At 48.7% G+C, this 57,671-nt stretch carries 40 protein-coding genes (1 of these 40 only partly in view); 8 read left to right on the top strand and 32 right to left on the bottom strand.

All coding sequences use genetic code 11. The features are described from left to right. Nucleotides 1–828 carry the 3' portion of a hypothetical protein gene (locus QL234_RS11150; RefSeq protein WP_281557913.1) on the top strand. Its footprint begins 183 nt before the window's first position, so only the last 828 of its 1,011 coding nucleotides appear in the window; its start codon lies off the left edge, out of view; it ends in the stop codon at nt 826–828. Between the two features lie 216 nt (nt 829–1,044). On the opposite strand, the gene QL234_RS11145 is transcribed toward QL234_RS11150, so the two are convergent. The 20 genes from QL234_RS11145 to QL234_RS11050 all read right to left on the bottom strand — a co-directional run bounded on the left by QL234_RS11145 (nt 1,045) and on the right by QL234_RS11050 (nt 23,561). Further along, entirely contained in the window at nt 1,045–2,931 is a 1,887-nt protein-coding gene (locus QL234_RS11145; protein WP_281557912.1) for an acyl-CoA dehydrogenase, read from the bottom strand. 61 nt (nt 2,932–2,992) lie between these two features. Then, nucleotides 2,993–4,327, bottom strand: coding sequence for a hypothetical protein (locus QL234_RS11140; protein ID WP_281557911.1), 1,335 nt, complete (start codon nt 4,325–4,327; stop codon nt 2,993–2,995). Between the two features lie 4 nt (nt 4,328–4,331). Continuing rightward, on the bottom strand, nt 4,332–5,306 hold the full coding sequence (locus QL234_RS11135) for an outer membrane lipoprotein-sorting protein (protein WP_281557910.1): 975 nt from the start codon (nt 5,304–5,306) through the stop codon (nt 4,332–4,334). Between the two features lie 23 nt (nt 5,307–5,329). Next, entirely contained in the window at nt 5,330–6,556 is a 1,227-nt protein-coding gene (locus QL234_RS11130) for an FtsX-like permease family protein (protein ID WP_281557909.1), read from the bottom strand. A 4-nt stretch (nt 6,557–6,560) separates the two neighbouring features. Next, entirely contained in the window at nt 6,561–7,391 is an 831-nt protein-coding gene (locus tag QL234_RS11125) for a hypothetical protein (protein WP_281557908.1), read from the bottom strand. Next, the gene (locus QL234_RS11120; RefSeq protein WP_281557907.1) at nt 7,384–8,112 is read right to left on the bottom strand and encodes an ABC transporter ATP-binding protein; all 729 of its coding nucleotides are present in this window, start codon (nt 8,110–8,112) and stop codon (nt 7,384–7,386) included. Before QL234_RS11120 ends, QL234_RS11125 begins: the two co-directional genes overlap by 8 nt. Continuing rightward, on the bottom strand, nt 8,112–8,834 hold the full coding sequence (locus tag QL234_RS11115) for a hypothetical protein (protein WP_281557906.1): 723 nt from the start codon (nt 8,832–8,834) through the stop codon (nt 8,112–8,114). Before QL234_RS11115 ends, QL234_RS11120 begins: the two co-directional genes overlap by 1 nt. 102 nt (nt 8,835–8,936) lie before the next feature. Further along, a complete protein-coding gene (locus QL234_RS11110; RefSeq protein ID WP_044831156.1) occupies nt 8,937–9,188 on the bottom strand; it encodes an acyl carrier protein in 252 nt (83 codons plus the stop codon). Nucleotides 9,189–9,258: 70 nt separating this feature from the next. Then, on the bottom strand, nt 9,259–10,566 hold the full coding sequence (locus QL234_RS11105) for a hypothetical protein (protein ID WP_281557905.1): 1,308 nt from the start codon (nt 10,564–10,566) through the stop codon (nt 9,259–9,261). Then, nucleotides 10,563–11,552: an alpha/beta fold hydrolase gene (locus QL234_RS11100; RefSeq protein ID WP_281557904.1), complete on the bottom strand. Its 990-nt coding sequence runs from the start codon at nt 11,550–11,552 to the stop codon at nt 10,563–10,565. Before QL234_RS11100 ends, QL234_RS11105 begins: the two co-directional genes overlap by 4 nt. Beyond that, nucleotides 11,552–13,489, bottom strand: a complete 1,938-nt coding sequence (locus QL234_RS11095) for a tryptophan 7-halogenase (protein ID WP_281557903.1) — start codon at nt 13,487–13,489, stop codon at nt 11,552–11,554. The genes QL234_RS11100 and QL234_RS11095 overlap by 1 nt, the downstream gene beginning before the upstream one ends. A 102-nt stretch (nt 13,490–13,591) precedes the next feature. Next, on the bottom strand, nt 13,592–14,602 hold the full coding sequence (locus QL234_RS11090) for a hypothetical protein (protein ID WP_281557902.1): 1,011 nt from the start codon (nt 14,600–14,602) through the stop codon (nt 13,592–13,594). Further along, on the bottom strand, nt 14,602–15,150 hold the full coding sequence (locus QL234_RS11085) for a hypothetical protein (RefSeq protein WP_281557901.1): 549 nt from the start codon (nt 15,148–15,150) through the stop codon (nt 14,602–14,604). Before QL234_RS11085 ends, QL234_RS11090 begins: the two co-directional genes overlap by 1 nt. After that, nucleotides 15,143–16,057, bottom strand: coding sequence for a hypothetical protein (locus QL234_RS11080; protein ID WP_281557900.1), 915 nt, complete (start codon nt 16,055–16,057; stop codon nt 15,143–15,145). The genes QL234_RS11085 and QL234_RS11080 overlap by 8 nt, the downstream gene beginning before the upstream one ends. After that, nucleotides 16,054–17,127 carry a hypothetical protein gene (locus tag QL234_RS11075; protein WP_281557899.1) on the bottom strand — a complete coding sequence of 358 codons (1,074 nt, stop codon included), beginning with the start codon at nt 17,125–17,127 and terminating at the stop codon, nt 16,054–16,056. The genes QL234_RS11080 and QL234_RS11075 overlap by 4 nt, the downstream gene beginning before the upstream one ends. A 9-nt stretch (nt 17,128–17,136) precedes the next feature. Next, complete coding sequence (locus QL234_RS11070) at nt 17,137–18,276, bottom strand: alanine racemase (protein WP_281557898.1); 1,140 nt, start codon at nt 18,274–18,276, stop codon at nt 17,137–17,139. 1 nt (nt 18,277) lies between these two features. Continuing rightward, complete coding sequence (locus tag QL234_RS11065; RefSeq protein ID WP_281557897.1) at nt 18,278–19,759, bottom strand: AMP-binding protein; 1,482 nt, start codon at nt 19,757–19,759, stop codon at nt 18,278–18,280. 522 nt (nt 19,760–20,281) lie between these two features. Beyond that, nucleotides 20,282–21,127 carry a GDSL-type esterase/lipase family protein gene (locus QL234_RS11060; RefSeq protein WP_281557896.1) on the bottom strand — a complete coding sequence of 282 codons (846 nt, stop codon included), beginning with the start codon at nt 21,125–21,127 and terminating at the stop codon, nt 20,282–20,284. A gap of 115 nt (nt 21,128–21,242) precedes the next feature. Continuing rightward, entirely contained in the window at nt 21,243–21,941 is a 699-nt protein-coding gene (locus QL234_RS11055; protein ID WP_281557895.1) for a LytTR family DNA-binding domain-containing protein, read from the bottom strand. Continuing rightward, entirely contained in the window at nt 21,942–23,561 is a 1,620-nt protein-coding gene (locus tag QL234_RS11050) for a histidine kinase (RefSeq protein WP_281557894.1), read from the bottom strand. Between the two features lie 248 nt (nt 23,562–23,809). Here QL234_RS11050 and QL234_RS11045 point away from each other — a divergent pair, with 248 nt between their 5' ends. Together QL234_RS11045 and QL234_RS11040 are read left to right on the top strand one after the other, a co-directional pair. Beyond that, nucleotides 23,810–24,742 carry an ABC transporter ATP-binding protein gene (locus QL234_RS11045; RefSeq protein WP_281557893.1) on the top strand — a complete coding sequence of 311 codons (933 nt, stop codon included), beginning with the start codon at nt 23,810–23,812 and terminating at the stop codon, nt 24,740–24,742. Beyond that, nucleotides 24,742–28,440: a M1 family aminopeptidase gene (locus tag QL234_RS11040; protein WP_281557892.1), complete on the top strand. Its 3,699-nt coding sequence runs from the start codon at nt 24,742–24,744 to the stop codon at nt 28,438–28,440. The genes QL234_RS11045 and QL234_RS11040 overlap by 1 nt, the downstream gene beginning before the upstream one ends. A 62-nt stretch (nt 28,441–28,502) precedes the next feature. Here the strand turns inward: QL234_RS11040 and QL234_RS11035 are convergent, their stop codons facing one another. The 9 genes from QL234_RS11035 to QL234_RS10995 form a co-directional block, all read right to left on the bottom strand. After that, nucleotides 28,503–29,234: a glycerophosphodiester phosphodiesterase gene (locus tag QL234_RS11035; protein ID WP_281557891.1), complete on the bottom strand. Its 732-nt coding sequence runs from the start codon at nt 29,232–29,234 to the stop codon at nt 28,503–28,505. 133 nt (nt 29,235–29,367) lie between these two features. Next, nucleotides 29,368–30,120 (bottom strand): TIGR01458 family HAD-type hydrolase, encoded by a 753-nt coding sequence (locus QL234_RS11030; RefSeq protein ID WP_281557890.1) that lies wholly within the window; start codon nt 30,118–30,120, stop codon nt 29,368–29,370. Nucleotides 30,121–30,184: 64 nt separating this feature from the next. Continuing rightward, nucleotides 30,185–32,266, bottom strand: coding sequence for a TonB-dependent receptor (locus tag QL234_RS11025; protein ID WP_281557889.1), 2,082 nt, complete (start codon nt 32,264–32,266; stop codon nt 30,185–30,187). Between the two features lie 18 nt (nt 32,267–32,284). Then, nucleotides 32,285–33,370, bottom strand: a complete 1,086-nt coding sequence (locus tag QL234_RS11020; RefSeq protein WP_281557888.1) for a PQQ-dependent sugar dehydrogenase — start codon at nt 33,368–33,370, stop codon at nt 32,285–32,287. Nucleotides 33,371–33,674: 304 nt separating this feature from the next. After that, the gene (locus QL234_RS11015) at nt 33,675–34,397 is read right to left on the bottom strand and encodes a hypothetical protein (RefSeq protein ID WP_281557887.1); all 723 of its coding nucleotides are present in this window, start codon (nt 34,395–34,397) and stop codon (nt 33,675–33,677) included. Continuing rightward, nucleotides 34,331–40,147, bottom strand: coding sequence for an RHS repeat-associated core domain-containing protein (locus tag QL234_RS11010; RefSeq protein WP_281557886.1), 5,817 nt, complete (start codon nt 40,145–40,147; stop codon nt 34,331–34,333). The genes QL234_RS11015 and QL234_RS11010 overlap by 67 nt, the downstream gene beginning before the upstream one ends. Before the next feature lie 224 nt (nt 40,148–40,371). Further along, a complete protein-coding gene (locus tag QL234_RS11005; protein WP_281557885.1) occupies nt 40,372–40,704 on the bottom strand; it encodes an RHS repeat domain-containing protein in 333 nt (110 codons plus the stop codon). Nucleotides 40,705–41,212: 508 nt separating this feature from the next. Next, on the bottom strand, nt 41,213–42,532 hold the full coding sequence (locus QL234_RS11000) for an MFS transporter (protein ID WP_281557884.1): 1,320 nt from the start codon (nt 42,530–42,532) through the stop codon (nt 41,213–41,215). 132 nt (nt 42,533–42,664) lie between these two features. Continuing rightward, a complete protein-coding gene (locus tag QL234_RS10995; protein WP_281557883.1) occupies nt 42,665–43,426 on the bottom strand; it encodes a type 1 glutamine amidotransferase domain-containing protein in 762 nt (253 codons plus the stop codon). A gap of 245 nt (nt 43,427–43,671) precedes the next feature. On the opposite strand from QL234_RS10995, the gene QL234_RS10990 reads away from it, so the two are divergent. The 3 genes from QL234_RS10990 to QL234_RS10980 all read left to right on the top strand — a co-directional run bounded on the left by QL234_RS10990 (nt 43,672) and on the right by QL234_RS10980 (nt 47,651). Next, the gene (locus QL234_RS10990; RefSeq protein ID WP_281557882.1) at nt 43,672–45,399 is read left to right on the top strand and encodes a thiamine pyrophosphate-binding protein; all 1,728 of its coding nucleotides are present in this window, start codon (nt 43,672–43,674) and stop codon (nt 45,397–45,399) included. Between the two features lie 138 nt (nt 45,400–45,537). Beyond that, nucleotides 45,538–47,319 (top strand): discoidin domain-containing protein, encoded by a 1,782-nt coding sequence (locus QL234_RS10985; protein WP_281557881.1) that lies wholly within the window; start codon nt 45,538–45,540, stop codon nt 47,317–47,319. A 137-nt stretch (nt 47,320–47,456) separates the two neighbouring features. Beyond that, nucleotides 47,457–47,651, top strand: a complete 195-nt coding sequence (locus QL234_RS10980; protein WP_281557880.1) for a hypothetical protein — start codon at nt 47,457–47,459, stop codon at nt 47,649–47,651. 171 nt (nt 47,652–47,822) lie between these two features. On the opposite strand, the gene QL234_RS10975 is transcribed toward QL234_RS10980, so the two are convergent. Then, nucleotides 47,823–48,644, bottom strand: a complete 822-nt coding sequence (locus tag QL234_RS10975; RefSeq protein WP_281557879.1) for a hypothetical protein — start codon at nt 48,642–48,644, stop codon at nt 47,823–47,825. 151 nt (nt 48,645–48,795) lie between these two features. Continuing rightward, nucleotides 48,796–50,307, bottom strand: coding sequence for a diguanylate cyclase (locus QL234_RS10970; RefSeq protein WP_281557878.1), 1,512 nt, complete (start codon nt 50,305–50,307; stop codon nt 48,796–48,798). A 397-nt stretch (nt 50,308–50,704) separates the two neighbouring features. On the opposite strand from QL234_RS10970, the gene QL234_RS10965 reads away from it, so the two are divergent. Further along, nucleotides 50,705–55,639 (top strand): transporter substrate-binding domain-containing protein, encoded by a 4,935-nt coding sequence (locus tag QL234_RS10965; RefSeq protein ID WP_281557877.1) that lies wholly within the window; start codon nt 50,705–50,707, stop codon nt 55,637–55,639. A gap of 143 nt (nt 55,640–55,782) precedes the next feature. Next, complete coding sequence (locus tag QL234_RS10960; RefSeq protein ID WP_281557876.1) at nt 55,783–56,520, top strand: carbonic anhydrase; 738 nt, start codon at nt 55,783–55,785, stop codon at nt 56,518–56,520. Nucleotides 56,521–56,626: 106 nt separating this feature from the next. Here QL234_RS10960 and QL234_RS10955 read toward each other — a convergent pair whose 3' ends face one another. Further along, nucleotides 56,627–57,613, bottom strand: coding sequence for a tyrosine-type recombinase/integrase (locus QL234_RS10955; protein ID WP_281557875.1), 987 nt, complete (start codon nt 57,611–57,613; stop codon nt 56,627–56,629). Nucleotides 57,614–57,671 lie beyond the last annotated feature (58 nt).

The raw sequence follows: 57,671 nt of genomic DNA, 5'->3' as shown, positions 1-57,671 counted from the left end.
GAAGAAATTAGTGAAATTAGAGCACTGGTTCAAGAACAAAATAAGCATATTGACGAAAAAGTTTCTATAGAACTTCAAGATATAAAGAAAAAAGTCAGCAAAGTTACTCATTATACTGAAATTTTGGAGCTTCGAAGTAAAAGCGCAGAATTAAACTTACCTACAGATGCAGCAGCTCTTCCTGCTAAGGCCTTTGGAGCAGCATTAGTTAACTTAATGTCGGAACGATTGCCAAAACTTGAAACCTATCTTCGTGATTTAGAAGGTGGAGGGAGTCCAAGTATCGAAGAATACCCATTAATTGATGGCATCTTACAAGAAATTGGAAAACGAATTCCTGATAATATGTATTGGGCTGGAATCAGCGCTCTAAATAATCCAAAGGCTTGGGCAAATAAAACTGAAGAATTTGATGAATTTCGAAATAGGATTCATAGAAAGAGTAAAACAGAGAAAATGAAAGTAAAGCGACTTTACTGGTTTCCAAACTTAGAAAATGTGGAGAGTATGAAGCCTGTTTTTGAATCTGATTTAGAGCACAATTTGGAGCTAAAAATATTAGTTACTCCAAAACAACCAGAGGATATTTCAGTAATCTATCAAATCCCTAAAGAGGGAGATATTTCTATGGAGAGCAAACCCATTTGTGGTTTTATTTTTGATAATGAGAACGGATCAGATTTAGCCAAGATCCGACTAGTTTGTGCTGAAGAAGCTAAAAGTCTATCTCAAAGGTTCTTTCATTACTGGGAGCAAGGAACTCCTCTTCATAGTATCAATGATATCGTTAACTTTCTAAACTCAGAAAAAACTAATTCATATCACTAATATATAACTTTTCTTTTGATAAACCAATAAGGCTGGGAGGGTCAAGTCCCTTTTCATTTTACAATAGCTTAAAATTCACTTATTAACCCCTTGAAAAGAGACTCTGATACTACTGTTACAGGGTCTAGCTTAAATCAAGGGGCTTACTGCTCCTGGTATCTACGACGTTCGCGGCTTAAAACCGAACTTAAAAGTGTTTGGGTTACCTAATCATCATTAACCATATAAATCGGTACGTTGTAAGAAAATCCCCTCAGTAGCTTCCAGTGCTGAAGTATCTTCTTTGGCGATAATTTCAGCCTTAGATTTAACTCCCGGTAATATATTATTGGTATAGAACTGAGCGCTTGCGATCTTACCTTGGTAGAAAACTTCATCTTGCGGGTCTTCAAGATTTTCTAGCTTTTTCGATGCTATCACAGCACCATCGAGCAGCAACCATGATAAGGTCACTTCCGCCATCATTTCCAAAAAGCGGGTCGATACCGAAAATATCAGCTCCACTTTACGCTCTTTTACCCACCGCCCCATCAGGGCATGGGTTTCGATAAAGCTTGCTAGTGACAATTCTAGAGCATCGGTTTCTGCCAGTAGAACACCGGCATTACGGTTGCGGGTTATGCTAGCTTCTACCTGTTCTTGGTAAATACTCAGCAGCTTTGAAGTCAGGCCCATACCCAGCTTGTCTTTCATCAGATCTGCCGACTGGATAAATGAAGTGCCTTCCCAAATTGACAGTATCTTCACGTCCCGCGCTACTTGCTCTACCGGGTGATCCTTTACGTAACCGTGGCCACCGTATACTTGTATAGCTAGCTCTGCTACCCGCCATGCCTGATCTGAGGTGTAGGCTTTTACTATCGGGGTCAGCAAGCTTACCAGGGATTCGTGGTGTTTGCTTTGTGCCTTATATTCTTCGGTTTTTTCAGGGTGCATCTCTTGCAGTGTTTGCAGGTTGGTTACCCAGCTTTGATGAAAAGTCAGTTTGTGGATCAGTGCCCGGCAGCCTTCTACCTTGGACTTCATTTCCAGCAGCATACGGCGCACGTCTACGTGAGCCATGATTGAAACTTTTTCCGCTTTGGGGTTAAAGGCTTCTTTAAAGCTGGTGCCCTGTATGCGCTCAGCGGCGTATTCGGCGGCGTTCATGTAGGCGCGTCCGGCTAAACCTAAGGCGTAGATGCCGGTGGAGATCCGTGCCATGTGCATCATAGTAGATAGCTGGCGCAAGCCAACGTTTTCCCGCTCGCCGAGTAAATAGGCCTTACAGGGGCCGTTGTCACCAAAGCTTAGTTGGGCGGTGGCGCAGCCGTGGATACCCATTTTATCTTCCAGGCGGATGCAGCGTACGTGGTTGTCGGTTAGGGTGCCGCCTTCTTGCTGTTCAAAACGGGGCACGACAAAACAGGATAAACCTGTGGTGCCGCCGCGTGCGCCTTCTACCCGGGCCAGCAGCATGTAGACGATGTTATCGGTTAAGTCGTGCATACCGCCGGAGATGAATATCTTACCGCCTTCAATATGGTAGCTGCCGTCCTCTTGCGGGATGGCCTTGGTGGTTATCGCACCTACGTCGCTGCCTGCTTGTGGCTCAGTCATGCATAAACAGGCGGCCCATTCGTTGGTGGCCAGTTTTTGGCTGAAACGCTGTTTTACGTCTTCGGTGGCAAATCTTTCGATCAGGTGCATGGCCGGACTGCAAAAGCCCGGGTACACCATAAACGAGGCGTCGGCGCCCTGGAAGATTTCGTAAACCATTTGCGCCACCATATAGGGGGAGCCCAGGCCATCATATTTCGGCGGCGAGCTTAACCGGCCCCATTGGGCGTCTGTGTATTTTTGCCAGATTTCCGGGTATTTCGACGGCAATTGTACCGTGCCGTCTTCAAGTAATTTACAGCCTTCGCGATCGGCTCTTTGGTAGTTAGCGCCCAGCTCGTTATAGGCAAAGTCGCGGGCATGAAATAACAGCTGCTGGATAAAGTCTTTGCTGTATTCGGCATTTATGGACGGGTCAAGCAGAGTGTTTTCAATGTCGAATTGCTCCCACAACAGGAAGTTGAGGTCTCGCAGATCAACACGGTAGTTATTGTTAAAGTCCATCTTTTACCTCTCGATTTTTTATTATCGTTTTTATAATTTTGAAGTTATTGCGCCAGAGCGCTTAAAACAGGTAGCTGGCGGTCAAACGGATATTGTTCTTGCTGGGATTGAGGCCGTATTCGCACAGCTCGCAGCCGTTAAAGACTTGCCATTGCAGCCTTGCCGACAGGTTGTCGGTGAATGATTTAAGCAGTTCAAAGCGGTGCAGCTGGCTGTCATCGTCCAGGCTTATTTGCGAGCTCAGGCGTAATTGCCACAGGTTGTCGCTTTCTGCCGACATAAACATCACAGAAAGATAACGCTCACGCAGCCAGCCCTGACCCATAAATGCCAGGCCGGCAAAGGCATTGTTGTAGTCGGTTGCCGGATCGCTCGACTGGTTTTGCTTGATGCGCTCGGCAGAGGCTTTGGCGTCATCGGTCAGGTTTTGCCATTCCTTTTCACCGGCGCCGTGTCCGTTGTAAAAATACTCGCCGGTCAGCGACCATCCTGTGTCTGCGGTATAGGTGGAGCCAACCACAAAACGCTGGTAGTTAGACTTATCTTTTGTTTGCCAGCTATTTACCTGCAAAGGTTCTATTTGCCGATAGCTGTGGCGGGTCCATTCGGCCCGAAAAGTGATGGCGTCGCTCAGCAGGCTGGAGTAGGTAGCGCCGAATGACAGGTCCTGGCCGTCTATCTTGTGTAATAGCAGGGAAAAGGCGTCATCTTGCTGATAACCCAGGCGTAATACCGCTTCGGTATCGGCATCGAGATAGCGGCTGTCGCTCGCCACCAAATAAGTGGCAAACGACCAGGGGCCGGAAAAGTACTGACCGGATATCATATCCCAGCCTTTGCTTTGCAGCGCATTGTCCTGATCGATATAGGGCAGGGTGCGTTGGGGTTGCAGCATGTTGGCAATGTCATAGCTGTAACCGTTACTCCACTGAGGTTTGCTGCGGCCCGCTTCTATCACCAGGTCACGGTTATCGCTTTGCCATTGTACAAGCCCTTCCAGCAGGTGGCTGTCGCTGCTGTCCTGATTTTTGCCCGACAGGTTTTCCTGAAGGTAGCGCTGATAGATTCTGGCGCGGGTTTTCCACTGGCTTTGCCACTGGCTTTCCAATTCAACATCCAGTGATACCTGGGTAATGCCATCGGCAAACTTTACTTCTCCAGGGTTGAAAGGATGACTGTTACGCAGCTTGTTATCCTGATAATAACTTTTCAGCTCTATCCTGCTTTGGTGAACACTGTTTTCTGCCACCGGCTCATTAACAAAGGGATCGTTATTAAAGGGATCTGCGGCGAAAGGATCATCGGCAAAGGGATCTTCTCCCAGGCTATTCCCGGTAAAACCAAAGGTTACCGGGCTAGAAAACAGGGCAAGCAGCGGCCAGAGTTTTAACGTCATGGTGCTACCTCGTCAGGGCGTCTTTGTGGAAAATGGCACTGTCGAGATCCTGTTTCTGATAGTTGTCAAACATCATCCAGGTGTAGCTGCCTGCCACTATCGGGTCTACCAGTTTCATGCGGTGCAGTTTCAGCTCGCCATCAAACTCTTTGAATTTGGTGTAATAAGCCTGCTTGGCCAGCTTGCCGGAGCGGGCATAAAAATCACTGCGCAGCGGCAAGTTGTTTTCGCTGTCGAGATAAAACATCACTTGCTTGTAGGTGGTTTTGTCATGTTTAGCGTTAAGCTCAAGTTTGATCACCTGCTTGTCATTTAGCATTTCAGTGCCTTGATAGCTGGCAGTATAATCCTCAGAAAAGTTGGTGCCGGTAACATCGCCGTTACTCGCTTCCCCGAGCAAACGCTGGGCCGGTGAGATGCGCAAGACATTGCGGGTGCCGGGAAAACGGATCCACATGTTTTGCGCCTGCTTTAAAATTTTGCGCCCTTTAGAGCGGGCCGGGGCGGTAAATTCCACGAGGGAGGCATCGCTCAGTACTTTTACCGCCAGCTTGTTGCGGTGCTTTTGCTCATTTTCTTTAAAGCTGATATTGGATAAGTCAAAGGTAAAGCTTTGATCCTGATAACCGCGCAGGCTGTCGATAAATTCCAGCAGCTGCTGAGCATCAGGTAAGGGTGCATCAGGCAGGGCACTTAACTGAGAATTTAGCTGGTCATCAGTGTTAGCAACCTCAGTTTGCTCAGGCGCAGGCGTGATTGCTTCGCTTACAATTAAGTTGCTTACCGGCGCTTGCTTTGCTGGTTTTTGCTCTTCCTGTTGTTCAGCTTTTGTGGTTTTACTGTCATCTGCCATTGGCTGTTGTGCTACCGCATCGGTAATTTGTCCATTCACTACCGTTGGCTGGGTTGCTTCGGCGCACAGGGCAGGGTTGATAAAACCCAGCCCAAGCGGCAACAAAATTATGGTTAATTTATTCATTTGCATTACTCCATTTCAGGCCATCAGGCAAATCTCAGGGCCTGGATGATCACCATGCGTGAGGCTTTTACCGCCGGGTAGATGCTGGATATCACGGCTATCAACAAACCGAACAGGCCGTTTTTCCACAGCAGATCTGCATCGGTAAAAATACGGATAGGGTAGGTTTGCGAACTGCCCGGCGGGGTCGGCATCATGATGCCAGCGCCGGTAATGCCTTGTGCCAACAAGACGGCAAAAACCACCCCGAGCACACTGCCTATCAGACCCAAAATAAAGGCTTCGCTGATAAATAGCTTCATCACTTCGCCGCGGGTGCCGCCGATGGCGCGTATGGTGCCGATTTCCGGGGTACGTTCCATCACCGCCATCACCATAGTATTAACGATGCCAAGCAGGACTATGGCCAAAACAATCAGCTGCACGATAGAGAATATGCCGTCAAACAGGTTTACCACTTCGTGATAATAGTCCGCCAAATCGCTCCAGCTGCGCAGCTCCAGTGCCAGCCCTTGCTCTTTAAAGGCCCGATTTAACTGGGCCATCACCGCATCGGTATCCTGGGTTTCTTTAAGCAGCACCACCAAACGGGTTACCCCCTGGGTATACATCAACTCCTGGGCATGTTTGAGGTTAATGCGCATAAAGCGATTATCCACTTCACGGGTGCCGGTGGATATGGCGCCGGTGGCGGTGATATCGCGGGCATCAAAGCTGCCGTCAGCCGTGGTTGCCATCAGGGTCAGGGAGGCGCCGACTTCCAGGTTCAGGGATTTAAATAAACCGTCGCCAATTAAGGCGCCGTCAATGTCTTCCTCGAACAGGTCTTCACCCGCGGTTAATTTTACCGCCGAGCTCAGCAGCGCCTCTTTTTCCGGGTCTATGCCTTCAACCACAACCGCCAGCGATTTGCTGCCGTCGGTTAACAGGCCGGTGAGGTTTAATCTTGGCGTCACCAGCTCCACCTGTTCAAGGGCTTCAATTTGCCCGGTTACCTGTTGCAGCACTTCGGCATCTATCAGGTATTTTTCCGGCTCCTGGTTGCCAAACTGGTTAAAGCCTTTTTGGTAAATCTGGATATGGCCAAGCTGCGAGCGGATCACCCCTTCACGCATGCCTTCATACATGGAGGCAAAAAAGCCGCCCATTAAAATCAGGCTGATAACACCAAACTGGATCGCCAGCAAGGTGATAAAGCTGCGCCTGCCGTTACGCAGTACGTTTAATAACGCCAGTTTTAATCGCAACATACCGTTAACCCTGCTCTTGTTTTAACACTGCCGCCCGCTCTGACCAGGGGGCTATGTTTTTGCCTACCAGCGACATCAGCTGTTTGATGCCGCGGTCCTGCTGCTGGTTTTTAATCAAGGCCATGGCGTAGTAATAGTCGATCATCGCAGCAAACTTTTTATTCGCTTGCTCGTTAACCTGGTCTGCACTTTGTTTGCTTGGAAAGGCTGTGCTGGCATGTTTGATCAGTTTAAAGTCCGCCACCGCCTGGCGGGCTTTACCCAAAAACGCCGGCATTTCGGCATAGGTGATGCCACGGTATAAGCGCACTCCCAGGTGGTTGGGGGCACTTTTTACTGCGCGATCGAGATAGCGGCTGCCTTTTTTCGACAACAGATTGGTTTTGCCGAGATTGTCGAGGAAAAATACCGTTTGCAGGCTGATGGCGCTGCCGTATAACGCGGTCAGTTCATGATCGTCCGGGCGGGTTTGGCGCATTTCGGCGATCTCAGTAATCAGCTGCTCTAACGTTTCCAGCTGACGCTGAGGGTTATCGGCAAAATAGGTATAGCGTACAAACAGCGCCAGGCGGCGATCATCGATAGAGCTGCCGCCATTGATGTTGAGAGATTCCAATAACGCCCGGCGCTCACCGTTGGTAGTCGGCACTTGTGTCGGCTGCTCTGAGTCCGCCGAAAGCTGCTCGCCGGTATTGATCGTTTTGTCTGTTTTCGTGGCGGTAGCCGCTTGGCTTCCGCTTATTTGCGGTGTCTGCTCTGCTTGTTCCGAACAGCCGCCAAGGACGGTTGCCAGCAGTAAGAAACCGATATTTTTTATTAGGTAAGTATTAGCCAAGTTTCTCTCCCGGGGAATTCTCCACCAGTGTTAAGTTGTGCGCTTGCTCGTCTTTGACGATATGGCCGTCTTTTAATTCCAATACTCTCGACGCCCGGCTTAAGACAAAGTCGTGATGGGTGGCGAATAAAAAGGTCACGCCGGTTTCGCGGTTCAGACTGCCGAGCAGGTCCATAATTTGTTTTGAAGTTTCCGAGTCCAGGTTGGCGGTGGGTTCGTCCGCCAGAATAATATCCGGATTGGTCACCAGGGCGCGGGCAATGGCCACCCGCTGCATTTGTCCGCCGGAAAGCTGGTTGGGGCGGCGATCAACAAAGTCTGCCAGTCCCACCTGGGCCAGTGCCTTGGCAGCGCGAGCTTTGGCTTCGCGATCGGGCACTTTTTGCAGCGACAGCGGGTACTGTACGTTTTCCAGTGCGGTTAACACCGGGATCAGGTTAAATGCCTGAAAAATAAAACCTATGTAGCGGCTGCGCAATTGTGACTTTTGCTTATCCGAAAGCGAGCTTAATGCCTGGCCGTGAATAAACACTTCCCCGGCATCGGGCGCGTCCATGGCGCCGATGAGGTTAAGCAGGGTACTTTTACCGCTGCCGCTCACTCCCCGAAGCACCACGAATTCGCCTTTTTCCAGAGTCAGATCCAGCTTGTCCAGGGCGGTCACGCGTGTGTTGCCAAGCTCAAAAGAGCGGGATATTGCCTGTAGTTCAACGACTGCCATCAAGAGCCCTCCGTCAGCAGTTCATTGGCCGCCGCCAATTGTTGTAATACCAGCGGCGGTTGTTCGCGGCCAGCGGATAATTCCTGATATTGCGCCATATAGCGGTTGGCTTCTTGCTGGTTTTCGCTGCCGCCGGCTTTGGCGTAGGCGATGCTCATGGTCAGGTAAAACTGCTGTTTCAGCTCCAATGGCGCCATGGCTCCCTGACGCTGAAAATATTGTTTAAACCAGGCTTCGTCGCTAAAGGCGGTTTCCAGGCTGCAATTCATTACCGCCGTGGGCGAATAGGTTGCCAGACGCACCATGCGAATTTCAAAATTTTCCGGCTCCATTGCTACCGCCCGGTCCATATCGCTGCAGGCAGAGTGCAAAAGGTAGAGTTTGCGCAAGCCCATCAGGGGGTCGAACATGGCCCCCGCCTGTTTGGCCCGGGTGCCGCTTAGCCACGCCAGCGCAGTAGCATCTTGCCCCGAAGCGGCAGCTGCCAGCAAGGGTTCAGCATCATCAAGATGATTGTGCAGCGAATACAAGGAGCCAAGCTGGGTCTGCAGGGCGATATCATCGCCACTTTGTGCCAGCTCAGATTTGAGTTCAGTGATCAGCTCCTGCTCTTGTTGAGAATAAGGCACTGGTTCAAAATCAATCGGCGCCGCGCCCATAAACCAGGCGACAACATTGCCGATCAGCAGATTTATCGAAAGTAAAATCAACAGTTTTTTCATAACGTCACTCAAATACGCTGTGTTAGGGTAAAAAAGTCCCGCCTGGCAAACCCGTGATTAACCGCAGTTAACCAAAGAAAAATTGCCAGGCGAAACCAGGGATCAGACTTCTACCGAAGACTCCACCAGTTGCTCATCCATTTGCGCCAACGTGGTGTGCTCGTCAAATGTCAGGGCATCCGGATCCATGACATTAGGGTAAAGCTGCTCAACAATCAGGATCAGCTCTACGATATTGAGTGAATCAACCCCAAGTTCCCCCAGGGGCGCTTCAACATCGACATCAGCAGCTTCGATGTTAAGCATTTCTGCGACCTGTTCTTTTAACTCCGGTAAGGTTTGGCCTAGTTCCATTTTTATTTCCTCGACTTTTATCGTTATGGTTATATTTTTGTTTTAGTTTCAAGTAACGGTGAAATCAGTTTCAGTGACCCGGATGAAACCGGGTCAGGTAATCCATGGTCAGCAGCAGCACGGATAATTGTTCAACCCTGTGCCTGTCTTGTTCGCGGCGGATCAGTCGCGAGGTATCCAGCGGGTTGAGATCAAACAGCTTGCGCGTCTCTACCTCGCCGCTATAAAACAGGCGCTGCATGGCGTCATAGACATTGGCCAGGCTGACTTGCTGCAATGAAAAATATGCCGCAGGTGCCTGGTAAGCCTGTGTTACCAAAGGTATCAACTGCTGTGCGTGCATATAGGGATTAACCAGGATTTTGCCGTGCAGGCGGCAAATACCTTGTAATAACTGGCACCAGGCGGGGATCACATAATGCAAATCCAGCCATTGGCTAAAAGAGAGCTTTTCATTCTGCTCCTGTTTTGCCGTTTGATACGCTGAAACCAGCTGCTGTTGCCTGTACTGCAACTGGCTGCGCTGCGCCAGCAGCGGACGTTTTAAAATGCTCTTACACCAGTTATGGCTGCTGTGAATGCCTTGCTCGCAGGTGATATGGCGGGCACTGAGCCAGCTGATATCCAGCAGCAAAGTATCGCTGTCAGTTGCCTGTACCTGGGCATCAAAATGGGCCAGGCTGGCATCAACAAGTGGCTGGCCTAAGCCATGGGCCAGGCTTGGCAGGCGGTTAAACAGCTCGGTTAATTCAATATCGTCTGTGCGCCGGGGGGCTATCAACTCGGCTTGCGGCAGTGCGCTGTTTTGCGCCAAAGTTAACTGCTGTGCAACGGGCAAGTTTGAGCTGTGGCTTAAACGAGTCTCTCCCGCTAGCTGCCAGATCAGGGTTTCCCCGCTTTGCAGCTGCTTGATTTGCTTGAAGCAGGTATGCTCGTCTGCCAGCGACCCCAAGGCCAAGGTTTGCATCAGCTGTACCGGGTTTATTTTTGCATCAAAGACTTGCGTTAACTGCTTTAAGTTGCTGGCCAGGGCTAGGCCGTATTGCCCTTGCTCGTTTTGGCTTTGCCGATAAAACAGGGTAAAGCTGGCGCGGGCACTGCTGGTTAGCTGCAGCTGCTCGCCATCAAAGTTTATCAGCAGATAGTCACCGAAAAGGTGGCGGTTGAGTTCGTGACGCCATTTTTTTACTGCAGCATTAAGCAGGGCCTGTTGATCGTCATTTTCAATATTTAATTGACGGTAAAGTGCTTGTTCATTGCTCAGGTAACCCATAAGGTAACACTGGCCGGGTTCAAGCCCGCGCAAGGTTTGCTGACCCGGCAACCTTTGCCAGAAGAAGTTGCCTTGATAAAGGGAGTTTAAGCCGGTCTGGTTCATGATGCCTGCTCCACTGCCTGTTGCATGGCTTGTGGCCTCAATTGCTGCTCAACAGCGCCGTTATTTTCTCCCCAACGTTGCACCAACCAGTGCGGCAATACCCGCGCCGCACCGCCAAGCACCGACATATGGTTAAGCTTGGGCAGCATTACAACTTCTTTATCCAGTTGAGGGGCTAAATGCCACTGGCACAACATAGGCAAAAATTCGGGGTGCAGGCCTTCGTCGTTTTCGCCGCAGATAAACACCACGGGTATTTTCAGCTTGCGAAACGCCTTGCTGTAATACGGGATAGAAACTGAGGCCATCAGGTTAAAGGAGTAATTGAGTACCCGGCCTTCAAGTGCCGCCATTTTTTCTGAGCCGGGAAAGGTGATCACGGTACTGTGACGTAAAAACGGCAAGACAGTGGCCAGGTAAAACATGCGGTTATCCATCACCGGCATATGCTTGGCAGCACTTTCCGGCGCCTCCTGGGAGCCGTGTTTTTTACGCATATGACGCAGCAAAAAGCTTCTTTGAGCGCCGGGTTTATCAAAGCGCAGCGGCTCCTGGGTATTGTTAAAAGTCGGCGCGATAAAATAGCAGGCGTCGACTTTTTTCTGGCCGTATTTTTCCAGATAACGCAGGCAGACCACGGAGCCGGCCGAATGGCCGCCGAGGATCAGCGGCAATGGCATCTCTTTTTCAAACCAGGCGATAATATCGCTGATATCATCTTCTAACTGGCCGATATAATCGCAGGTGCCCGGCTTGCCCCCTGACTCGCCGTGGCCGCGCCAATCACACAGCACCACTTCAAAACCACTTTTTACGCAGGCCTTGGCAATGTTGGCGTAACGGCGGCTGTTAAAGGTGCTGCCATGAAGCAGCAGCACCCGGCCATAGCAAGTGGTCTCAGCACTTGTCGGCACAGTATAGCGGTGACAGGCGAGCTTAGTGCCGTCACGGGCCGGGATCATCAGGGTTTCTACTGCCTTTTCCATTAAGCTTCCAACATCTCGGTGTTTTCAAGACACACAGGGTAGCGCGGGTCCATCAGATCTTGCGGTTGCTGGCGGGCATAGCGCAGGAATTCAGGCACATAGCTGTCCTGGTCGATATATTCCTGCTGGCGCATCCAGATACTGTTGGCGGTTCTTTGCAGCTGTTTTAACTGCTTGGCATCTGCAGTATCGCCGGCAACCGTGACATTGACCTTTTCATCCTCGAAAGAAGCTTCGGTGATCTCCACCAAAACCGTGTGCTCCGTACTTTGCTGCAACTCGCGGGTGAGATTTTCACTCATGGTAGTTAGCAAGGCCGGTAACTGCTCACGGCCAAAGGTCGGGTTTTTCAGTATTGTCGGCAGGTTCAGGGCGCTTTGCACCATGCGGCGGTTGCCAAAGTTGGCCAGGCCAAGTTTGGCGCCGGTGACCTGGGCGAAACACTGGCTGAATAATTTCACCCTAAAGTCAATGCGGTAACCGTCCTGGCCTTTTTGTCCCATCTGGTAGATGTAGTATTTGTACAGATCGCCGCCGGTTTCAAAAAAGCTTTCATCGTTGCGGTCAAAAGCACGGTTTTCGCTGCGCAGCACTTCCAGGCTTTCCAGGATCTGACGCTGCAACAGCAATTCCAGGGCATAGTGGCCACGGCGCAGGTAGCAGTGCTTTTCAAAATGCTGCGGATCTGCAAGATTGCCTTCGATATAGTCCCAGGCATTGGTAATAAAGTAGGTGGCATTAATATACGCCATTACCGGCGAGCACAACCGGGCACAATCGAGCACAGGGTAAAGGTTCATCAACTGGGCATAGAGGAACTGGTAATAATACTTGAGCACGCCGTTGGCAAATGGCACCGCCTGGTCCAGCGCCGTTTGCGCCGCTTCCTTATCGCTGTTTTGCAGATCCGCCAAGATCACTTTGCTGAGATTGTCATTGGCCATGGCAATCACATCACCGCCGCCGCTAAGCAAAGGGTCGAGGAACATGGCGGCAAACCCCGTCGCGCCCCAGCGCTCGCGGTTGACAACTGTGTTGCCGCGGTACGCCAGCTGGCCCCAGGCTTCAAAGTCTTCTATTTCGGCGTCTTCAATCAAGTCGGCAATGGCGGCATGCTCTTTCAGCTTGGCAATAAAGTCCGCCTGCTTTAACGGCGGATTTTCGACCTTGGTTTTATCGCACACTATGCCTATGCTGGTCAGGCCGCTTTTTAACGGGATAAACCAGATCCAGTAACCGTGGCCGGTAAAATGGTTGGTGGACAGGAAGCGGCTTGATGCCCGGTCACGCCAGGGTTTAGTGCCGACACTGTCAAAGTCTTTCACACCGCGAAAACGGCCCCAGGCCGAGCTGTGGCGGGGGATGTTTTCCCGGCTGCGGCATTTCATTTTTTTGGTGATCACCCCGGCGCGGCCGCTGGCATCTACCAGCCATTTACCGCTGATTTGATGGGCTTGATCCTGGTACCTGAAGTTCACTGTGTGTCCGTCCTCATGGTCCAGTTCAAAGCCGGTCATCCTGGCCCCTTGTAAAATGGTGATGTCGTCTTCGCGGTTCATCTCGGTCAGGGCGGATTCAAAGGTGGCGCGCTCAAGCTGAAAAGCAGGGTGGGGCGGAATATAAACCGTGCCTTGTTCGCTCATTTGCTCAATCGGCAGGCTGTGTTCCTTATTGTCGAAGAAAAAGCGCAGGGCATTTTTAGGCAGCTGGTGACGGTATAAATAATTGGCCAGTCCCAGTTTTTTCAAAAAGTAATGGCCGGTAATTTCTACCGTGGCTTCGCCGATTTTGGCTTTATATTCAGTCTCGGCTTCGAGCTGGATGATACGCAGATCGCCATTTTCTCTTTTTAGCTGGCGCGCCAACGCCAGCCCCGCCCAACCGGCGCCGATGATAACGACGTCGTATTCCTGAAATATTTCTTGCTTGTTTATCATGCCATTGTCCCTGTTATTCTTTTTCTTATCCTTTGCCTAAGGTTTTGGGTGTTTGCTATTTAAAACTTTTTACTATTTAAAGCTCTCTACCATTTAAGCTCTCTACCATTTAAAGTAATGGTTATCCATACCGCGGTAGCGGCTGTGAGGATATTTCAGCGTGTCTCTGATCTGCTGGTAGCCGGCTAGCTTGTTATCCCCGAGCAGATCCAGCGCTCGCTCATAACCCCGTATATCATCCGCCAGTGAATGTTGCTCAAAACTGGCCTGTGGCAGTTCGATCGCAGCACCTGCCTTGTTATTGTTATTACTGCCCAGTTGCAACAGGCCGACCCGGCCGCCGCCCCCCAGGGTCAATAACATTAAACTGTGCTGCACTAGTTTTTCTTTATACAGCTGCAGTTCAAATAAGGGCTTGAGGCTCAAATAATGGCGTTGACAGGTTTCAATGCTGTCTAACCACTGAACCGACTGGCGTTTGCTTGCCAGGCGGATATTCACTCCCATCAATAAGGATCTGCCCCAGTTAGAGCAAATATCAAACGACACCGGTAATATCTCTTGCGGCAGGGCCTGCAGCTGCTGGGCTAATCTGCCGATAAGCGCCTGTGTACCTGTCATCCCGCTTTGCTGGCTAAAGAGCTGGCATTTTTCCACCACGACTTGCCGTCTTGTCTGTTCATTTTTTTCCAAACCATCTTTCAATCGGTTTAGCGCGATAAAACCCACCCCGGGCACGACATCCAGGCCATCCTGATCTTGTTCATTGCCTATGCCCAATGAATTCAGGCAGGCCTGCTGAAATCTTTTGTCCAGCTCCAGCGAGATCACCACAGTGTTGTTTAAGGTGCTGTGATAAAAGTCCAAAATACCGGCATGCATACTGGTACAGGCGGCGCTGATAAAAGTCACTTGGCAGTACTGGCTTAACCATTGGTGGAACTCTGCCACCTGAGGATCGCGCAATATGCCGACTTCACCGGCACTGATCAAGGTGGCATGGCTTGGTAATTTATCCAGTGCCATTAGCCGCTGCTTCAGTTCGGCAATAGCCGGACCGGGATCTGTGGCATCTCCGGCCCAATATTGCGAAATGACCACAGGGGCAGCCATTAGCCGGCGACTCCTCTTTGCGCTAAACATTCAATTAAAGGTTGCAGGGCGTCATCAGCTGGCTCTTTACTTAGCTTTTCACCTAAGTAAAGGCGCAAATGAATGCTGTTGTCGTTATTGTCTATTTCAACGCGGCTGAACCTGTCTTCGACCACCAGTAGCGCCTTGGCAATATCGATAAGCTTTTGCTCCTCAAAGCTGATGTCTTCGAGCAACAAAACATTGTCGGCCAGCAGCTTGGCGGGAATACGCATCCCCCCGGGCATGGAAAGCCTGATCAGGATAAAAATATCCGGCCAGCGTGCCTGGGCCTCATCCACTAAATCCGACAGCAACTGGTAATGCTCGCGCACATTCAACAATACCGGGCAAGTTGCGCTGTTAAAGCTGGTAAAGACTTCAAAATCGCTGTCACTGGTTAACGGCAACATCTGGGCTTCGGCAATTGAAGGTTTATTTGGAAACGGCCTGCGGGTGAGGGTGCCGGTAAACTGTTTCATCCTGGCCTGATTTGGCGCTTCGCTTACACCTTGAATCTGCTTAACCATGCTGCCACTCCTCATTTTTGATGAAAACGGTATCCGGCGTCAGCATCAGATCGGCAATGGCATAATAACCGTTAAGAGCCACCGAGCAGGCCATAAAGCGCTCCGGCTGTTCAATCTTATTGCTCAGGCCATGGGTTAGCAGGGATAACCAGGGATCTGAGCCGAAACAGTGTCCGTGTTCGGCATGTAAGTCCGGCAGCTGAGGCTGGCCGCGTAATAATTTTTCAAACATCTGTTGCACATTTACCGGGAAAAACGGCAGTGCGACTACGGCGCCGGGCTTTTTCATCATGGTACGGCGCACTACAGTGGCAAATTCGGCAACACTGTTGTGGGTGACGGCAGAGCCTATGGTCAGCTCGTCGGTTAAAGGGGCGGTGATTTCTAAAATCACAGTACTAATACCAAAACCCGAGTGCTCCCAGTGATCGTTATAACACCAAAAATCAAAGTTATAGACATTGGCATCCAGGATACTGACAATCATATAGCGGCTTTGTTTTTCTTGCTTAAACCTCTCTTCCTTAAGACTTTCTTCCTTCAGGTAGTGCCGCAGCGAATAACCCCAGGAGGCACATTCATAGGCGTTGACAAAGGTATCAGGCTGATGATCGCCGTAGGCTTTAAGTTGCTCGGCGATGTCCGGCCATTTCACCGATTGGGTGGTGAATGCCATCTCGATCATGGTCGAACATAAGAAATGCCGGCTAAATTCATCCGCCGGGATCCCCGTTTGTTCGATCAATCCGTTAACCTGTTTACCCAGGGTTTTCACCAGCAAAGACATCACCTCGTCAATTGGCGGCAACTGTTTAAATAACGGTTGCGGTAGTGGTGTAAAAGCTATGCCTTTTACCGTTAAACCGGGCTGTTCGCTAACAACCTGCTCTGATACTGCTGTGCTCATACCCGGCCCCGTTTAAATTTGCTGTAAACTTCAAACAGACAGCGGTATGAACTGCCTTCCATTTTAGTGAAGCCGAGCAGATCCCTTTGATCGCTAAGGTGCTTGAGAGCCCCTTTGCGTACCAGGGAGAGCAACAACTCATTGCTGGTGAATTTCAGCGCCAGTACCTGGTCCACCGAATGGATGGAGAAAGTATCTTTGGCGGAGCACCAGTTGGCCATATTGATAATAAAGTCGATGGCGCTGAGATCGTCCTGCTCCAGCATCAGGCGGTCTTGTTGCTGCAGCCATAACAGATGATGCATCAGCGATTTAACAAAACGCGGACGCACTAAAGTTAAAAAGCGGTTGACGCTGCCGAGACCGCCTTTGGCGAGAAAATCATCTTTGCTGACCTGCACCTGGCCTTTGACATTGCCCAGTTGCAGTCTGCCGTCAAGGAAAGTGCCGCCGCAGACTTGTTGCTGCAATGCTTGTGATTTTTCCGGGGACAACAATACCGTTACCGGGAACGGTTTGCCTTTTTGTTGGCATACCACCATGCCGAAACCAACGTTTTGTCCTTCGATGCCCCATTTTTTATCGACATTTAAGGTAAAGTTGCCGTCATCTAGCGGGGTCAAAGTGGTATTCCAGTAGGCCAGTGTCGGGCCGCCGCCGTCTGTCATCAAAAAGTTGCCGAAATGTCCCTGCTCCAGCCATTCGTTTACTAATGCTTGCTGGGCCTCGGTGGCGCATAAGCCCAGCATAATAGAGCCGAAAAGCCCGATAATCTGATGAAAATGCGCACCGAAACCTTGATGTTTGACTTTGTCGGTCAGCTCATCAATGAATTCGGTCTGGGCAAAACTTTCCAGCGGCTGTGAAATGCGCGGCTGCTGCAACTTAGCCATCGGAGTGAAGTTGTCCTCGATGATCATGTCGCTGCCCATCAGGGTGATCACGGCATTGTTGACCAGGACCTCAAGTTTTGGCGGCAAAGCGCCGCTTTGTTCTAAATGGGAGGTGATGCAGCGGCCAAAAATATCATGTACTTGATTGTTTTTATTATTAGATACGTTATTAGACAAGGGGGTCACCTATTCGACAATATAAGTTGTGGCTTGGGGCAGCTGCAAAAACGGCGCTACCGTATAGCTGGCGTTATAGGCGCCGCAGTGATCGAAAATGCAGATATCCCCCGGCTGAGGCAAAATATACTCGTCGGACTGTTTACCTATGACATCGTCTTTGCTGCAGGAACTGCCGACAAAGCTACAGGCGGCTTTTTGCTCATTTTCCTGTCCGCCCTGAGACTGCCATAAGGCCGGGGTTTTCAGTTTACGCAGGGTATTTTCCGTTTTTGCCAACAGGAAGTTTTGTGCAATACCGCCGTCGCAAATGGCGTAGTATTGATTTTCAATTTGTTTGACATAACGCACCCGCACGGCAAAGTGACCTATGCTGGCCATCAGGCCACGCCCGGACTCGTGCGCCAGCGTGATGTGCTGCGGCAACTCTGCCAGCTTTTTGCGGTAGGCGGCAAAGTCGAATTGGCTTTGCTGCCATTGCTCGCCAAAACCGCCGCCGAGGTTGGCAAAGGATAACGGCTGGCCGAAGCGGCTTTCCATTTGTGCGATAATGCCCTTAGCCGAGTCCACGGTGGCCATGGCGCTTTTTTCAAAACTGTAGGAGCCTTTAAATAAATGGAATCCCATCAGCGGCAAGTTGTTTGCTTTACAGATGTCGATGGCAATACAGGCACTGTCCCAGTCCATGCCGAATTGATCCGGGCGAACTTTCGGGTGGGCATCGTTAAACTGTTTTAATACCACAGGGTTCAGGCGCAGGATAATGCCTGCCGGCGGGCGTTTTTTCGCGAGCTCGGCGACGATTTCAAGCTGGGCCAGGCTGTCGACGATCACCCGGGCTTTGCCGGATACCGCCGCCCGTAAAAAGGTTTTATCGGCAGAGGGGTTATTGACGTAGCGGGCACGGTCGCCGCCAACGATATTTTGCAGCTCCTTGATGGAGGCTACTTCAACACCGTCGGTAAGGAAGTGGCTGGCACGGATCAGCAGATCGGTATTGCTGTTGGCTTTGACCGAAAGGATCACTTGCGTGCCCAGCGCCGCCTTTAATGTCTGAAAATTTTGCTGCAATTGGCTGACGCTGTAAAAATAACAGGGTGTAGAAATCTCTGCCGGGTTCTGTTCCAGCATGCTTTTGATCTGTTCCACTTTACTTCTCCGGTTCTAACTTGGCGACCAGGGACTTTTTGTCGACCTTGGAATTGGCGGTCAGTTGCATTTGTTCGATAAAACGCACTTCACGCGGGCGGTAGTCGGCATCGGTATTGGCTTTGAGCCAGGTTTTAAACGCGTCCTGATCTTCTTTACTGTTGTCGTGTAATTGCACACACAAGCAGGCAATTTCATCGCCGAACTTGTCTTCCGACTGGATAATGGCTGCCAGATGCACCAAATGACATTTCTCTATCAGCGCCTCGCTTTCGGTAGGGTAAATACAGAAACCGGCTTGTTTGATCAGCTCCTTGGTGCGGCCCTTAAAGTAGAAATAACCGTCTTGGTCCTGGCAGAAGAGATCGCCGGTGGCGAGCCAGTTATCGTCACGGTAATTACCCGAAATCAAATTTGCCCCGGCATTGGCCTGGCCGTAATAGCCCTGCATGACAGTGGCGCCGCGGACAAATAATTCACCGACTTCGCCGGTGGCGACCTCCTGGTAATGGGGGCCGGTTTCACACTGGACATTGTTAAATAACTTGGCTTCCAGACCCGGGATGGCGATACCGACTGAGCCACGTTTGTTGCGGGTTTGTTCCGGCGGCAGGTACAGGGCGCGTTTGCACTCGGTTAAACCATACATGGCATAAACGTCCAGCTGCGGCACCAGGCTGATCAGATCATCAATCACGGTTTCACCCAAGTGGCCGCCGGTATTGGTTAACTTACGCAAATGCGGCAACTGGCGCTTTAATGCCCGGATAATTTTCGCCAGCGAGATGGCCATGGCAGGCACAACCGGCAGCAGGGTAATTTGCTGTTCGTCGAGGGCCTTGAGCACCTTGATCGGGTGAAAATTTTCTTCAAACAGGGTGAACTGGCAGTCAAACGCCAGGCTGAACAGTAACTGGTAAAGGCCATAATCAAAAGAGAGCGGAGAAAGGCCAAGAATATGTTCGTCGCCGTCAATTTTCAGGTAAGTGGCAATAGAATTCATCGCGGTGATGACATTGCTGTGGCTGAGCATGATGCCCTTGGGCTTGCCGGTACTGCCGGAAGTATAAATCAACAGTGCCAGGTCGGTGCCGCATACCTGACGGGCGCTTTTTTCCCGAAACAGCAACTGGGGCTGCGGCGAGGGCTCAAGTTCGGTGATGATGTGATCTTTGATCATGGCATGGGCATGGCAATCGTCGGCAATTTTTGCAATCGCATCCGCTTCCATATCATGTTTTACCGGCACCACGACCGCACCTTTGTGCCACAGCCATAACAGCGTAGAGACGGTTTCTGGTGTTGGCGTGGTCACAACAATGATCTTATCACCAAAAGCAAACTGGAGATTTTGCTCCAGATAGTTTTGGTGCTCGGTCATCGACTCATAGGTTAAGGTCCGGCCTGACGGATAAAAGTTAATCTGTCCGCGCCAGTTTTTTTGTTGTAATTTTACCTGGATATCGCTAAGAGAAAATAACATGATCTTATCTTTCCTTGAATGAAACTTCATAACAAACGCCGGTTAAATACTCAACGCCGACGACCTTGTCATACCACTTGGACCGACCACTTTATTGGAGACAAATCAAGAAAACAAGCATTTCACTGTACTTTTTTTAACAAATTAGTCTTGTTTTTGATCATAAAGAGACGATTTATTAACAAAAAACTGCTCTTAGTAAGGAAAAATTTACATTTAGTAACACAAGAATACAAATTGATTACAAGTTGGAAAAAGCCGTATTTTCGCTATTTTCGCCGAGTATTCAAATTCTGACGCTGAAAGGACTCAGGAGGAAAAACCTTGTCAATTGTTAACAAAATGTTTCATTTGAAAAAAGTGCAAAATTTGTTGACAGACAGCGGTAGGAAAACGATTGCAAATGAAGGTTTAGCCTTCTTTACCGCCGATAGCCGCTTACTTTTTGTGCTTTATTGGTGCGCTTTGCTTTCCCGATTGCACTTTTAGACAACCGGGAGTTGTTTTTGTAGATAAAATGAATCAGCCGAGAAGGGTGGCCAATTGCTTAATAATCACTTTAGCTGCCAGTTGATGGCCGTCTATGCTCCAGTGCAGACCATCTTCGTCAAGCAAAGGACTGTCCTGTAAATCGCCGAAGTGCGGCCGCAAGTCAATCACCTTTTCTGCCTGCTGTTTAATAACATCTGCTACCTGGTTGATATGATCGTTACACCAGCTGGCCATCAAGGGTTTTAGAAACTCGTGCTCTGCGACCCGGGCAGGATCAACCCCTACCGGGGTGAGCCAAATCCAGGGGGCTTTGGTATGTTCCTGGCCAAAGTCGATTACGCTGGCGAGATTGCGGCCGACTTCATCAATACTGGTGCAAGGCTTATAACGGCTGCCTCCCTGGATACGGGCATCATTGGTGCCGCTAAAGCACAAATACAGATCCGCTTTCATTTGCGCGGCGGGGATCACCGAGCCCAGCAATTGGGTGGTGGTGTCGCCCGATACGGCAAGATTGGTAAAGCGGATGTTATCACTCGGCCGGATAATGGCAAAGGAGCGTGCTATGATGGCAAACCAGGACTGGCTGTCGTCGGTTAAACTGTCGCCGATCACCACAACCCTGGCTTTTGTTTTTCCCTTGGGGATGAGGGGCATAGCTTTTATCGCTTCAACATAGTCGCTGTCCTGGCAGAGTACTTCGGCAACCTCGTTAACCCGGTTAGCAAACGTTTCTTTGATACTGTTATAAAACTGCTCGCGCAGGCCAAAAAGCGCGGCATGGGCGGCACTGGAGAATCCACCGCGCAGAAACGAATATTTTTTTTCCGGATGAAAAAATTGCACTTGTCGTTGTAATTGTTCCTTGATGCTCATCTTGTCCGTCCTGTTAATAAACCGCCGACAGCTTAGCCAGTTTTTTCTGGGTTGCCAAGTTTTGCGGCAAATAACAGTTCACCTCATTTTCCGGTAAAGAAAACACAAGAAGATATTAATCCAACACCAGGTTTGCCTTATACTGCTTGCCAATAGCAACCATTTTCCCGTCGGTTAACTTTAAGCTGTCGCCTTCAACATAATCGATCATATGATAATTTACGATTGCCGACTTATGCACCCGGACAAATTGTGATGGCGGCAAACTCTGCTCAAAGCTGGTTAAGGTTTTCGGGGTCAAGAGCGCCTGCCGGTCACGCCAGACTTTGACATAATTGCCATAGGCTTCAAAGCAGCTGATCTCTGCCAGGTTTATTTGCACTTGCTTGCGGTCAACTTTAATAAAAATGTTTTGATTGCCGGCCTGGTCATTGACCTCAGGTTCTTTTATTTTTGCTTGATGAATACGTTGTTTTACCTTATCAATTGCCTGTTTAAAGCGGTCAAAGCGAAAGGGTTTGAGCAGGTAATCGCTCACATCCATATTAAAACCTTCAAGGGCATATTCCTGATAGGCCGAGGTGATCACCACCTGGGGTTTTTCCGGCAACAGGCTCAAGAAATCAAACCCGGTTAAGACCGGCATTTCTATGTCCAGCATAATCAAATCAACGGGGTTTTCTTTTACAAAAGCCAAGGCTTCTGTGCCCGAATAACACTGGCCGACCAGCTGCAACCCCGGACATTCATTGATGTAGGTGATCACTACTTCGTGGGCCAAGGGCTCATCGTCGACTATCAAAATACGTAACATTTAGCTGTTCTCCGTTACCTGGCGGCTCATCACCGGCTTGCCCCGCGCACCGCTGGCATCATAAACTTTTGCTTCAAGTTCCAAACTCAGTTCAACCGAGTAGATTTTGCTTGTGCCTTGTGCCTGTGTCGAAACGGCTAACTGATGGGCGTCAGGGTACATCAAGGCTAAGCGACGTTGTACATTTTTAAGTCCTATGCCCTGAAAATCATCTTCTCCCGACACCACACCCGGTCTGGGGTCATGAATTTGACTGCTTTCAGGTATAGTGTTCCGGCAACTAAATATCAGGTGGTTTCCTTGCACTGTCAATGACACCTGCAACCGGGACTGCTCTGCGCTGGGTTCTATGCCATGTTTAAAGGCATTTTCCAGAAACATCACCAGCAATAAAGGACAGATCATTAAAGGCCCGGTTTCAGCTGCATCGGGCAATTGAATTTCGAAATGACATTTATTTTCCACCCTGAGTTGTTGCAGGGCCAGATAGTCATGCAAATAAGTGATTTCTTCTGATAATGATACCCGATCACAACTTCCTTTATAGACCACAAACCTGAGCAGGTTTGCCAGCTGTAAAATGGCATCCGGCGCCCTTGGTGATTTAGACAGGCACAGGGCATAGAGGTTATTTAGGGTATTAAATAAAAAGTGCGGATTGATTTGCTGTTGCAGCCATTTTAATTCTGTTTGTAGTTTTTCCTGTTGCAGCTCAGCCAGTTTGCGGTGATCTTTTTGCAACTGAAAGGCCATGATCACCGGCAGGCTGATACCGACCACTAAAGTGGCAATATAAATGTTCCAAAAATCAAAAGGATTTTGATTGCCGCTGGCATTTAGCGGCTGGGCAATATCATTCATCGGCAACCATAAGGCTATTTGCGCCAGCAGGGGATAACACACCAACAGCAGCAGACCGGTGAGGGTGATATAGGCATAAACACCGTATTGACTGAGCACACGTTTGATCAGGAGGTGATGGTTAACCAGGTAAATGGCATATAAGCAGCTATATAAAATCACGGTTTGCAGCCAGTAGCTGAGCAACTCAAGCGGATAGGAGACGATACGCTTAACATCCAGCACCAGCGGAATGGGCTGATTATTTAAAGGATCATGATGGGAGGTCAGCAGCAGGGCCCAGGCAAGGCTTAAAGCCATGATAATAATAAACAAAACATTATCCAGGCTGGCCTTGAATTTGATCCCCTTTATCCTTTTTTGTGCCAGGGCGTAATTGCTCAGGGCGGCCAGTTCTATCACTAACAGCATCAGCCAGGTCTGGTAAGTGCTGAGTAAGTGGTAGCCAAAACCGGCAAAAGCATCGCCAACCAGTATCACACTCACCGGTAACAAGACAAAGCCTGTCAGCCACCAGGCCAGCTTTTTAATGCCGCTGTTATTCACGCTGAAAAACTTGCACAGAAAAACCGGGCTCAGCTCTATGGCCAGACGCAACAAGGCCGAAAAATATTCCCCCCAGGCCGTTAATTGCTGCTCTTGCATATGAAAAAGCGCGGTAGCAAATAGCGCAATCGTCAGTGGCAGCAGCGAGCTGGTCACTATTGCATCAAGCTGTTTATCGGATAAAAACCTGTCGGAGCTAGCTCTGGCAGACATTTTCATGAATAGGGAAGCAAACACATTCACAGCAACAAAAATTCTTTAGGAAAATAAGGGGTGAATTTACCGCAATTAAGGAAAATGTCACCAGAAAAATGACAAACATGCCTTTTTTCATGATGAAAGTTCGACAGGGCTTTTTTATCTGTTGGTCATGAAAATTATGGGCTTGGTCATTAAGCATTATTTTTCCCGCGTACAAGCTGTTCAAATGCCGCTATCAACACTTTTGAAAGAGCAGCGTTATGTTAGAAATTCATGATTTGGCAAAATGTTACCCCAATGGTGTCCAGGCATTAAAGGGCATAGATTTAAAGATACCGGCGGGCATGTTTGGTTTATTGGGGCCAAACGGTGCCGGCAAGTCGTCGTTAATGCGGACCCTGGCCACCTTGCAACCAGCGGACAAAGGGGAAATCTATTTTGCCGGTAATAATATTTTGCAGCAGCCGCAGTTATTACGGCCCATGCTCGGTTATTTACCGCAAGACTTTGGTGTTTATCCAGGGATGTCGGCATTTGCCCTGCTTGAGCATTTTGCCCTGCTAAAAGGGTTAAGCGATAAAAAATCACGCCGCCGCCAGATTGACATTTTGCTGGAGTTAACCAATTTAACCCGGGTCAGGGATAAAGCCGTCAGTGGTTTTTCCGGCGGCATGAGGCAAAGGTTTGGTATTGCCCAAGCCTTGCTGGGGTCGCCGAAATTATTGATCCTCGACGAACCCACCGCCGGTCTCGATCCCGAAGAACGCAACCGCTTTCATAACCTGCTGAGCGATCTCAGTGAAAATACCGTGGTGATCTTATCCACCCATATTGTTGAAGATATCAATAACCTTTGTCCCGATATGGCGATTCTGGCACAGGGACAAATCATTGCCCGCGGCGCCCCGGGTGAACTTAGCGCCAAACTTAACGGCCGGTTATGGCATAGCCTGATAGAGAAAAAACAACTTAAGACCTGTCAGGCGCAACATAGGGTGATCAGCCATCGTTTAGTGGCCGGTCAGGTGGAAGTCAGGGTGCTGGCTGAGACGTGCCCGCAAAGCGGTTTTAACCCGGTTGAGGGCGAACTTGAAGATGCCTATTTCACCCTGCTGGCAGAGCACGGCCAACAAACTCCCGGGCAAACGCAAAACCAAGGTTTGGCAACATTTACCCCGATGGAGGCAAAATAATGTCTGCTGATTTCCGCAAGTCCTTACCAAGCGGCATGTTACCCTTACTGACCCTGAGCGAGTGCCGGTATCAAGTGTATCACTGGTTTTTCCCTGTGGTGTGTGTGCTGGCGACTTTGTTTGGCTATTTTATTGTCCAGAACCTGTCAGCAGAGAAAGGGGTTTTGCTAAGCGGCCCTTACTATTTAACCAAGACCTTGCTGACCGTAGCTTTTGTGATCCCTTTTATCCAGGCTTTTTTTATTACCCGGGCCAGCACCCGAGATGCCCAATACCGTACTCAAGAGCTGGTGTTTACCTCGGGTGTCGGTAAAGCGGATCTGTTGCTGTCGCGCTACTTGGCAGTGGTAGTAACCTCGACCTTAATCTATTGCTGCTTTTTAGCCGGTATTATCGGTGAGTTATATCTAAACCGGGAGCCAGAGACTTCCTTAATACAACTGGTGGCAAACCTGGCTTTCTCCAGCCTGATTTTTATTTTGCCGGCAATGCTGCTGTCAAGTTTAGTGTTATTTGCCGCAGGTCTTTTCAGTGGCTCTTCATTGCTGGTTTACCTGGTGGCGGCCATAATGTTTTTTATTTATGCCCTGCTTAAATCGGTAACCGGCTCTCCGGTGATGGCCAATCCTTTTATTTTAAACGAGACGTTGAAATGGCTGTTTGACTTGTTGGATCCCGTGGCCGGCGCCGGTTTTTTTGAACAGGTAAAATTTTGGACGGTAGCGGAGCGGAATCATCAGCACATCTCTTTCACTCAAGCTTTAATCCTTAATCGTACCCTGGTCATTGGTGGCGTATTTACCCTGATGCTTGCTATTTTTTATCGCTATCAGCTGAGGTTAAGCACGGAGGGAAAAGTCCGCTCATGGCGCACTTTTTTCACCGGGAAAAAAGGGAAAGCAGCTGCCGAAAGTACAATGGAGCTCAGCTATACCGGTATCTCCCCCAACAGTACAAGACAAGCCTGGGTAACGGCATGTTGGGCCTTGTGCCACCGGGAATATATGGCGACCCTGGCCAGTAAAGCTTTTTTGCTGATCACCCTGATATGGTCTGTGCTGCTGGCCGGTGAAGTGATCTCGGGTTTTCGCTACCTGGAAAGTTTAAATGTAACCCCTTTGCCGACAACTTCCGTGGCCATTAACCGTTTTATCTCAGACATCTTGCCCAATTTTACCGCGCTGTTCCTGGTGTTCTTCAGCGCAGAAATGGCATGGCGCGACAAGCAGCTGAATATTTCAGATCTGCTCCAGGCCACGCCGATCAGTAATGGCCAGCGCTTTTTGGCAAAATGGCTGGCATTAACCTTTATCCCGTTAACCTTTATTTCGCTGGCAATATTGATTTCGATGCTGGTGGAAATAAGTTATGGCTCCACCCCGGATATACCACTGTATTTATCGTTATTTTATTATCTCGGCTTGCCGTTTTTATGCCTTGCCACCTTATGCCTGTTTGTGCACACGCTCTGCACCAATAAACTTATCGCCATGTTGATCACTCTAGCGGTAGTAGTCTTGTCGCAGTCGTCACTGGGATACTATGTCGGCATCGAACATGGCCTGTTTAAATTTGCCAATACCGTGAAATTACAGCATTCCGAACTGATAGGTTTTAGTGCCGTTTCCGATGCCTTTAACGGTTATATCAGAGTGTGGTTGAGTTTATCCCTGGTGATGGCAATGTTGAGTTTTGCCCTGAGAACACGCACCAACGGGCAGGGACTAAGACAGCAAGCCGGGATTGGCCGTATCTCCCAGCAGATACAGGCATTAAAACAAACACTGGGCAAACCGGGGTTGGCTTTATTGCTGCTGGCAAGCCTGTCCACGGTGATAAATGCCGGTTATGTTTACTATCAAAGCAATATTATCGGCCATTATGCCTCCAGTGAAGCGCGCAGCAAATGGCGTGCAGGTTATGAAAAGGCTTATGCCCGCTATCAGGACTTGCCTGTGCCGAAAGTGATTGCAACTTCGACCGAGCTGGCCCTATACCCGGAGCAAAGGCGCTTTGCCTTATCCGCCAGTTATCAACTGCAGAACCAGACCCGGGAAGTGATCTCGCAAGTATTGATCAGTACCCACAAGGATGTCGGCTACAGCAATCTGGTATTGGAAAATGCAACACTGACCAATCATGATGCTAAATATGGTCAATACCTTTACACCTTAGAGACACCGCTACAGCCGGGGGATAAGATCCGTTTTTCTTTTGAGGCCGAGCGTAGCCACAATGGTTATAACGGCGTGCTTATCGACAGTTTCTTTACCCCGGATTTTATCTATTTCCGCGATTTGCGCTATATGCCCTTTTTCGGCTTTACTGAGCATTACACCCTTAAAGATGACGACGAGCGGGAAGAGTACGATCTTGCGCCCTTACCCCGGGAGCCTCAGCTTGAAGAAGCAATAGCGGCAAACCAAGGGGATTTTTCCGATGATTATTTCTGGGCCAGGGTCGAGACAAAGATATCCACCTCGGCACAGCATGTTGCCGTAGCGCCGGGTGAGTTGTTGTCCCAATCCAGTAAAAATAACCGTAATTATTTCCATTACCGAACCCAAGAGCCTATCCGTAAGGTTTCGGTGATTATTTCCGCCAAACTGGACAAGTCTTCACGCCAGGTAGAGGGGACTTCGCTGGAGGTTTATCACAGCCCGGCGCATCGTGAGATTGCCCGGGAGCACCTTGATGCCATGGCCGCCACCTTAAGTTACGGCAACCGGCATTTTTCCCGCTACCGGGCAAAACAGCTACGCCTGTTTGAAGTTCCCAGTAGCTTAGGTTACTCAGGTTATGCCATGCCACAAATGATGCTGTTAGATGAAAACCTGGCATTTTCGGTTGACCGCAACAATGCCGACGCCTTTGATCATTTATACCGGCGCACGGCACACGAAACCGCCCACCAGTGGTGGGGACACGGCCTGGACAGCGCACTGGAAGAAGGCAATTTGATGCTGGTGGAAACCCTGGCAGTTTATACCCAGGCAAGATTGCTGGAGCAAAAATACGGCAAGGAGTATCTACATACCTTGCAGCAATATGCCCATGACAGGTATTTATTCGGCCGCGGACAAAGCCAGCTTGAAGAAAAGCCCCTGTACCGGGCGGAAGAAAACCATTTAATCTATTCCAAGGGCACCATGGCAATGAACGCTTTGCAGGCAAGGCTGGGCGCCGATACCGTCAACCGGGCGCTACAGCAGGTGATAAAACATCATAGCTACCCGGATAATCCGGCTACCTCACTGGATTTTATTGCTGCCCTGAGCAAGCTTGCCGGCAAAGAGCACACAGGTTTTATCAATAAATGGCTCAAGCAGGTGGTGATTGATGACTGGGTTATTGAAAGCACCCGGCTAAGACAAACGCCGGATAAACGCTTTGAGCTTGAGCTGTGTTTATCAAACCAGGGATATATAGAAGAGGGCGGGGCAGGGCAATCAGCGATCACTGAGTTTGAAAGTGTCGATATCGGCATCTTCACGCAAGCACCTGCAAGCTTTTACCATAAGGCGCCGGATCACCGTACCTTGTTAAAAAGCTCGCTCAAAGTCAACCAGCAGGCAAGCTGTCGCCGTTACCTGTTAAATGAAAAGCCTGCATATGTGGTGCTGGATCCTTATTACCAAAGCATAGATCACCGGCGGGAGAATAATATTGCCGGGCTTGAGCTTAACGAAATGCACTAGAACCAGGGCAGGCATAATATTAGCGAAGGCTGATATGTGAGCGGTTAAATTTACACCACTGCTCACAGCTTCTTTGGGATCAAGTTAAAATCATCATTACTCAAGATATATTGCACATTGGCCTCTATGGCCATTTGTGCCTGCTCCCGGGTATCTGGCAGATAGGCTAATACCCCGGCGCCGTATTGATGGTAACGGTTAACAATTTTTTCCCTGAACAGGGAACGTCCGGCAATTGAAGGAATGATAGAGTAAATTTTGCCGGCCTTGAGGCCACCGAAAAACGGCATACCAAATAAAATAGCAAAGCCGGCCCTGCGGCATTCATTTTCCCGGGCAAAACAATTGGCGCCGGGAAAAGCTTTCAGCAGCGCCTTTTGATGGGCATCGGACCAGAGTAAAAAAATGGTTTTTTCCAGGTTGATTTTATAGCGGGGCAATAAGGCGATAACTGGCATCGCCGTTTCCGATTTTATATCTAAAACATGTCCTTGTTGATGAAATTGTGCAAAAAATTCATCAAAAAAAAGCAGCGGGCTGCCTTTGCTCAGTTTCACCTGGCTAAGGGCTTCACGGCTGCTGTTGGAGACATTGATCTCTGCCGGAGTATCCGGGTGTAAAACTTCATCATGGCTCAGTACTATATGCCCGTCCTGGCTGGCCCGCAGATCTGTCTCTAAATAATGAAAACCGGCTTGTACCGCCGCCTCAAAAGATGCCCGGGTATTTTCATCGGCCTGCTGACACAGGCCCCGGTGACTGATCCATGTGACTTTTTCTTTATCGGTACTCATCTCTGCTTTTGCCTTGGCTATTGAGGGAAAAACCCTATTGGACGCTATTTCATTGTTCCGGTAAATATAACATAAGCCTTTTAAGACTGTTTGTAAGGGTCTTTGCCAGACTCTTTGTTAGACAACTAACAAATTACCCCAGTGCCAGTTCAACGGCCTGTACCACAGAATCTACACAGGAGAATTTCCCGCTTACTAAAGTTTCATCGCCGCTTTGATACTTGCCGGTTCTTACCAGGCAGGCGTGCATGCCCGATTTGAGCGCCCCTTCAATATCACCAAAGACATCATCGCCAACCATTAAGATCTCATTGTTTTCTACCCCGGCAGAGGCGGCGACCTGATTGAAGAAAGCTGCCGACGGTTTGCCCATAATGATAGCGGTAACCGAAGCGGCATATTCTATGGCGGTAATAAAGGGGCCGGCATCAAGGTGTAACTTACCATCGAGTTTAAAATAACGGTTGCGCCCTATGCCGATTAAGGGGGCACCCGCCCGGCAAAGCTGGAAGGCATAATCTAATTTTTCGTAGCAAAAGTCCCGTTCGGCATCGCCAATAATGACAGCATCGGGATTTTCCTGATCAATGTCGGCAAATTCCTGCTTAAGGTTGCGGTGCACCAGGCAATAGGGACGCCAGTTATTGGCAAGCGCCAGGGCCTTGGCGGCAATGGGGGCGGAAAACAGTTGCCCGGCATCAAGTGCAAAGCCCATTGTTTGCAGTCCGAGTAATACTTTTTGGCCGGTCATTCTCGAGGTATTGGTGACAAACCTTACCTGCAAATGGCTTTGTTGTGCCCTGTTAATCGCCGCTATTGCGCCGGGTATCACCTGAGTACCATCATAAAGCACGCCGCTTAAATCAAAGAAGATCGCCTTGAACATGATATTGCTCCAACCAGGCCGTTGCCGGTAAGTATAGGAAGAATATCAAGCCGGCAGCCTGGAATTAATCCAATTGGTAGCGCAGCGTTAAATAAAGCGAGCGGGGATGACCGACAAAATAGCGGTATGAACCAAAGGCATAATCCGCCCGTTCGGCATAATCCTTGTTTAACAGGTTGAGTAAGCGCAGCGAAAGTTCGAATTTTTCGCTCAGGCGCATTTGTCCGCGCAAATGGAATAAATCATGACCGGGGTAGGTAGCGGTATTTTCCGGGTTAAGGTAATACTCCCCCAAATGCAACCATTCCAGCTGCCAGTTTATAGCGCCGGTTGGGGTCCAGTTTAGCTTGGCATTGGCCATATGTTTCGGCGCGGTATCTATCTCGTTATCCTTAATGCTGCTGTTGCTCAGCGTAAGATCCCTGGCATATTTGTGCCTGGCAATTGTACCGGTCGCCGATAAACGCCATTGTTTATTAAAGGGATAAGTCAGTGAAAGCTCAAGCCCCCGGTGCCGGGTTTTACCGCTGCCGACATACTGGCGGTTGGTATCGAGGAAGATAAACCGGCTTTTCTCCATCTGGTACAGGCTAAGATCATAACTGAGCTTTTTAATCCCTCCCCGGATGCCAAACTGGCCACTGTTTAATTTTTCCGTATCCAGATCGGCACTTTGCTGGCCCGCCTGCAAACGAAACAGCTCACTGGTATGCGGGGCCCGAAAGCCCTGACTCAGTTCGCCGTATAAGGTCAGCTGTTTCTTTGCCCGGTAAACCAGGCCCAGGCGCGGCGACCAGTGGCCGAAACTGCGAACTTGATCTGACGGGCGCATAAAGCGGCAATTGACCACAGATGCAGCACAGGCTGAGCCGTCGCTTAGCAGGTTATCATAGTCATAGCGGATATGATCATAACGCACACCGGCATTCACCGTCAGCTCCGGGAATACCAGCCAGTTAAGATCCATAAAGGGGGAAACACTGGTGCTTTTTACCTGATAATCATAGTGGCTGCCACTTGGGATGGTTGGCGAAAAGTCATCGGACTGGATTTCGCTTAAATCCCCCCGGGTAACTTCCGTATCCAGGCCGCTATGCCAGCTGAAATTTTCACCATGACGGGAGTAAAGGGTTTTCACCCCCAGGCTTTGATGGTTATTTTTTTCTAAAGGTTGCCACGGCAGGTAATGCTGCAAAAACTTCATCCGGGTATACCTGAGATACGGCGTAACCTTTAGTTGAGAGCCGCTGTCTAAGGTCCAGTGCAAGCGGCTGTACAGGCGCACGGACTGGCTGTCGCGAAAGGCTTCCGGGTTGGGGTTGCTGCGTCTTAACGTGTCATCTTTGTAGGCATCTTGCCCGCGGATAAAACCTGCCGTTTGCTGGTTGATATGGCTGGCACTGAGCATGGTTTTGGCAGAAAAATTATCGACTTGATACTGGTGCAGCAGATTGGCTTTTTGCTGTTCAAAACCGCTTTGCGCCTGGTATCCGCCGTCATGGCTAAGATTGCCGTAGATGCCAACGGCATGGTTTTGTCCTACGCCAGAAACCCTGAAATTGCTGCGGTAATAGTCATCGGGGCCGACTTCCTGGCTGATATAATCCATTGGATCAGCAAACAAATCCGGACTGATGATGTTGATCATACCGTGCACGGCATTGGCGCCGTAAAGCACGCTGCCCGGTCCCCGGATCACTTCGATCTGTCCTGCCTGCTCGGTGTTGGCATCAAACAGCTGATTGACATTGCAAAACCCGGGGGCACGTAAGCTGATGCCGTCTTCTGCCATAAAAAATGCGCCGCAGGCCCCGGCGCCGGTTAATACCGGGGAGCGCAGGGCGGTAAGGTGTTCCTGGCCATTGCCCCGGCTGATCCAGGTGCCGGGAATAGCAGCCAAGCTCTGCTGGATATGCTGGTGCCCCGCCAGCTGCAACTCATTTTCCCCGAGTACGCTCAGGCTCATGCCGGTATTTTTAAGGGCAGTCGCCTGGCGACTGGCGCTTATGGTGATAACTTCAAGGGGATCTGCGACAACGGCGATATTTTCGGGTGATCGGGCATCATTTTCCCCGGCAGATATCGGCAAAACAGTCGCAGGCAAGAGCAAAGAAAACAGCGTATAACCACGGCGTAAAAACTTCAAATGCACGCTCAAAACAGCTTAATTGCCATAAGTTACCCGATAAATGGCATCGGCATAATCATCGGAAATCAGCAAGCTGCCATCATCAAGCTCAGTGATCGCCGCCGGACGGCCAAAGGTTTGTTCATTTTTCATAAAGCCGGTGACAAAAGGTTCGTATTTGATCACTTTTGAACCTTCTAAGGTCACCACGCCGACCTTATAACCGGATTTTTTACTGCGGTTCCAGGAGCCATGTTCCGCCACAAACAACTGATGTTTGTATGAGGCAGGATATTGTTTCCCCTGATAAAAGTGGATCCCCAGCGGCGCTACATGGGCACCGAGCTTTAATACCGGGTGTACATAATCTTCAGGCTTTTTTCCTTTGCCAAACTTAGGGTCGGCTATGGTGCCGGCATGAAAATAGGGGTAGCCAAAGTGCGAGCCGGGTTTCACCAGGCGGTTAATTTCATCCGGCGGAACATCATCCCCCATCATATCGCCGCCGTTTTCACTGAACCATAACTCGCCGCTGACCGGATGAAAATCGAAACCGACGGAGTTACGCACGCCGCTGGCGATTTCCGTCAGGGCTTTGGTTTTCATATTCAGGGAGAAAATACGGGAATGTTTATCTGTTGGCGCTTCACAGATATTACAAGGCGCACCGACAGGAATAATCAGGTCGCCGTTGGGGGCAAAGCGCAGGAATTTCCAGCCGTGATGCCTGTCGTCGGGCAGATCGGAGAAAAACACTTCGGATTTTGGCTTTTCCAGGTTGGCGTCTATATTGCCGAACCTTAAGATACGTTCAATATCCGCCACATATAAATCGCCGTCTTTAAAGGCGATGCCCGAGGGACGTTTCAGTCCCTTGGCGATTAACCAGCGCTTATCGGCTTTACCGTCGTTATCGGTATCTTTAAGGGCATACACCTTGCCGGCATTCATTGAACCGGCATAAACCACTCCTGAGTCCGACAAAGCCATTTGCCTGGCACTGCCGACATCTTCGGCAAAGAAGCTGATCTTGAAACCGGAGGGAACGGATAATTGATCAAGTGTGATCGCTGCCGCTGATTGACAAGCGAGCAACATACAGGCAATAAGAGATTTTTTCATTGTCCGGTTTCCAAGTCATCAAATAATTACTTAGTATGCCCTGCACAGCTACAAAGTGCCAGATTATCGGCTAAGTTGTTTATTCGTTTAACTAATTCAGATTTTTCAGGAACAGGTATTTATTGCCGACAGGTTTTCAGGGTAATTAAGCCGCACGCTTGATTCATCAAAAAAATAGGGGGGGTCGCATACTCTGTTTCATTAAAAAGCCCCGTTAGCAACGGGGCTTTAACAGGAGATGCATTTCAGGCCGCTCAGCTGACGCCCTGCATCTCTTATGCTTTATTTGCTTTAAATCCGTACACTAGACCTTTAGCTCGTTAACGGCTAACTGAAAGGTTGGATCACCGAATTTATCCGAGACAGTCAACTTATCGCCCTCTAAACAAATATCTTTGACCATAGGGGCAAAGACAATTTCATCCGGGACGGTTTTTAAAATTTCCTTGTCATAGATAACTTCTTTGCTTTTTGATACAACAAGCGTCAGCAAGAAATTATCCGTGGTTAACTGGCCATTTAAAGCACACTTTATCCCAAGCTCTTTTATTTGCTTTGTTTTAAAGCACCACTTATTGACATAACCACCGGCGCTGAAGCTTTCAAGGCTGGAAATTAAGTGTTCTAACGGTATTTCAAACTGTTCCCGGCATTTCGCTAACCCCGCTTTCAGCAGTGTTATGAAATAGGGATTCAGCTCTTCTTTAGCCAGTGCCAGGTATTGCTTTTCGTCAAACTCAACCTCAACAGTGAGGACGTTTGAAGAATTTACCCAACACTTGTTGCCGGCAACAGATTTTCCGATAAAACAGATCCGTTTAAAACCACTGGTTTTAAATTTCACCGGTTTTAATTCCCGCTCCAAAAAGTTACAAATACTCCGGGATTGATCCCTAAACGGGTCTGTCACATTGTCAGAGTATTCGACTAAGTCCGGATACAAATAAAGTTCTTTTAAAATCATGGTCTGGAATGCCTTGTGGGATCCAATTCTTTCCTTAACCGCGCAGCATTCTTTTGTTCCCACTTAAGAATTGTCTGCCGGGCACCGGCCCCTGCCGGTACATGTTTTACAACATTGGGCTGATACCTGCCTGCATTGCCGGGCTCTTTGTTCCATTTGTTCGCCTGGGCATTAGCGCGGCGTGAACTGCCGTTTTTATTTAACTTACCGCCACTGACACCTGTTTTGGCGACTTTTCCGGTAAAGGTATCAACAATTTCGTAGCCATGCTGGGCTTTTGTGCTTAGCTTGGAATTACCATTAACGCTCTTAGTGGTATTTTTGACGGCCGCTTTACCAAGTCCCTTACCTGCGGCAACAATTAATCCTTTAGGGTTAATCTGGGCAGCTACGCCACCAATACTATATTCAACTGAGGTTTTGTCAACGCCCAGGTAATCTGTGATACCGGAAGTGAGCCCAAAGGTGAATTCATCGGCTGCGCCCCCTAAAACATCCAGCGACCCTTGGGCATACAAGCCCTGGGGATCGACATAATTGAGCGGGTCATTGCCGACATAAGCATAGCTATTCATCCCATCGGCATAACCTAGAGGATCTGATTGAATAAAGCGGCCCTGTTCGGGGTCATAATAGCGCGCCCGGTAAAAATACAGGTTAGCATCGCTGTCTAACCGGCGGGCAGTATAACGTAGCGGATTACCTATAGCGCTGATATCACTGCTTTCACCAAAAGGACCGTAACTGTATTGTTCAGCCAGCTGCCCGGTATTGTCGCTTAAGCCAACAACCGAACCGCGTTCATCTTCGTGGTAATAATAAGTGTTATTACCCTGGATAAATGCTATCGGCTGGTCGGTTCCCGGGGCATAAATGATCTTATGCTGCAGGTTCAGCTGGGCATCATACTCGGCAATAATATTATCGCCGTCATGCAAATATTGCGTGATTTGGCCATAACTGTCTTTGCTGATGCGGCGGCCCAGGGCATCATAACGGTAACTGACAGACCCTGCCATGCCTATAGGTTGAACACCGGTTAGCTGGTTAAGACCGTTATGGCTGTAGCTGTAACTTTGTCCGCGCTGACTGAGATTGCCGTTGCCATCAAAACTTAACGCATCACTGCCAGCCTGTTGATACTGATTGAGGCTATTGCTGGTGTAGTTGGTTTGCTGGTTGATACCGGGCACCCAGGGGGTGGCGAGGCCAAGATAACTCTTGCCTGTGATTTGGCCGCTGCGGTTATAACTGTAATTGTATGCCAGCTGCTGGCTGCCAAGCTGATGTGACAATGCGCTTAGCTCGCCATCAACATTATATTGGTAACTGGTTTGCGTGCCATTACCCCGTACTGAAGCGGTGCGCTGCGATAAGCTGTTATAGCTAAACGTGGCAAGATCAGTATTGGCGTAAGCGACTTTGGTCAAGCGGGCGGCGCCATCATAATCATAAACAACCTGCTGATTATCGGGATAGGTGACCGATAATTTATGGCCCAGGTTGTTATAGCTATAGCTTAGTTGCTGGTTATTGGCATTGGTGGCACTCGTTAACTGACCCAGGCTGTCATAAGTCAGGGTCAAACGCTGTGCCTGACTGCTGGCGGCAGGTATAAACTGATCAACCTGTGTCTGTAAGCCCAGGGCATTATATGCATAGGCAAGACGCTGCTCCTGTCCTACCTGCATTTCGGTCAAGCGATTTAGCGCGTCATATTGATAGCTGCTGGTTACCCCTTTGCGATCTGTGGTGCTGCTGACGATACCATTGCTTGCAAACAGGGTACTGGTGCTGCTGCTATCCGGGTAAAGGGTTGAGACCAGGCGATCAAAACCATCATATTGATAATTGGTTTGATTATTGTTGCCGTCTTTTACCCAGATATTTTGACCATTGATACTATAACCGTAACTGCTTTGCAGCACCCAGCTGTTGTCCAGCCACTTCTCTTCCTTACTTACCCGGCCTAAGGCGTCATAACTGAAGCGAGTCAGGCGGTTGTCGGCATCGGCGCTCTGGATCAGGTTACCCTGAATATCATAACTGTTAGCGGCAGTATCTCCGGACGGCTCAATGCTGCTCAGCAACTGATCGTCACGGGTATAAGTGAAGTTTGATATTGCCCAGCCGTCGGGATGCAACAGACTGTTATCACTTTTTTTCCGGCTTTGTATCAGGCGGTTATTGTCGTCATAGACATAATCCGTGCGTATGCCCAAAGGACCGGTTTCGCTGATCAGCCTGCGGGCATTGTCATAGCTGTATTGGCTGAGCTGGCCTGCGGCATTGGTACGGCTGATAATGTCGCCAACATTGTTATAGGTAAAGCGGGTGCTCAAGCTTTTACCGCTGCTGTCCAAAGTCTGGGTCAACAGTTGTCCCTTGGCATCATAAGCAAAGTCGGTATGCATGCCTTGTGCGTTGGTTTTACGGCTTACCAGGCCATTGCTCAGGTACTGGCTGCTGTCTGTCAGGCGAACATTCTGGCCGTTTAATTCAACCGCGGGCAAACTTGTGCTGAGCAGGTTGCCATTGGTGTCATACGTAAAATCGACCCGGTTGCCTGCGGGATCTTGCTTCCAAAGGGGTAAATTAAAGTCCTGGCTAAAGCCTGTGGTAGCCACCAGATCTGCCAGACCACTGCCGGGCTTGGCCTGGCGGGTCAGGGTAACTGGGTTGGATCTGTCATCATAGGCGATCACATCCTTGTTGCCTTCGGGATATAACACCTGGGTGCGGCGGTTAAGGCCGTCATATTCAAATCGGGTAATATGGCCCAGGCCATCAATGCGCCTGCTGGGATGGCCGCCGCTGTTAAAATACAGGCTATAGCCGTAGCCGAGCGGTCCCACTTCTTCCGCCCGGTATCCCGGTACCAGGTAATAATAGTGCAGGCCGCCGATGTTGGAGGTCTGCTCGGTGACTTTGCCTAAGCTGTTGTAAATATTATAAACCGCGGCATCATTCGGGTACTGGGGGGTGAACACCTTATTGAGGCGGTCCAGGCCGTCGTAATGATAAGTGGTGGTTTTCCCCAGCGGGTTTACGGCACTGCTCAGTTGTTGTCCCTGATAGCCGAAACTGGCCTGGTGGCCGGCATCATTGCTGACACTGGTCAGGTGGTTGCCGCTGTAACCCAGGTTAAGATAACGGCCGAAAGAGTTGCTGATTTGGCTTAAGGCATCGCCGCTGTACTGGTAATTAACCTGATTTTGGTTACGGTCGCTGATCTGGCTGATTTGCCCGTTGCCGTTAAAGTGATAGTTCAAGCCATGTTTGTCAGTTACCTGGAATAAACCATTGCCGTGCTTGATTAACGTATCGGCCTGTCCCTGCGGCGGCTGATAACTGCCGTCTGCCATTTTGATAAATTGCTGACCGGCATCCGGGCGGTTGAAATACACCACATTGTGATCCAGCTCGTCCATCAACCAGTTATAGGTCACAGCAGCGCCGACGATACTGGTGTCCATATTGGTGGTCATATCATCAAGAAACTGCCGGGCAACATATTGCGCCACGATAGCCGGGGCGGCATCTATGGATGAACGCTGGCCGAAGGCGCGGTTGATATCGGTGTCTGCACGCACGGAAATATCGTGATTGTGACGCCAGCCCAAACCCAAACCTTTATCTTGCCTGTGGTGAGATGAGTTATAGCTGCGGCTGAAACTTAACTCGCCTATGCCTGAGCCTGTGCTCAGATCATCGCCGTAAAACAGGAAATCACCGGTGTTCATATTGATGGGGTCGTAGCTTTTTACCGCCTCCCAGGTATTGTCCAGGGCCTGAAAAACACTGCCGGCAAAGGAGTCATCAACCGGCGCCGGGGTACTGGAAAAGCCGCCGTTGAGGCCGCCGCTGATCAGGTAACCGGCGCTCATGCTGTTGCCGTTCTGAATAAAGGTGAAATAACCGGAACCGCGCCAGTTATCTAAAGTGAGATCGCCGCGCTGCGGCGCTACCAGGGTATAGCCGGCATTGATGTACTGCTGCATCAGGTTAAGCTGGCCGCTGCTGTAGGCCACTAACTGGCCTTGAACCGATGACCAGTTGCTGCTGTTGGCCTGGTAAAAGGGCTGGCCGCTTTCTGCCGCCATGGTCATCAAACGCGCGGTGGAAACGCCGTCAAGATCCTGGGTATGTTGTAAAACCCCGTGCTCAAAAGCACTGCTGAGCATACCGGAGGAAACAAAGTTGGCGGCATTGCCGCTTTGGGCAACATAGCCGCCGCCGACATCTATGTAGGGACCTCCGGTGGCGCCGGTAATATCGCGGGTACCGGTAATACCGACATTATGCAGCGCTGTGGTGATATGGGTTAAAATGCGGTTATTGAGGCGTTTGCTGATGTTGGTATCGTAAAGCCAGCTCATGCCCATCACCGCCAGGGTTGAGATACTGATCTCTTCTGCATCTGCCCCCTGGAACTGAAATTCGGTTAATTGCTGCTGATAATGGCGGATCATATCGCCGCCGACATTCCCCCAGATATTGATGATGTTATAGGCGCCGCCTGCGGCAATTTGCTGCTGCCAGCTCTGATCGCCAAAGCCCGAGTTATAGGCCTGGTTGACGGTAAAGTTGATGTTGCCGCTGGCGCCTTTGCTTTGGGCACTGCCGGTGGCCAGTAAGGTATCGTCCAGGTACAGCAAAGGGCGTACGCTGCTGTCATAAAGGATATGCAGGCGTTTGCCGTAAATATCCCGGCTTTGCAGGGTAACGTTAATACCGGCGTATTGCACTTGTAAGGTGACGGCATGACTGTCGGGGATCTCAGTCCAGGATGCTTGGCTGCTGGCAATAGCAGTATTGGGCAGGGTGGTATCTTCAAACGGAATGACTTGCCAGCCCCCCAGGGTTTCATCGCTGGATTTATCGGCATAATTCGTCTGCAGCGTTGTCTGCAGGTTTTGGGTCATGGCAGTCAGTTGCTGGGCCAAAGCCGCTGGCTGAACGTTGCCCGAAGGGGCTACGGTATTTAAGAAAGAGGACTTGTTAAACGCCATGGCCGAGGCGATATCCAGGGTAGCGGGCAAATGTTCGTTGGCTTTAAAGCTGGGATCTAACCGGTATAGCTGACCGTCAATGGTCACTTCCACCAGCGCATGGGTAAAGCGAATCTTAGTACCGACCCGGGCCAGCTGGTTTAAACCGTTGGCCATAGACAACAGCTGCACCATGTCGTTGAAAGCATTGGCGCGGCCGGCATCAACCTGCAGCCAGTTAAAAATTTCCGCATCCGGCTTGTCTACCTGCACCTTAAGCACTTTGGCGCTATAACCCGCGAGGTTCAGCAATTCCGCGAGCAATGCCGACTGATCAAAGCTGTTACCGCTTTTATCAATCACAGTGCCTAAACTGCCTTTTAACGCCCCGTAAGTGGGTTCGTGGGCAATTTGATCGTAGACATACTGAAAAATCAGCCTGGGATCGTGTTTTAAGCTTTGTGCCAGATCCTTGATCTGCTGAGGGCTGTCGCCGGCCACTTGTATGCTTTGGGCAGAAAGCAGCTGCTGTGACATAAGTTCATCGCCAAAGCCTGCGTAAAAAGGTTCAAGCTTGGACACATCCTGATTCAAGGTGTCCGGGATCTCGACACTTTGCCATTTCGGCAGGATATCAACAGCCGGCGTGATTTGAGGCTGGCCGGGGTTTTCCGGCTTTTTGGCAAAAGCCGTTGCTGTATTAATAACAGCTAACAGCATCAGGCCTAAGATAAACAGATGGTTGTGAAACCGGGTTTGCTTGCTTGTAGCGGTATTTTTACTGATAAAATACCTTTCTTTCATTGTACTGAGTATTCGCATGAGATCAATTCCATGAGTTGCGAAGTAAAAACTCGGCATGTTTGCAGTGTTCAGCGCTGGCACCTTGACTCCACTCGGCTTGCCCGAGTGACAGTGTCGATATTGGACCGCAACGAAAGCAACGACGGTTTAATCCGTGAAAGAAGAAATGTCGTACGTTTAAATATGAGTTACTGTGACGTCATCATGCACTGACTGTTAAGCCATGCCGGACGAATTAACCATTATTGGTGGTGCTGTTTTTGGGTACGGTTGCCCACGGCGTCATACTGGTATTCGGTCACCAGCTTACCGTTGACGGTGATCTGGGACAGACGACCAAGCTCGTCGTAGCTGTAAGTGGCATTATTTTGTGTTAATGCCGCCAGCGACGCTGAGCTTGCCGTTGCCTTGCCCGGTGTTAACGCCTTATCACTTGTTTGCTTGGCAGCAGATGGAGCCTGGCTATTATCAACGGCCGTTGCCCAGAGGTTGCTGCTAAGCGTTAAGCCTAAGGTAATGGCCAGGGTGGCAGTAGCTTGTGGCAGCCATTGCCGGAACGGATTTTTTTTCAACATGTAAACTCTCCGTGTTTAGTACTAAAGGTATGGCATAAATGCCGGCGTATGTTATCGATGGCATGAGGCACGCATGCGCATATGCTTCGCCTGATAAACTAAGTTAACGGGTGATTGTGACAGTTTTATGGTTAACAACCGTTTAACGTCACGATTTCCAGGCAAGGCTTGATGATCTTTCTTGGCCAACAGCGACATGCACCTTTCACCTGCACTCCCTGCAACAGTTAAAAGGCATGGATTATCATATAGATAACAAAGGAAAGTATAAAAGTGTTGTTCCCATCCATGGTCATAACAACTTATTGCCAGAGCATGCTAGCACAGAATAAAAAATGATCAAGTAACATTTTGTTAACTTTGTTGCTAAGTATGAAGTTATTAGTAGATCTTTTGTCAATCGATGGCGAAAGCCGCTTTTCCTGCTGTTTTCGCCCGATAATTCCCCGGATCAGACCTATGACTGATTAAAGGTTGGCAACGGATAGAAGATATTTCGGCTTAACAATTATTCTGCCTGGTTGGCTAAGGTGTTAAAGGGGACCAAACGTAATAACAGATAACCGACGATAAAATACACCATCACCACCAGGAGGGCATTATGCCGTCCCACGGCATCGGAAATAGGGCCAAAGATCATGCCAAGTACGATGGCAAATTTACCGAATACTCCCCACAGGCCGTAACTTAACGAGGCATCTTCTTTTTTGGTTATCAGCCCGACAACCGCCCGGCTGGCACTTTGGGTGGCTCCCAGTGCCGAGCCGGCAATAAAGGCAATAACAATAAACATATGCTTGATGTCCATGGCAAAAAAAGCGGCGACATATTCGAGAAAGTACACCCCGGAGATCCCCAGCAGCCACCATATCAGTGAGGCTTTCAGGGTGAAGGAAGCGCCTTTTTTATCCTGGATCACGCCAAAGGTGATCGCCCCTATCATAGAAGCAAGCTGCAGTATCGCCCCGGTGATGATCAAAAAAGTGCCGCTGATATTGAGCTCTTCACTGGCATAAATGCCGAAGAATTTAACGATCACCGCGATGCCCGCCGAATAAACGGTAAAAGGAATGAAGAAGCGAAACAGCACAGGGTATTCCCGGATCAGCGCCATCATATCGCCAACTCTTTGAGCACTGGTTTTAAACACCAAAGCAATACCGGCATCCCGGTATTGCTCCTTGACCACAGCCCGCTCTTTTAACAGCACATAGGTGGGCAGGGCGGCCAACAGATAAAAGACTGCCACCACAACCATGGCGAGCTGGTTTTGACTGATATAGAGCTCAGGTGTTTCATCACTACTGGCGGTGATCAGGCCTATCATTAACACCAAAGAAAGCAGGCCGCCGATATAGCCTATGCCCCAGCCGATCCCGGAAATTTTACCGATATTTTCCGGCGTGGTAATTTCCGGCAAAAAACTGGCGATAAAGTTTTCCGATAACATCCAGGCGGTATTACTAAAGATCAGCAGCCCTATGCCTAACCACACCTGACCTGGGTCGACAAAAAACAAGGCGGCGGTAAATACCACACTGGTAAAGGTTAGCACGGTTAAGTATTTCTTTTTCCGTCCGCTTAAGTCTGCCATTGCCCCAAGCACAGGGGCGAGAATAACCGAGAGCAGGGTCGAGATCACGATGGCAATAGCCCAGTAACTGTCACGCAGGCCTGAGTCCGCCGGTACTATCTGGCTGACAAAAAAAGCGCTGTAAATATAGGTGATGACCACTGTGGTATAGCTGGAATTGGCAAAGTCATACATGGCCCAGCCAAAAATTTCCCGCTTGGTAACCTGATTCTTAGTATCCGGCTTAGAAGTCATCTTCATTTCCTTTGCATTATCAAAGTGATGCATTATTAAACACTGCGCTGCCCAGTATGGAGACATTCAGGTGAAAAAGCAAAACCGGCACAAATTATCAATGTTGCCGACAATAACCGGGGAAGTTGTTACTCACTCGGTCAGCATCTCGATAAAAGCCAGGCTAAAGCCATACAAGTCACCGGGCCAGCGAGCCGACAGGTAATTGCGGTCTTTAACAAAAAAACCTCTGTTTAGATGCTCTGTATCATCCCTTAACAAAGGAAAAGGGCCTTCAAGGAATTGTCCGGGACGTGCCAAAACCGTTAACAGTTCGTCCTCTGTGGTGGTGCCGGGATAAGTGAGGTAATAATCGCCGAGCCAAAGCCGGGTTAAATTATATGCCGTCAGCTCCTGCGTTTTTAATAACCCGGTGCAGTTATAATCATAAATAACCGATTTCCCGGTGGCCGGATCTATACTTCTTGCCGCTAACAACACCCCGTGGCAAATGGCGGCAACGGGTTTACGGGCACGAAAAAAATCAACCACCAGCTGCTGTAGTACATCAGACTCTAAATATTCCTTCACCCCTTTGTCATGGCCGCCGGGCAATAACAGTGCATCAAAGTCATCGGCCTTTACCCCGGCATAGGTTAACGGCTGCTGAAAGCTTTCTTGCGTTTGCATTGCTTTATAGGCCTGAACCGCATCGGCTCGCGCCATTAACATAGGTTTTAGCAGGCCTAATTTTTTGCCCGTCAGCATGATGTCATCACAGCGGGCGGTTTGTCCGTTTGGGGTGATAAAAGTGACTTGATGTTGCTGCTCCGTCAATAGCCGCCATGGGATCGCCACTTCTGACGGATCGCAGCCATATCCGGGTAATGGTATTAATATCCTTTTCGTTGTCATTGTTTTTAATCCTATTTTCCCATATGTTAACTGCTGCCAGTGATCATTGCCCTTCGCGGGAAAACAGCTAAGGCAACAAGGCCAAAAGCTAACACCTGGGGAAAGTTTATCCGAAGCTCCGCCTGGGCACTTGGCGCTTTCTGTTATTGTCCTGTCTATTTTAATAACAGAATATGGTGCAAGATCAAACAATTAATATTGCTCATTAAATATACTCCCCCTATAGCCCATGATGAGATCCCAGCATGAAAAGGACAGCAGCCTACCTGGTAAGATATGCCTTAGAGCAATTAAAAGTCAGCCATACCTTTGGTATTCCCGGCGTACATAATACCGAAATTTATGATGAGCTGGACAAATCTGAGTTGATCGAACCTGTGCTGGTGACCCATGAGGGCTATGGCGCCTTTATGGCGGATGCTGTTTCCCGCAGCAGTGACAGCACAGGCACCCTGGTGATAGTGCCCGCAGCCGGGGCAACACATGCCGCCAGCGGCATAGGTGAAGCCTCGCTGGACGGTATCCCCATGCTGGTGATCAGCGGCGGCGTCAGATCAGACTCCCAGTTTGCCTACCAGTTACATGATATGGATCAGCATGCCCTGATGAAGCCGATCACCAAAAAAACTTATAAGATCAGCCGCCATGATCAGGTGGTCAGCACAATTTTTCAAGCCCACCAAGTGGCTAATGAAGGTGAGCCGGGGCCCGTGTTTATCGAGATCCCGGTTAACCTGCAGCTCGATAAAGGCGAAGTAGGCGAATTGCCCGAATATATTACACCGGCGCCGGATTTACCGGCAAAGCAAAGCGAAGCCATCACCCGGGCGGCAAAGCTGTTAGCCGAAGCGAAAAATCCGGGTATTTTTCTCGGCTGGGGCGCGGTGGATGCCAGCGACTACAGTGAAAGAATCGCGGAAATGCTCAATGCCCCGGTGGCCACTACCTTACAGGGGCTCAGTGCCTTTAACGCCAGGCACCCGCTCCATACCGGCATGGGCTTTGGCCCGGCAGCCGTACCGGCAGCGGTTAATGCTTTTAAAAACTGTGACTGTTTGCTCGCCGTAGGTACGCGCTTTGCTGAAATTGCCACCGGCAGCTTTGGCGTGACGGTACCGGACAAGCTCATTCATCTCGATATCAACCCTCAGGTATTTAGTGCCAATTACCCCGCCAAGGTTACCCTGGCAGGCGATGCCGGTTTGTTGCTGGCAGCGCTGGAACAAGCGCTGGCCAAGCAGGCCATTTGCCCGAAAATCATCGATATTGCAGGGAAAATAGCCCAGGATAAGGCTGCCTATATCAAGCAATGGTTGGCCCATGACAGCGGCGACAAAGTTAATCCTGCGCTGTTTTTTCAACAGCTCAGGGCAAGTCTTGATGACGATGCCTATGTTATCGCCGATGACGGCAATCATACTTTTTTAACCGCCGAACTGATGCCCTGTTACCGGGTAAAACATTTTTTCAGCCCCACCGATTTTAACTGTATGGGTTATGCCACGCCTGCGGTGATAGGGACTAAGTTGGCCAATCCCGACAGCCAGGTGGTGGGCATTATCGGCGATGGCGCTTTTTTAATGAGCTACACTGAGCTTTTTACCGCTGCCGCCAGAGAGCTGGGGGCCATTTTTACCGTGTTCAGCGATGGCGAGTTGGCGCAAATCTCTCAGGCCCAGACGACGCCATATAATAAAAAAACCTGCAGCCAATTGCCGAATATCAAGATAAAAGCCATGGTAGAGGCCAGCGGTTGCCAGTATTTGCGCATTGATAATAACAGTCAGGTGCGCTGGGGTTTAGATCAGGCACTGGCACTTGCCAAAGAAAATATTCCCGTGGTCCTGGATGTGAATATCGATTATTCCAAAAAGACCTGTTTTACCCGGGGGATCATAAAAACCAATTTAAAACGCATGCCTTTGCCAACCAAGGCACGTATGATCAGCCGTGCCCTTTGGCGACGGGTATGATATTGACAGAAGTAATCAGCCCGACTAACTGCGGGTAATATGAAAAAATCGTTCGTCTAATGAATAAATATACTTTAGAATCAACGCGTTTTAGCACTAGAGCCTTAACGGATAAGGCTGACATCAAAAGGATTTACTATGAAAATATCTGCTCTATTGCCTCTGCTTCTCGTGGGCGTCTCTTTAGCAACCAGTGTTAATGCCCGGGCAGGCTCCGGGGTTTATGCCGGCGGGCCTTTGTACCAGCATCCTGAATATGCTGTCGATGAATTAAAAAGCTCGGGATTTACCCATGTTATTGCCTGGACCATACATATCGAAAGTGACGGCAGTTTAGGTTTTAACGGCGAATTTCCCCTGGTAAGCAACGGGGTGTATATCGGCGATAATACTTATCCAAACTTTCGCAATGAAATTGCCTCACTAAAAACCGGGCAGACCTCGATTAGCCGCGTTGAAATGGGATTAAGCGGGGCAGGGTCAGGGACTTATGACAATGTCAGGGATCTGCTCAGCTGCAATCAAAGCCATTGCGGCACCGGTCCTTCAAGCATTCTTTATCGCAACTTCTTGGCCCTTAAAACGGCTTTTCCCTCGGTCGATGCCTTAAATAACGATGATGAAGGCACCTATGATCTTAGCTCCGCGGCAGAGTTTCATATCATGCTGGCAGATTTAGGTTTTAAGACTGCAATAGTACCCTATACCTATAAAAGCTTTTGGCAATCTTTTGTCAGCCAGGTGAACCAGGCCCATCCGGGGGCGGTTGATCTGCTTTATATGCAGGGTTATGCCGGAGGGGCATTTAATAATCCCTGTAGCTGGGATTTAGGTTTGCCGGTATATGCCGGATTATGGTCCAGAGATGACTCGCCGGCTGAAGTGCAAAGCCAGATGCAGAGCTGGCAGGATAGCTGTCCAGACATTATCCGGGGCGGCTTTATGTGGCTTTATGACGATTTTGATAACAGTACGCAAGTTGCCGCCTATGCCGCAGCGATTAATCATGTCTTCGACGGCAACAGCGGCAATCCCGGCGGGATTGAAATCAGCGCACGCGCCAGTATCCATTCGGCAGAAAACCAGGACAAGGCCTTTGACGGTGAGCTGTCAACCAAATGGCTGGATAATGCAGGAACGCCGACATCAGCCGCCCCTTCCTGGATACAAATTCGCTATCCGCAGGCAAAAGTGATCAGCAGCCTGACCTTAACCAGTGCCAATGATGAAAGCGGCCGCGATCCGCAAGATGTTACGCTGCTGGCTTCTGATGACGGGCAGAATTGGACAGCGCTGGGGAGCTGGACCGGGCTCAGTTTTTCAACCCGCTTTGACAGTAAAACCCTGACTTTTACCAATAACCGGCCATTTAGTCACTTCAAGCTTAATATCAGCAAAAATAAAGGCGATATTTCCATGACGCAAATTGCGGAAATTACCTTAACAGAAACCGGCGGACAACAAGGTGATATTATCGACCACTCCGCCGCTTCCGGGGCAGTGCTTTCGGCACGAGCCCGGATTCATTCCGGCGAAGATGAAAGCAAAGCCTTTGATGATGATATTAACAGCAAATGGCTGGACAATGCCGGGGCTCCAAGCAGGCGTTCACCTTCCTGGATACAGCTTGATTTACCAACAGCACAAACCGTCAACAGCATCACCATAACCAGCGCCAACGACGCCGCAGCAAGAGATCCGCAAGACTTTACTGTACTCGGCTCAAATGACAACGGCGCCAGCTGGCACCAACTGGGCAGTTGGACAAATATCCTTTGGCTTAGCCGGTTTGAACAACAAAACTTTGAGTTTACTAACACAACCAGATATCAAACATATCGGGTTAACATCACAAAAAATCAGGGAAACTCTTCCATGACCCAAGTGGCGGAAATTGAGCTTCTCGGCCCGCTATTTTAATGCTTTATCCGGATGCGCAGCCTGCTCAAGTAAAATAAATGTTACATAACATTGTACATTCAGTAAACATAATGTACATTTATTGAGCAGGTGATGTTTACCTCATCATTAGCCAATAAAAACAAAAAGGAAGAAAAATGAATAATAAATTTAAAAAAGTCATTTTAGCATTAGGAGTGGCTGTCGGTGTTGCCGCCGGCAATATATCGGCACAACCGGCAGATTGTAATGTTTGTTTCGAAAGACTGATTGCCTGTGAATCCGGCGAACTTAGCGGCAGCATTTGCGGTGTTTGGTTAAATGCTTGTTTTGCGGCTTGTGTTCCCGATTAATTGAATGCCCGGGTACAATAAAAATTAGTGATAAGTGATTTTTCTGCTTAACAGGAAAAGCCAGATCGCTAATCTTTAAAGCCCCATCTTGTTGGGGCTTATTTATTTTTGCTATTACTGCAAAAAAATCCTGAAAAAACATCACTTTCTGTTTAGTCGTTTCTCAGTCCGTTATTCGTGAGCGGATGAGAATTCAGTAAACAGATGGCCAAACCGCTTGGGTATTTGCCCATAGGTATTGGCAGTACTGCGCCTCCTTTGGCCATGGCTGTCAAACATTTTAACCCGCAACTTAAACCTCTGCGAGCTAAAAGCCGGGTCTCGTGCCCGCAGTACCTGTAGGGTAATAATTCTTTTAAAGGAAAATTGTTCAAATAAATCCCCCAAAAACTGATGGCTAAGCTCATGATTCTCTTCCCCGAGCACGGTGACTAAATCGTCAACAAACTTATTTTTAATGCCCTGAATCTCTTCTGCTGCGGCAGGGATTTCATAGACGACTTTTTTATCGTCCTTAGTGAGCAGGTAAGCATTGAGTATTTCCCAGTCTTGAATGCTGAGCAAAGTATTTGCGCTCACTTCCTGTATTGCCAATTCTTGCTCGGGGGTTAATTGAAAAAACTTGAAAAACATGTCATTTGCCTGAAAATTTTCCTGGATACGCGGCCCGCGAAAATAGCCCTTATCCCCAAGTGCCGCCATCATGACTTGATAGCGATTGTTTAGGGTTTGCATTGCCAGGAGCGCTTGCTGCTGCGAGTCCAGCTGTTGCTCTTTTTCACTGAGCAGCTGTTGTAGTTTTGCCAGCTGCTCTTTATCTGCACTGCATTGACCACCGGCAAGATCGCCGGCTGCCATCACCTGCCCGGTTACGGCAGTTGCCGGCTGAGCAGGTTTTACAGCGGTAAGTTCGACATTGAACTTACCGGTAAAGAAATAACCCGTTAAAAATGCTGTTAACACCATAACACAGGCAAGAAAATATCGTTTCATGATAATGCAAGTTAAGCTTTTAGCTTGTTGAAATTAATAACATTAATACAGGTTAGCCCCGGCTCTCCCCCTAAAGCTAATACCGGGATTGATGCGTGCTAACGCTGGCTTGATTGTAAAATGCTGTGTTGTTTTTAGTGGTATCAAGGCGCTAAATTACCCGGGGAAGCTCGCCACAAATTACGCAATTTCGGCCCTCATGTTTGGCCTGGTATAACGCCTTGTCTGCGGCACTGATAGATGAGTCTATGGTATCTTCTATCAAAGGACATTCGATAATGCCGATACTGATAGTGACCAGCAATTTCTTGGGTTTGATTTTCGCACCTTCATCGACCTTGAAGTTATGGTTGGCCACTTTGTGGCGGATGCGCTCGCATACTTCTTTGGCGACTTTTAAAGGAGTCTGCGGCATAAGGATGGCGAACTCTTCGCCCCCTAAACGCACCACACTATCGATCTCGTGACGGATTTCCCCCAAGAGAATTTCTGCCAACTCCACCAGCACCGAATCACCGGTAGGATGGCCGTAGGTATCGTTAATCGTCTTAAAGTAATCAATATCGAGCATGCACAAAGAGACAGGTTCATTATTGCGTTGCCCGCGGATCAAATCACGGGCGGCCAGCTCGGCAAAATAACGGCGGTTATAGAGTTTGGTCAGGGGATCGATACGGGCAAGGGCTTCCATTTTTAAGGCAATTTCTTTTTTCTCAGAGACTTCCCGCGACAGCTCTGCGGTACGTTCTTTGACGCGAATTTCCAACTGACGCCTTTCATCCGCCAACTTATTGATTAATTTGCCGCGTTCAATGCGGACACTGTGTAAAATCAAGCCACACACCAGCACTATCGTCAGATAAAGTTGCACGGTGCGCAGACCGACATTGTCCTCGGTATTGCCCCCTAAGGTCACCGTCATCATCAATGCGGCAACGGTAAAGAGGAAAAAACACAGGCAGACACGGGCACTGGCGCCACGGGTCGACATAAAGATAGCGCCGGGAAGCCCGAGAAACATAGGACTGAAAGTGCCGTAATTTTTCATAATGCCTGACAGGAAAACCAGGGTGATAAGGGCCAGTAACAAAAAGGATAAGGTAATTTCAACCAGGGAAATGCGCCACTCGGTGATCACTTGTTTATAAAATAAAGGCAGCACCAGCAGCAAGGGCGCCAGCATGATACCGCCGGTATAATCGGCAAGAAACCAGTTCCAAACCCCGATACCGTATGCACTCCAGGGCACAGCAAACTGCACGCTGATCAGAATGTTGCCGATAATGGCCGAGCTGAGAGAAAAGCCGCCGATGCCTACGGTTAAAAATATCAGCATATTATGAGAGCCATCGAAGATGTCACCACGCGGATTAAAGTGACGTTCCATTATCACGGCGCCCCAGGCACAAAGGGAGCTGCTCAGGGGGATAAGCAGATTAAGCAGCGGAAAATTAAGCCAGGCATAGCTGTGTATGCAACCGGCCAGGGCGGTACCGATAAAGCCATACAGGCCAAAATGCCTTATTGCCCAGTATATTACCGCAGTCGCCGGCCAGATGGTGACCACATTATTGACGATATAGCCGACTTCATAAGCCGACAGGATCGCAACTAAAGTCACGACAAAGATATAACAGCTTTGCAAGAAAGAATTATTGCTCATTATTGTTATCTTTTAAAATCAGCTGATGATTTGAAAACTTCGAAGAAGGCACTTTATTTATCCCAAATAATATCAACACCATAGTTCCCAATAAATGTGTTTGGCTCTGAGGCTTTTTTCAGCAAAAACGTGTTAATAAGTTTAGCTTAATTTTTATATTTAAGGTCAAACAGCTACCCGGTTGTTTTCCCCCGCCGTTATTCGGGTAGTAGAAGTCCACTTTCTGACTATACTTACACTGGCTCAAGCTCACAGTCTAACGCACTAATAATTTGGGGGATTTATTTGAGTTTATGGCGCAATGACCTGAAGCCGGGCGGCAATAAAAAATCCGGGGCACCGGTGAAGGCCATTGTCTGCTTCAGGAAGTTAAACCTGTCATCAAGATGACAAATAAATGATTAAATTTACGCTAGATATCATGAAAATGGCTATCGTCAACAAGCTCTGTAACCTGGTTAAGCAAAATATCCTCTTCATCATCTTGCTGCTTTATCCCCTGATGATGCCGGTGCAGGGCAAAGAACTGACTAAAGTGACCCTGGATTTATTTTGGCAACATCAATTTGAATTTGCGGGCTTTTATGCCGCGGTAGATCAGGGATATTTCCGCCAGGCCGGTATCCAGGTTAGCTTTAATGAACTCAGCACTCATGACGATACCCTGCAACGGGTGCTCAGCGGCGAAGCACAGTTTGGTATTGCCGGGATTGAGCTGTTGGAAGGTTATCATAACGGCAAAGAGGTCAAATTACTTGCCAGTTATTTCAGACGCAGCCCGCTGATGCTGATCACCCAACCGGAAATTACCTCGTTAGACCAGCTTTCGGGTAAAGCTGTGCTTGGCGCGAAAAAAAACTGGCACTTCGGCGGTATCCGGGAAATGTTAAAATTTCACCGGGTCGAGCCTGACTCTCTCACGGCCAAGCCGACAGATAAGCTGTTTGACGCCTTTAAAAACAAACAGGCAGCGGCCATGATTGCCTTTATTTCCAATGAACCCTATGAGCTTAACCGCTTAAAAATCCCTTACCGCATTTATGATCCAAACCAGTACGCCAACATTACCCTGGATTTTAACCTGTTCACATCAAGTCAGTTTGCCCGCTCAAATCCCGAGTTAGTGATAAAGTTTACCGAAGCCGTTAATTTAGGCTGGCATTATGCGTTATCCCATCAGGAGGAGATTGTTGATCTGATCACACGGCGTTATAACAGTCAGCATAAAAGCAAAGCGGCACTGCAATTTGAAGCCGATGAAACCAGCAAATTGATCATGCGGGATTTATACGAAATAGGCAGTATAGATCATAGCCAGCTGGCGATGATTTCCGAGCAGTTACTGGCCAATAACCTGGTCAATAAATTACGTAATATCGATGGCTTATTAATCAACGCAGAGCCAACTATAGAGAGAAAACCACCAGGCTCCCCAAGCCGTTTGCAAAATGAACGCGCCGGCCATTCTGCACATTTGACGTTATTGAGCCAACTGAGCGCACAAGAAAAACAATTCCTTAAAGCACACCCCAGGCTGAAGGTGCAAAGCGAAAAAAACTTCCCGCCTTATAACTTTGTCAGTCAAGGCAAGCCCGCCGGTTACAGCATAGATTATCTCACTTTGCTTGAAGATATCATCAAGATCAAATTTGACTATGTCAGTGGTTTTTCCTGGACAGAATATCTTGAAATGTTGCAAATCAACGACCTGGATCTCATGGTCAATATCGTTGCCACGCCAAAACGCAAACAGTTTGCCAGCTTTTCTCCGCCGATTGCCCAAACCCTGTCATCTATTATTGTCAAACAAGAGCAGGTCAAACAATTAACCTCGCTGGAACAATTTAGCGGTAAAAAAATAGCAGTGATCAAGAACTTTTCAATGGAAGAAATGCTGCAACTATTTTACCCTGAAATCGAACTTTTACCGGTCGATACCGTACTGGAAGGACTGACCTTAGTATCAAACGATGTTGCAGACGGCTATGTCGGCAATATTGGTGTGAATAACTTTTTTATTACCCAGTATCATTTACCCCACTTAGTACCCGTGATGATCACCGACAACCCTCATTTTCAAACGATCAATTATCACATCGCAACCAATAGAAACAACCACTTACTAACCAGCATCATCAACAAAGCGGTGCGGCTGGTGCCGGAAGCCGATATATTGTCGATCTCACAAAAATGGTTCGGCAGCAGCACAAATATTGAATTCGGCAATGTGTTGGAACTTAGCGACCAAGAGCTGGCCTATTTACGCCGACACCCGGTAATGACAGTGCAAAATGAAAGTAATTATCCGCCGTTTAATTTTACCTCCGGCGGTAAGGCGGTAGGTTATAGTATTGATTTTGTTAAGTTAGTTGCCAAAAAGCTTGGTGTCAAAGCTGAATTTATCCAAAAGAAGCACTGGCATGAATATGTTGAGATGTTAAAAAACAAAGAGCTCGATGTCATGGTGAATATCATAGACAACGAAACAAGGCGGGAGTTTGCCATTTTCACTACCCCTTATATCGACAGCCGGCATTTGCTGATCTCACGCAAAGGGGAGTTAAATGACATCAGCCGGTTGAGCGATTTGGCGGAAAAACGTATCGCTATTGTCAGCGGTTTTGCCATCAGTGAAAGAATCCGGCAAAACCTGCCCGGCGCAACTTTTATTGAATTGCCTGATACGCAAAAAGCCCTGGAAGCAGTAGCCGACGGCCATGCTGATGTGATGATTGAAATGGGGGCGGTTGTCAATTATCTGATAGAAAAAAGCTTTCTTGCAAATTTAGAAGTAACGACTGTTCCCGCCACACCGAATGAAACCGTTTTTCAAACCACACCTTTGAGTATGGCAACCCACAAAGATAATCCGCTGTTGCTGGGATTACTGCAAAAAGCCATAGATGCGATATCTGAAACGGAATTGATCCATTTAAGAAAGGCCTGGATCGGCGTGAACAAACCGGCAGTGGTGCAAGTACCGTTAACAACACAGGAGCGCATGTATCTCAAACATAAAAATACCTGGAAAGTGATGAGTAAAGACTTACCGCCGGTGAGTTTTATTAATAATAATATCAACCAGGGTTTTAGTATCGACCTGATAAATATTATCGGCAATCTGCTCAATATCAAACTGGAATTTAGCCAAGCGCAGGGACCTTCCCGATTGAAGCAATTAATGAACAAGGAAGTGGATGTTTTGCTCAATGTCGTCAATACCGGGAAAGGGCCAAAAGTGGCTCGCTTTACCCAGCCTTATATAGAAGCACGGGATGTTTTCATCATCAAAACCAACCAGCGGCAAATTGAAGCCCGGCTCGGCAGTTTTAACGGTAAAACCCTGGCGGTCATTCAAGGGCATGCCAGCAGTTATCATATCAGGGAAAACTATCCCGATATCATCTTGCTTGAAGTGAGTTCAACCCATGAGGCGCTGCTGGCGGTATCAGAAGGGCGTGCCGACGGCCATATTGCCAATGAATTAGTGGCCAGCTATTTTATCCAGAAAAGTTTCATCACCAATTTACAAACCTTGCCGGTAATTGACGCAGAACTATTCGGCAATGCCTCACTGTCGATGGCCGTACATGAAAACAGCCGCGTTTTAGGCAACATTATTGATAAAGCTTTACTGGCGATACCGGAAGAAAAATTAATTGCCCTGAGGAAAAAGTGGTTTGGTCAGTTAAGCGGCGCCAGTAAAAATATCATCACCACTTCAAGACAACAAAAGGCGTGGCTGGTGAGCCATGACCAGCAAACCTTATATTTACCCGAACTGGGCTTACCGCTCAGCCACAAAACCAGGCAAGGCTACCAGGGAATAGTCCCGGACTTTGTCAATTATTTCAAACAACAACTTGCCGTTAACTGGCATGAGTTTGACAGCGGTGAAAACACCGGCCAGGAAAACCCCGCCCTGGGCAGCGATATCACTATTGCCCACAGCCAGGAAGCTGCAATCATGGCTGACTTTTTGTTTTCCAAGCCCATTACCAGCATGCCGGTGGTGGCCGTAAGCGGTAATCCCCAGCTTATTTATGTGGCAGATTTAAATAAACTCAACACCAAGAGCACGGGCATAGTACAAGGTGCCAGCTATCGGCAGCAAATTGAAACAAGTTATCCCGACCTTGAGCTGGTGCCGTTCGAGTCGATGTCGGACGCGGTGCTGGCGGTGAACCGGGGAGATGTCGATTTGCTGTTATGCCCGCTGGCGCACTGCACTTATATCATGAACGAGTTAGGCACCAATCAGCTGCGTATCATCAATCAAACCGAGATCAAAGACCAACTGCACTTTGCCGTCAGGGCAGACTGGCCTGAGCTGATAGAGATCATCAACAATGTTTTGGCCAATATGCCGCCACAGTTAAAAAATAGTATTTACCAGCGCTGGAGCAGCCGGGAAGATGTTATCGTGAAAGTTGATTATTCCCTTATCTGGTATTTATTGACTGTCGCCCTGGTGATCATTGCTGTTGTGGTGATATGGAACCGAAAAATAGCCAACTATGCGCAGAAAATTGCCAAAGCCCATCAAGAGCTGAAAAATACCCAACAGCAGTTAGTGCAATCAGAAAAAATGGCTTCGTTAGGCACCTTGTCTTCCGGGGTCGCCCATGAAATCAACAATCCAACCAGCTTCACCTATGCCTCGGTTTATATGATGAAAGATGAAATTAAGGAGATCAAAACCTTCCTGACCGAACTTGCCGGCGGTGAAGAAGCCGACCCGAAAGTAATTCAAGCTTTTGAGGAAAAGTTTGCCAAACTGATTGAGTTGACTGAAACCGCCACCGAGGGGACAAAACGCATTAAAACCATAGTAAATAACCTGCGCAGCTTTACCCGCCTCGACAGTGCCGAACACCAAACCACCACCATCACCGAATTAATTGCCACCACGGTAAATTTAGTACGCACCCAATATAACAATATTGAAATTAACACACAGTTTAATGCCGAACCCTTAGTGAACTGTTATCCTTCAAAGCTTGCGCAGGTTTTTATGAACCTGACCGTTAATGCCTGCCAGGCCATTGAAAGCCAAAAGCAGCAGACACCGTTAAGAGGCATGGTGAACATCACCACCAGAGAAGAACAGCGAAAACTGCTGATTTGCTTTAGCGATAACGGCTGCGGCATGGATGAAAAAACTCAGCAGCGTATTTTCGAGCCGTTTTTTACCACCAAAGATGTCGGTAGCGGCACCGGACTGGGTATGTCTATTTCTTTTGGCATTATTGAAGAGCATCAGGGACATTTTGAAATAGACTCAACCCCGGGGCAGGGCAGCAGGATCACCATTTTCTTACCCTTGCCCTAGGTAAAATCTTGATAAATATCAAAGGTAATCCCCCTGAAGGTTGACATATTATGTCTCAAGGCATACCCTATCCGCGATATAATATACCGAGCCGTAATTATATTTTAACAAATTTTTTAAAATTCATTGGATAGGAAGCAAGCATGAAACTAAGAAATATTGCGCTATTAGTGCTGTTATCAGGCGCTGCAACATCGGCGTTAGCAAGTGCCCCACATTGGGAATATAAGGGAAAGCACGGGGCAGAGCATTGGGGAGATTTAACCTCAGATTTTTCCACCTGCAAAAACGGAGTTAATCAGTCTCCGATCGATATTTCATCCACCATAGATGCCATGCTGCCCGAGCTCGATATCAACTATGGCGCCAGTAAAGTTTCACTGGTGAATAACGGCCATACCATACAGGCCAATATTGCCGGGAAAAATACCTTCAAAAATGATGCCGGTCAGTTTGACCTAAAGCAATTTCACTTCCACTCTCCCAGTGAAAATACCATCAACGGCAAGTCATATCCGCTGGAAATGCACTTTGTCCATGCAGATCCCTCCGGCAACCTGGCGGTGATCGGGGTAATGTTTGAGCAGGGCAATGAAAACCAGGCACTATCGGGATTGTGGCAGAAAATGCCGGCAGAAAAAAACACACCAGTGCCTTTAGCGGCCCGTTTTGAAAGCACAGAGCTACTGCCAAAAAATAAAGACTATTTCCGTTTTAACGGTTCATTGACAACACCGCCATGCTCTGAAGGAGTACGCTGGTTCGTGATGCAAGAGCCATTGCAGGCCTCAGATAAGCAAATCGAAAAATTCAGAAAAATGATGCCGGGCGACACCAACCGTCCGCTGCAATCTGTAAATGCACGCGTGGTATTAAGATAGCTTTATCGGGAGTAGATACTCACTTACATCGAATTTTTTGATGGTAAGTGAGAGCCCTCACATGTTGCGGCAGTAAATATGATCTGTTTGCTGCCGCAGCAATATTTTAAAAAATCTGGTGCTCGCGGGCGGCTTTTCTTGCCACGTCGTCACCGCGCAAATCATAGATTTGTGTGGTGGTGATACTGGCATGACCTAAGAGTTTTGAAACAGTTTTAATATCTGTACCGGAAGATAATTGTTTGGTGGCAAAAGTGCGGCGCAGGTCATGGGGCTTAAAGCCGTCGATGTTACCGAGCAAACCGCGATTTTTTAAAATATAATTCACTGCCGGCGGGGTCATGCCGGGCACACTTTGAAGAGACTTTTTATTACTGAGCACGGGATCATCATATTTATTCATCCTGACAAACAAAGCACCAGCTCCGTGTCCTCTTAACTCTTGTAAATATTCCCGTAAATAATCCGCCGTTAATTCAGGGTACCACACCCGGCGCTCTTTACTGCCTTTACCGGTAATAATGATCTCCCGCTGATTGAGATCTATCTGCTCAATATTGATGGCCACCGCTTCCGCCCGACGCAGACCGCACGCAATCATGGTTAAAAATAAAGTAGCGTCGCGCAAGCCGGCAAAAGAATTGTCATCGCAAGCACTCAGGAAATTTTGGATCTCTTCGCTACTGAGCACACGATTGGCGGCCACCTTACTGGCCTTTAAATTTTTCACCAGCTTGATGCGGTCATAATTTTCATGGCTGATCTGCTTTTTCATAAAAGCATGTTTTACCGTCTGACGGATCGCACACAAAATAGTATTGATAGTGGCAGGTGACAAACCAAGCGTTTGAAACCGCTCGCGAATATAAAAAACAACATCACTGTCTAACAACTCCCACCGGAACATCGCATGATCCGCCACGCCAAACAGACGGGCAACATTATTCAAATGCGAACTCATGGTTTCCCGGCTTTGCTTGCTTTCCAGGGAAAGTAAATATTGAAATGAAGCAACATCGGTAAGCTTACGTTCAACTTCTACCATCAGTAGTTGATGTTGATTGTTTTGCTCCCGGAGGATCACTGAGGACATAAGTGGCCTTTGTCTTGTTCTGATTTATTTTCGCGACGACTTGCTTTAAGCACTGTTC

Origin of the sequence: Thalassomonas sp. RHCl1 (genome assembly GCF_947387555.1) — a bacterium.
In the GTDB taxonomy this organism is placed as follows: Bacteria; Pseudomonadota; Gammaproteobacteria; order Enterobacterales; family Alteromonadaceae; genus Thalassomonas.
Note: the sequence above shows the minus strand (reverse complement) of the source record. Positions and strands in the feature narration are given on the sequence as shown.

What these genes read in the sequence shown, in the direction of transcription:
- QL234_RS11080 (WP_281557900.1), bottom strand. Translation starts at nt 16,057, where the DNA reads ATGAGCACAGCAGTATCAGAGCAGGTTGTTAGCGAACAGCCCGGTTTA.
- QL234_RS11035 (WP_281557891.1), bottom strand. Translation starts at nt 29,234, where the DNA reads ATGAGTACCGATAAAGAAAAAGTCACATGGATCAGTCACCGGGGCCTG.
- QL234_RS11145 (WP_281557912.1), bottom strand. Translation starts at nt 2,931, where the DNA reads ATGGACTTTAACAATAACTACCGTGTTGATCTGCGAGACCTCAACTTC.
- QL234_RS11120 (WP_281557907.1), bottom strand. Translation starts at nt 8,112, where the DNA reads ATGGCAGTCGTTGAACTACAGGCAATATCCCGCTCTTTTGAGCTTGGC.
- QL234_RS11020 (WP_281557888.1), bottom strand. Translation starts at nt 33,370, where the DNA reads ATGAAAAAATCTCTTATTGCCTGTATGTTGCTCGCTTGTCAATCAGCG.
- QL234_RS10975 (WP_281557879.1), bottom strand. Translation starts at nt 48,644, where the DNA reads ATGAAACGATATTTTCTTGCCTGTGTTATGGTGTTAACAGCATTTTTA.
- QL234_RS11040 (WP_281557892.1), top strand. Translation starts at nt 24,742, where the DNA reads ATGTCTGCTGATTTCCGCAAGTCCTTACCAAGCGGCATGTTACCCTTA.
- QL234_RS11050 (WP_281557894.1), bottom strand. Translation starts at nt 23,561, where the DNA reads ATGTCTGCCAGAGCTAGCTCCGACAGGTTTTTATCCGATAAACAGCTT.
- QL234_RS10955 (WP_281557875.1), bottom strand. Translation starts at nt 57,613, where the DNA reads ATGTCCTCAGTGATCCTCCGGGAGCAAAACAATCAACATCAACTACTG.
- QL234_RS10985 (WP_281557881.1), top strand. Translation starts at nt 45,538, where the DNA reads ATGAAAATATCTGCTCTATTGCCTCTGCTTCTCGTGGGCGTCTCTTTA.
- QL234_RS10995 (WP_281557883.1), bottom strand. Translation starts at nt 43,426, where the DNA reads ATGACAACGAAAAGGATATTAATACCATTACCCGGATATGGCTGCGAT.
- QL234_RS11105 (WP_281557905.1), bottom strand. Translation starts at nt 10,566, where the DNA reads ATGAACCAGACCGGCTTAAACTCCCTTTATCAAGGCAACTTCTTCTGG.
- QL234_RS11100 (WP_281557904.1), bottom strand. Translation starts at nt 11,552, where the DNA reads ATGGAAAAGGCAGTAGAAACCCTGATGATCCCGGCCCGTGACGGCACT.
- QL234_RS11065 (WP_281557897.1), bottom strand. Translation starts at nt 19,759, where the DNA reads ATGTTATTTTCTCTTAGCGATATCCAGGTAAAATTACAACAAAAAAAC.
- QL234_RS11095 (WP_281557903.1), bottom strand. Translation starts at nt 13,489, where the DNA reads ATGATAAACAAGCAAGAAATATTTCAGGAATACGACGTCGTTATCATC.
- QL234_RS11005 (WP_281557885.1), bottom strand. Translation starts at nt 40,704, where the DNA reads ATGTTGAAAAAAAATCCGTTCCGGCAATGGCTGCCACAAGCTACTGCC.
- QL234_RS11085 (WP_281557901.1), bottom strand. Translation starts at nt 15,150, where the DNA reads ATGGTTAAGCAGATTCAAGGTGTAAGCGAAGCGCCAAATCAGGCCAGG.
- QL234_RS10990 (WP_281557882.1), top strand. Translation starts at nt 43,672, where the DNA reads ATGAAAAGGACAGCAGCCTACCTGGTAAGATATGCCTTAGAGCAATTA.
- QL234_RS11030 (WP_281557890.1), bottom strand. Translation starts at nt 30,120, where the DNA reads ATGTTCAAGGCGATCTTCTTTGATTTAAGCGGCGTGCTTTATGATGGT.
- QL234_RS11090 (WP_281557902.1), bottom strand. Translation starts at nt 14,602, where the DNA reads ATGGCTGCCCCTGTGGTCATTTCGCAATATTGGGCCGGAGATGCCACA.
- QL234_RS11115 (WP_281557906.1), bottom strand. Translation starts at nt 8,834, where the DNA reads ATGAAAAAACTGTTGATTTTACTTTCGATAAATCTGCTGATCGGCAAT.
- QL234_RS10970 (WP_281557878.1), bottom strand. Translation starts at nt 50,307, where the DNA reads ATGAGCAATAATTCTTTCTTGCAAAGCTGTTATATCTTTGTCGTGACT.
- QL234_RS11055 (WP_281557895.1), bottom strand. Translation starts at nt 21,941, where the DNA reads ATGTTACGTATTTTGATAGTCGACGATGAGCCCTTGGCCCACGAAGTA.
- QL234_RS11000 (WP_281557884.1), bottom strand. Translation starts at nt 42,532, where the DNA reads ATGACTTCTAAGCCGGATACTAAGAATCAGGTTACCAAGCGGGAAATT.
- QL234_RS11060 (WP_281557896.1), bottom strand. Translation starts at nt 21,127, where the DNA reads ATGAGCATCAAGGAACAATTACAACGACAAGTGCAATTTTTTCATCCG.
- QL234_RS10980 (WP_281557880.1), top strand. Translation starts at nt 47,457, where the DNA reads ATGAATAATAAATTTAAAAAAGTCATTTTAGCATTAGGAGTGGCTGTC.
- QL234_RS10960 (WP_281557876.1), top strand. Translation starts at nt 55,783, where the DNA reads ATGAAACTAAGAAATATTGCGCTATTAGTGCTGTTATCAGGCGCTGCA.
- QL234_RS11140 (WP_281557911.1), bottom strand. Translation starts at nt 4,327, where the DNA reads ATGACGTTAAAACTCTGGCCGCTGCTTGCCCTGTTTTCTAGCCCGGTA.
- QL234_RS11110 (WP_044831156.1), bottom strand. Translation starts at nt 9,188, where the DNA reads ATGGAACTAGGCCAAACCTTACCGGAGTTAAAAGAACAGGTCGCAGAA.
- QL234_RS10965 (WP_281557877.1), top strand. Translation starts at nt 50,705, where the DNA reads ATGATTAAATTTACGCTAGATATCATGAAAATGGCTATCGTCAACAAG.
- QL234_RS11135 (WP_281557910.1), bottom strand. Translation starts at nt 5,306, where the DNA reads ATGAATAAATTAACCATAATTTTGTTGCCGCTTGGGCTGGGTTTTATC.
- QL234_RS11045 (WP_281557893.1), top strand. Translation starts at nt 23,810, where the DNA reads ATGTTAGAAATTCATGATTTGGCAAAATGTTACCCCAATGGTGTCCAG.
- QL234_RS11130 (WP_281557909.1), bottom strand. Translation starts at nt 6,556, where the DNA reads ATGTTGCGATTAAAACTGGCGTTATTAAACGTACTGCGTAACGGCAGG.
- QL234_RS11010 (WP_281557886.1), bottom strand. Translation starts at nt 40,147, where the DNA reads ATGCGAATACTCAGTACAATGAAAGAAAGGTATTTTATCAGTAAAAAT.